This window comes from Pseudomonadota bacterium, from assembly GCA_016195085.1.
GTDB lineage: Bacteria > Pseudomonadota > Alphaproteobacteria > SHVZ01 > SHVZ01 > JACQAG01.
Window position 1 is genome coordinate 1 of sequence record JACQAG010000016.1, and the last position, 51,252, is coordinate 51,252.

General features: G+C 67.3%; 53 protein-coding genes, 1 other RNA gene and 1 pseudogene. 20 read left to right on the forward strand and 35 right to left on the reverse strand.

Features of this window, described 5'->3' with window-relative positions:
- Positions 1-119: 119 nt before the first annotated feature.
- From HY058_04310 to HY058_04370, 13 genes and pseudogenes are all read right to left on the reverse strand, one after another.
- Positions 120-1,914: pseudogene (locus HY058_04310) on the reverse strand (ATP-dependent metallopeptidase FtsH/Yme1/Tma family protein).
- A 90-nt stretch (positions 1,915-2,004) separates the two neighbouring features.
- Entirely contained in the window at positions 2,005-3,336 is a 1,332-nt protein-coding gene (tilS, locus tag HY058_04315; protein MBI3496508.1) for a tRNA lysidine(34) synthetase TilS, read from the reverse strand.
- A gap of 8 nt (positions 3,337-3,344) precedes the next feature.
- Complete coding sequence (gene ybgF, locus HY058_04320; protein ID MBI3496509.1) at positions 3,345-4,427, reverse strand: tol-pal system protein YbgF; 1,083 nt, start codon at positions 4,425-4,427, stop codon at positions 3,345-3,347.
- Positions 4,428-4,563: 136 nt separating this feature from the next.
- A complete protein-coding gene (pal, locus tag HY058_04325) occupies positions 4,564-5,067 on the reverse strand; it encodes a peptidoglycan-associated lipoprotein Pal (GenBank protein ID MBI3496510.1) in 504 nt (167 codons plus the stop codon).
- A 179-nt stretch (positions 5,068-5,246) separates the two neighbouring features.
- On the reverse strand, positions 5,247-6,626 hold the full coding sequence (tolB, locus tag HY058_04330) for a Tol-Pal system protein TolB (GenBank protein MBI3496511.1): 1,380 nt from the start codon (positions 6,624-6,626) through the stop codon (positions 5,247-5,249).
- Positions 6,623-7,597 (reverse strand): cell envelope integrity protein TolA, encoded by a 975-nt coding sequence (locus tag HY058_04335; GenBank protein ID MBI3496512.1) that lies wholly within the window; start codon positions 7,595-7,597, stop codon positions 6,623-6,625. The genes tolB and HY058_04335 overlap by 4 nt, the downstream gene beginning before the upstream one ends.
- 6 nt (positions 7,598-7,603) lie before the next feature.
- Complete coding sequence (gene tolR / locus HY058_04340; GenBank protein MBI3496513.1) at positions 7,604-8,089, reverse strand: protein TolR; 486 nt, start codon at positions 8,087-8,089, stop codon at positions 7,604-7,606.
- Positions 8,089-8,820, reverse strand: a complete 732-nt coding sequence (gene tolQ, locus HY058_04345) for a protein TolQ (GenBank protein ID MBI3496514.1) — start codon at positions 8,818-8,820, stop codon at positions 8,089-8,091. The genes tolR and tolQ overlap by 1 nt, the downstream gene beginning before the upstream one ends.
- Before the next feature lie 22 nt (positions 8,821-8,842).
- Complete coding sequence (ybgC, locus tag HY058_04350) at positions 8,843-9,286, reverse strand: tol-pal system-associated acyl-CoA thioesterase (GenBank protein ID MBI3496515.1); 444 nt, start codon at positions 9,284-9,286, stop codon at positions 8,843-8,845.
- Entirely contained in the window at positions 9,279-10,361 is a 1,083-nt protein-coding gene (gene ruvB, locus HY058_04355; GenBank protein MBI3496516.1) for a Holliday junction branch migration DNA helicase RuvB, read from the reverse strand. The genes ybgC and ruvB overlap by 8 nt, the downstream gene beginning before the upstream one ends.
- Positions 10,358-10,969 carry a Holliday junction branch migration protein RuvA gene (gene ruvA, locus HY058_04360; protein ID MBI3496517.1) on the reverse strand — a complete coding sequence of 204 codons (612 nt, stop codon included), beginning with the start codon at positions 10,967-10,969 and terminating at the stop codon, positions 10,358-10,360. The genes ruvB and ruvA overlap by 4 nt, the downstream gene beginning before the upstream one ends.
- A complete protein-coding gene (gene ruvC, locus HY058_04365) occupies positions 10,966-11,475 on the reverse strand; it encodes a crossover junction endodeoxyribonuclease RuvC (protein ID MBI3496518.1) in 510 nt (169 codons plus the stop codon). The genes ruvA and ruvC overlap by 4 nt, the downstream gene beginning before the upstream one ends.
- Positions 11,476-11,493: 18 nt before the next feature.
- Complete coding sequence (locus tag HY058_04370; protein ID MBI3496519.1) at positions 11,494-12,243, reverse strand: YebC/PmpR family DNA-binding transcriptional regulator; 750 nt, start codon at positions 12,241-12,243, stop codon at positions 11,494-11,496.
- Between the two features lie 328 nt (positions 12,244-12,571).
- Here HY058_04370 and HY058_04375 point away from each other — a divergent pair, with 328 nt between their 5' ends.
- Both HY058_04375 and HY058_04380 read left to right on the forward strand, forming a co-directional pair.
- The gene (locus HY058_04375; protein MBI3496520.1) at positions 12,572-13,168 is read left to right on the forward strand and encodes a response regulator; all 597 of its coding nucleotides are present in this window, start codon (positions 12,572-12,574) and stop codon (positions 13,166-13,168) included.
- A gap of 23 nt (positions 13,169-13,191) precedes the next feature.
- Positions 13,192-13,698: an Hpt domain-containing protein gene (locus HY058_04380; GenBank protein MBI3496521.1), complete on the forward strand. Its 507-nt coding sequence runs from the start codon at positions 13,192-13,194 to the stop codon at positions 13,696-13,698.
- A gap of 256 nt (positions 13,699-13,954) precedes the next feature.
- Here the strand turns inward: HY058_04380 and HY058_04385 are convergent, their stop codons facing one another.
- From HY058_04385 to HY058_04405, 5 genes are all read right to left on the reverse strand, one after another.
- Positions 13,955-14,764 (reverse strand): TIGR00282 family metallophosphoesterase, encoded by an 810-nt coding sequence (locus HY058_04385; protein ID MBI3496522.1) that lies wholly within the window; start codon positions 14,762-14,764, stop codon positions 13,955-13,957.
- Positions 14,742-15,380, reverse strand: a complete 639-nt coding sequence (locus tag HY058_04390; GenBank protein MBI3496523.1) for a 5-formyltetrahydrofolate cyclo-ligase — start codon at positions 15,378-15,380, stop codon at positions 14,742-14,744. The genes HY058_04385 and HY058_04390 overlap by 23 nt, the downstream gene beginning before the upstream one ends.
- Positions 15,381-15,401: 21 nt before the next feature.
- A non-coding RNA gene (gene ssrS, locus HY058_04395) (6S RNA) lies at positions 15,402-15,557 on the reverse strand.
- Between the two features lie 14 nt (positions 15,558-15,571).
- Positions 15,572-15,889: a cell division protein ZapA gene (locus HY058_04400; GenBank protein ID MBI3496524.1), complete on the reverse strand. Its 318-nt coding sequence runs from the start codon at positions 15,887-15,889 to the stop codon at positions 15,572-15,574.
- Between the two features lie 2 nt (positions 15,890-15,891).
- Positions 15,892-16,116: a hypothetical protein gene (locus HY058_04405; GenBank protein ID MBI3496525.1), complete on the reverse strand. Its 225-nt coding sequence runs from the start codon at positions 16,114-16,116 to the stop codon at positions 15,892-15,894.
- A gap of 128 nt (positions 16,117-16,244) precedes the next feature.
- On the opposite strand from HY058_04405, the gene tkt reads away from it, so the two are divergent.
- The 6 genes from tkt to HY058_04435 all read left to right on the forward strand — a co-directional run bounded on the left by tkt (position 16,245) and on the right by HY058_04435 (position 22,406).
- The gene (gene tkt, locus HY058_04410; GenBank protein MBI3496526.1) at positions 16,245-18,233 is read left to right on the forward strand and encodes a transketolase; all 1,989 of its coding nucleotides are present in this window, start codon (positions 16,245-16,247) and stop codon (positions 18,231-18,233) included.
- A gap of 21 nt (positions 18,234-18,254) precedes the next feature.
- The gene (gene gap / locus HY058_04415; GenBank protein ID MBI3496527.1) at positions 18,255-19,265 is read left to right on the forward strand and encodes a type I glyceraldehyde-3-phosphate dehydrogenase; all 1,011 of its coding nucleotides are present in this window, start codon (positions 18,255-18,257) and stop codon (positions 19,263-19,265) included.
- Between the two features lie 83 nt (positions 19,266-19,348).
- Complete coding sequence (locus tag HY058_04420) at positions 19,349-19,705, forward strand: hypothetical protein (GenBank protein ID MBI3496528.1); 357 nt, start codon at positions 19,349-19,351, stop codon at positions 19,703-19,705.
- 41 nt (positions 19,706-19,746) lie between these two features.
- Positions 19,747-20,676: a class I fructose-bisphosphate aldolase gene (locus tag HY058_04425; GenBank protein MBI3496529.1), complete on the forward strand. Its 930-nt coding sequence runs from the start codon at positions 19,747-19,749 to the stop codon at positions 20,674-20,676.
- Between the two features lie 5 nt (positions 20,677-20,681).
- Positions 20,682-21,329, forward strand: coding sequence for a thiamine phosphate synthase (gene thiE / locus HY058_04430; protein MBI3496530.1), 648 nt, complete (start codon positions 20,682-20,684; stop codon positions 21,327-21,329).
- A gap of 270 nt (positions 21,330-21,599) precedes the next feature.
- Positions 21,600-22,406, forward strand: coding sequence for an inositol monophosphatase (locus HY058_04435; GenBank protein ID MBI3496531.1), 807 nt, complete (start codon positions 21,600-21,602; stop codon positions 22,404-22,406).
- A gap of 150 nt (positions 22,407-22,556) precedes the next feature.
- On the opposite strand, the gene HY058_04440 is transcribed toward HY058_04435, so the two are convergent.
- Positions 22,557-23,123, reverse strand: coding sequence for a hypothetical protein (locus HY058_04440; GenBank protein MBI3496532.1), 567 nt, complete (start codon positions 23,121-23,123; stop codon positions 22,557-22,559).
- 118 nt (positions 23,124-23,241) lie between these two features.
- Between HY058_04440 and HY058_04445 the strand changes: the two genes are divergently transcribed.
- From HY058_04445 to HY058_04460, 4 genes are read left to right on the forward strand one after another with little or no spacing between them, the layout of a single operon-like run.
- Positions 23,242-23,514 (forward strand): OmpA family protein, encoded by a 273-nt coding sequence (locus tag HY058_04445; protein MBI3496533.1) that lies wholly within the window; start codon positions 23,242-23,244, stop codon positions 23,512-23,514.
- A 22-nt stretch (positions 23,515-23,536) separates the two neighbouring features.
- A complete protein-coding gene (locus HY058_04450) occupies positions 23,537-24,715 on the forward strand; it encodes a flagellar motor protein MotA (GenBank protein ID MBI3496534.1) in 1,179 nt (392 codons plus the stop codon).
- A gap of 35 nt (positions 24,716-24,750) precedes the next feature.
- A complete protein-coding gene (locus HY058_04455) occupies positions 24,751-26,100 on the forward strand; it encodes a peptidoglycan -binding protein (GenBank protein ID MBI3496535.1) in 1,350 nt (449 codons plus the stop codon).
- Positions 26,101-26,127: 27 nt separating this feature from the next.
- Entirely contained in the window at positions 26,128-27,246 is a 1,119-nt protein-coding gene (locus HY058_04460) for a hypothetical protein (GenBank protein MBI3496536.1), read from the forward strand.
- Between the two features lie 37 nt (positions 27,247-27,283).
- Here the strand turns inward: HY058_04460 and HY058_04465 are convergent, their stop codons facing one another.
- The gene (locus HY058_04465) at positions 27,284-28,051 is read right to left on the reverse strand and encodes a YqgE/AlgH family protein (protein MBI3496537.1); all 768 of its coding nucleotides are present in this window, start codon (positions 28,049-28,051) and stop codon (positions 27,284-27,286) included.
- 143 nt (positions 28,052-28,194) lie between these two features.
- On the opposite strand from HY058_04465, the gene HY058_04470 reads away from it, so the two are divergent.
- Entirely contained in the window at positions 28,195-30,306 is a 2,112-nt protein-coding gene (locus HY058_04470; GenBank protein ID MBI3496538.1) for a thioredoxin family protein, read from the forward strand.
- Here HY058_04470 and HY058_04475 read toward each other — a convergent pair.
- From HY058_04475 to HY058_04500, 6 genes are all read right to left on the reverse strand, one after another.
- Positions 30,303-30,893, reverse strand: a complete 591-nt coding sequence (locus tag HY058_04475; protein ID MBI3496539.1) for a GNAT family N-acetyltransferase — start codon at positions 30,891-30,893, stop codon at positions 30,303-30,305. The genes HY058_04470 and HY058_04475 overlap by 4 nt on opposite strands.
- A 20-nt stretch (positions 30,894-30,913) precedes the next feature.
- Complete coding sequence (locus HY058_04480) at positions 30,914-32,170, reverse strand: insulinase family protein (protein MBI3496540.1); 1,257 nt, start codon at positions 32,168-32,170, stop codon at positions 30,914-30,916.
- Positions 32,167-33,564 carry a threonine synthase gene (locus HY058_04485; GenBank protein ID MBI3496541.1) on the reverse strand — a complete coding sequence of 466 codons (1,398 nt, stop codon included), beginning with the start codon at positions 33,562-33,564 and terminating at the stop codon, positions 32,167-32,169. The genes HY058_04480 and HY058_04485 overlap by 4 nt, the downstream gene beginning before the upstream one ends.
- A 71-nt stretch (positions 33,565-33,635) precedes the next feature.
- Positions 33,636-33,983: a DMT family protein gene (locus HY058_04490; GenBank protein ID MBI3496542.1), complete on the reverse strand. Its 348-nt coding sequence runs from the start codon at positions 33,981-33,983 to the stop codon at positions 33,636-33,638.
- 48 nt (positions 33,984-34,031) lie between these two features.
- Positions 34,032-35,519 (reverse strand): carboxypeptidase M32, encoded by a 1,488-nt coding sequence (locus HY058_04495; GenBank protein MBI3496543.1) that lies wholly within the window; start codon positions 35,517-35,519, stop codon positions 34,032-34,034.
- 328 nt (positions 35,520-35,847) lie between these two features.
- Positions 35,848-36,321 (reverse strand): AAA family ATPase, encoded by a 474-nt coding sequence (locus HY058_04500; GenBank protein MBI3496544.1) that lies wholly within the window; start codon positions 36,319-36,321, stop codon positions 35,848-35,850.
- 297 nt (positions 36,322-36,618) lie between these two features.
- Here HY058_04500 and HY058_04505 point away from each other — a divergent pair, with 297 nt between their 5' ends.
- Both HY058_04505 and HY058_04510 read left to right on the forward strand, forming a co-directional pair.
- Positions 36,619-37,047, forward strand: coding sequence for a putative toxin-antitoxin system toxin component, PIN family (locus tag HY058_04505; protein MBI3496545.1), 429 nt, complete (start codon positions 36,619-36,621; stop codon positions 37,045-37,047).
- Positions 37,044-37,298, forward strand: a complete 255-nt coding sequence (locus HY058_04510) for a toxin-antitoxin system HicB family antitoxin (GenBank protein MBI3496546.1) — start codon at positions 37,044-37,046, stop codon at positions 37,296-37,298. Before HY058_04505 ends, HY058_04510 begins: the two co-directional genes overlap by 4 nt.
- A 26-nt stretch (positions 37,299-37,324) precedes the next feature.
- Here the strand turns inward: HY058_04510 and HY058_04515 are convergent, their stop codons facing one another.
- From HY058_04515 to HY058_04555, 9 genes are all read right to left on the reverse strand, one after another.
- Entirely contained in the window at positions 37,325-38,035 is a 711-nt protein-coding gene (locus tag HY058_04515; GenBank protein MBI3496547.1) for an SURF1 family protein, read from the reverse strand.
- 3 nt (positions 38,036-38,038) lie between these two features.
- Positions 38,039-38,395 carry a DUF983 domain-containing protein gene (locus tag HY058_04520; protein ID MBI3496548.1) on the reverse strand — a complete coding sequence of 119 codons (357 nt, stop codon included), beginning with the start codon at positions 38,393-38,395 and terminating at the stop codon, positions 38,039-38,041.
- Between the two features lie 11 nt (positions 38,396-38,406).
- Positions 38,407-39,225 (reverse strand): cytochrome c oxidase subunit 3, encoded by an 819-nt coding sequence (locus HY058_04525; protein MBI3496549.1) that lies wholly within the window; start codon positions 39,223-39,225, stop codon positions 38,407-38,409.
- Between the two features lie 27 nt (positions 39,226-39,252).
- Entirely contained in the window at positions 39,253-39,840 is a 588-nt protein-coding gene (locus HY058_04530; protein MBI3496550.1) for a cytochrome c oxidase assembly protein, read from the reverse strand.
- A gap of 3 nt (positions 39,841-39,843) precedes the next feature.
- Positions 39,844-39,981 carry a hypothetical protein gene (locus HY058_04535; protein ID MBI3496551.1) on the reverse strand — a complete coding sequence of 46 codons (138 nt, stop codon included), beginning with the start codon at positions 39,979-39,981 and terminating at the stop codon, positions 39,844-39,846.
- Positions 39,978-40,907, reverse strand: coding sequence for a protoheme IX farnesyltransferase (locus HY058_04540; GenBank protein MBI3496552.1), 930 nt, complete (start codon positions 40,905-40,907; stop codon positions 39,978-39,980). Before HY058_04540 ends, HY058_04535 begins: the two co-directional genes overlap by 4 nt.
- Positions 40,908-40,933: 26 nt before the next feature.
- Positions 40,934-42,538, reverse strand: coding sequence for a cytochrome c oxidase subunit I (gene ctaD / locus HY058_04545; protein MBI3496553.1), 1,605 nt, complete (start codon positions 42,536-42,538; stop codon positions 40,934-40,936).
- A 48-nt stretch (positions 42,539-42,586) separates the two neighbouring features.
- Positions 42,587-43,435 (reverse strand): cytochrome c oxidase subunit II, encoded by an 849-nt coding sequence (gene coxB / locus HY058_04550; GenBank protein MBI3496554.1) that lies wholly within the window; start codon positions 43,433-43,435, stop codon positions 42,587-42,589.
- A 251-nt stretch (positions 43,436-43,686) separates the two neighbouring features.
- Positions 43,687-44,028, reverse strand: coding sequence for a ribbon-helix-helix domain-containing protein (locus HY058_04555; GenBank protein ID MBI3496555.1), 342 nt, complete (start codon positions 44,026-44,028; stop codon positions 43,687-43,689).
- A 350-nt stretch (positions 44,029-44,378) separates the two neighbouring features.
- Between HY058_04555 and scpA the strand changes: the two genes are divergently transcribed.
- The 5 genes from scpA to HY058_04580 form a co-directional block, all read left to right on the forward strand.
- On the forward strand, positions 44,379-46,526 hold the full coding sequence (gene scpA, locus HY058_04560; GenBank protein ID MBI3496556.1) for a methylmalonyl-CoA mutase: 2,148 nt from the start codon (positions 44,379-44,381) through the stop codon (positions 46,524-46,526).
- A gap of 369 nt (positions 46,527-46,895) precedes the next feature.
- Entirely contained in the window at positions 46,896-47,450 is a 555-nt protein-coding gene (locus HY058_04565) for a F0F1 ATP synthase subunit delta (protein MBI3496557.1), read from the forward strand.
- Positions 47,450-48,979, forward strand: coding sequence for a F0F1 ATP synthase subunit alpha (locus HY058_04570; GenBank protein ID MBI3496558.1), 1,530 nt, complete (start codon positions 47,450-47,452; stop codon positions 48,977-48,979). The genes HY058_04565 and HY058_04570 overlap by 1 nt, the downstream gene beginning before the upstream one ends.
- A gap of 38 nt (positions 48,980-49,017) precedes the next feature.
- Positions 49,018-49,923: a F0F1 ATP synthase subunit gamma gene (locus tag HY058_04575; protein ID MBI3496559.1), complete on the forward strand. Its 906-nt coding sequence runs from the start codon at positions 49,018-49,020 to the stop codon at positions 49,921-49,923.
- Between the two features lie 234 nt (positions 49,924-50,157).
- On the forward strand, positions 50,158-51,252 hold a 1,095-nt coding region (locus HY058_04580), incomplete at its 3' end, for a F0F1 ATP synthase subunit beta (GenBank protein MBI3496560.1).

The window sequence follows — 51,252 nt, forward strand, 5'->3', positions numbered from 1 at the left end:
ATCGTCGATGGCCTGCCCTGCATGGAGGCGTTCGCCGCCGTCGGAAAAGGAGTCGGGCGTTACGTTGACGATCGCCATTATGCGGGGGCGATCGAGCGCAACGCCTCCGAACGAAGCCGTCAAACGCCCGGCTGCGGCTCGGGATTGGCACCCGGCGCGGGATCGCTGCTGGTCGGCACGGAGGCGCGCCGACGGCGATCCGGACCGGAGCCGGCACCGCCGGTATCGTCGCGCACGACCTTTTCGCCGCGCAGAACCTGGTCGATCTCGTCTCTGCTCAGCATCTCGTACTCGAGGAGCGCTTTGGCGATCGTATGCAGATCCTCGAGATGATCGGTGAGGATCTGGCGGGCCTTGCCTTCGGCTTCTTCGATGAGACGGCGCACTTCCTGGTCAATGAGCTGCGCCGTCGCCTCCGACACATTCTGTGTCTGGGTCACGGCGTGGCCGAGGAAAAGTTCCTGCTCGTTCGCCTGATAGCGAACCCGGCCCAGTTTCTCGGACATGCCGAAGACGGTGATCATGCCGCGCGCGGTCTGCGTCGCGACCTGGATGTCGCTGGCCGCGCCGGTCGTCACGTTCGCGGATCGGACTTGGGCACATGCATGGCAACCAGGGCGTGGCCCGCCTCATGATAGGCCGTGAGCTTCTTTTCCTCGTCGGTCATCGCCATCGAGCGACGCTCGGTGCCCATCAGCACCTTGTCCTTGGCGTATTCGAAATCGGCCATGGTGACGAGGCGCTTGCCGACACGGGCCGCGCGCAGGGCGGCCTCGTTCACGAGGTTGGCAAGATCGGCGCCGGAGAAACCCGGCGTGCCGCGTGCCAGCACGTGCGCGTTGACGTCGGGCGCCAGCGGCACCTTGCGCATATGGACCTTGAGGATTTTTTCGCGACCGCCGACGTCGGGGTTCGGCACCACGACCTGGCGGTCGAAACGGCCGGGGCGCAGCAGCGCCGGATCGAGCACGTCGGGCCGGTTGGTGGCGGCGATCAGGATGACGCCCTCGTTAGCCTCGAAGCCGTCCATCTCGACCAGCAGCTGGTTGAGGGTCTGTTCGCGTTCGTCGTTGCCGCCGCCGAGGCCCGCGCCACGATGCCGGCCGACGGCGTCGATTTCGTCGATGAAGATGATGCACGGCGAAGCCTTCTTGGCCTGCTCGAACATGTCGCGCACGCGCGCAGCGCCGACGCCGACGAACATCTCGACGAAGTCGGAGCCCGAGATGGTGAAGAATGGCACGTTGGCTTCACCGGCGATGGCGCGCGCGAGCAGCGTCTTGCCGGTGCCCGGCGGGCGAGCAGCGTCTTGCCGGTGCCCGGCGGCCCGACCAGGAGCACGCCCTTCGGGATCTTGCCGCCGAGGCGCTGGAATTTCTGCGGATCCTTCAGGAACTCGACGATCTCCTCGAGCTCGGTCTTGGCCTCGTCGATCCCGGCCACGTCGTCGAAGGTGACCCGCCCGATCTTCTCGGTCAAAAGCCGTGCCCGGCTCTTGCCGAAGCCCATGGCCTTGCCGCCTCCGGCCTGCATCTGGCGCATGAAGAAAATCCACACGCCGATGAACAGCAGCATCGGGAACCAGGAGATGAGCACGCCCAGGAGCCCGGACATGTTGTCGTCCGGCGGCGCGGCGGCGATGCGCACATTCTTGTCGGTGAGGCGACTCACCAGGTTCGGATCGTTGGGCGCGTAGGTGTTGAAGGCGCGGCCGTCGGTGAAATGCCCGCTGATGTTGGGGCCCTGGATCGTCACCTCGGCGACGGTGCCGCGCTCGACCTCGTTCAGGAAATCCGAGAAGGCGAGGCTCGCATGCGGACCGCGGCTGGAGGAGGTCTGGAACAGATTGAAGAGCGCAACCAGCAGAACGCCGATGATGACCCAGAGCGCAAGATTCTTGCCGAAATTATTCACGTCGCCTGCCTCGCCTCGGAGCCCTGGCCCGCGCGGATGAGCGCGGGTGGGCCCGGCTACTACCCCGGGCACATCTACACCCGGAGGATATCAGATACCGCGCGAGCCAGGCGACGCAACTCTAAACTCCGCCTCGGTCAATCCCTGGGGCGGGGTAAAGCGGATCGTCGATGGGCACGCACCGGCCGGGAGATCCGACCGCACGTAGGAGAGGTGGGGCAGCGCAACCACGCCGTCAAGGTCATGAACCGCCGGGAGCGCGGCCACCGCAGCCCTGGGGATGGGGTGACGCTTGCCGGCCGCGGCCCCGTGACCAAGGCGCGCAAGCCGCCAGCCCTGGTGGGTCGCCCCTTCGCCAAATACCAGGGCGAACCGCCGATCCCACAGCATCGTGCCCAGCGCCAGCGGGCAGTCATCGAGAACCGTTCCGACCTCCCGGCTCACCAGCACCCGGCCGGAGCGGGGCGCCACCCGGCAGCCGCCGAGGGTGCGTCCGGCGCCGAGGCGCTCGATCAGGAGCGCGTCCAAGAGCCGGGCCACCGCCTTGCCTCGCGGCCGCCTTGCCGGCGCGCCCACCACGCGCAGGATCTGCGCCAGCGCCGCCCGCGCCATGTCCTCGGGCACGGAAGCGAGCGTTCCCGGGTCGAGCCAGAGATAGCCTTCCGGCAGCACCCGGACCGAGCGCGCCAAGAGATCGGCGACCGCCCGCTCGCGCTCGACGCGCGCCTGCCCGTAGCCAATGGCCTCGCGGGCGAGGGCCACCTCCGCCCCCGGCCGCTCGGCCAAGGCTTGGCGGTGCCGAACGCGGGCAAAGGCCGGGTTCAGGTTCGAGGGATCCTCGATCCACTCCTGGCCGAGATGCGTGAGCGTGGCGATCAGCCGCGCCTTCGAGATGGTGAGCAGCGGCCGCAAGAGCCGTCCCCACGGGGTGGCGAGGTCCGCGGCCATCCCGGCCAGCCCATCGGGCCCGCTCGCATCTTCGCGCCGGATCAGAAGCGTCTCGGCCTGATCGCCCCGGTGATGCGCCATCAAGAGGTGCAGGATTCCGCCGGCTTCGCACCATCGGCCCAAGAGCTGCCGCCGCGCCGCCCGGGCGGCGGCCTGAATGCCGCTCTTGGGCTTGGGGCCCGTCCAGGCGAGGGTGTGCTGAGCGATGCCGCGGCGGCCGAGCCACTCCGCCACCCGGCCAGCTTCGCCGGCCGAACCGGCGCGCAAGCCGTGATCGAGGCTGAGGGCCACGACCTCGCCCTGCCGCTCTCGGGCCCAGCCATGGGCGAGGAGGACGAGCGCCATGCTGTCGGCGCCGCCGGAGACGCCGACCGCCAGGCGTGGGGCTTTTTCCCATGGGCCGAAGCCCGCCATCAGCCGGGCGAATTCCTCAGGTGCGACGATCGCTTTGTCCGCGGCGCCGGGCGCGGCCATGGCGGCGGCTAGCGGCAGTTCGCGGTTTTGCGCTCGTTCGCCAGCTGCGCTTTCAGGTTCGCCGGCGCGTCGGGGAATTGCTCATCGAAGCGGGCGAAGGTGACGCAGGCCTCGCGGGCGCGGTTGAGCCTGGACAATGACGCCCCCAGCTTGAGCAGCGCTTCCGGCGCCCGCGTCGCCTTCGGATATTTCTGGTAGGTCTCGGCGAAGGCCTGGGCCGCTTCATCGTAGCGCTTGCGCACATAGTAGATGTTGGCGAGCCAGAACTGCGCGCCGACCGACTCGGGCTCATTGGGATGGGCGGCAAGGAACGCCTTAAAGGCGCGCTCGGCCTGCTCGTAGTCGTTCTGCGCCATGATGTTGAAGGCGAACTTGAACTGCTCCGAAGCCGGTCCGTCGGGCAGGATCGAGGCCGCCGGCGCAGCGGGACGGCCGCCTTGAGCCGACGGAGACGATGCGCCCGGGGTCGAGGGCAGGTTGGCGCTGAGCTGGCCCTGGGTCATGCTGCCGAGATTGCCGGCGGCGGGTGCGGTCGGCGATTGGCCCGGGATATTGGGCGGCGAGGCCGCGCGCTGCGCCTGGCCCGGCGTCAGCGGCCCGCCGGCGAGAGGGGGCGCTCCGGCCGCGGCAGGTGCCGGACCCGGCTGATTGCCGGGTGCTTGGCCGCCCTTCCCCTGCTCGAGCGCCCCCAGGCGGAAATCGACATCGCTCACCAGCTTGTCCAGCCGCTCGCGGAGCTGGTTGATGGAGAATTGCGTCTCCTCCAGCCGGCCGGTCATGTCGCGCATCTGGTCTTCGAGCCCGCTCACCCGGCTCTCGAAGCGTCCGACCGCGTCGGCGGACATGGGCACGGCGGAGGCTGACGGGGCGGGCAGCGGCGGTCCGCCCGACGGGGTGCTGGCCTGACCGCGATAGACCTGACGCTGCAGCGTCAAAAGGTCGCGCTCCAAGCGCTCCAGCCGGTCGGCCAGCGCCTTGCTATCGCTGGACTGGGCCCAAGCCGGCTCGCCCCCCATGATCAGGCAGGCGAGAACGGCCACGATCCGAGCGATCGTCGGAATGGATGGAAGCGTCAAAGGGGCTTGATACATCGCTGCCCTCGTCTCGTCGTGCCTAGGTTCAACCGGCACGAGGGCAAAAATAAGGCGCCGGCCCGGCTGTCCCCTACTCAGGGAACAGCCGGGCCGGCGTCGCATGCTTCACCGTCGCTTTTAATCCGCGTCGGAATTACTGAACGACCGTCACCCCACGGCGGTTCTGCGACCAGGCGGCCTCGTTCGAACCGAGGACGGCCGGACGCTCCTTGCCGTAGCTGATGGTGCTGAGGCGCGCCGCCGGGATGCCGAGGCTGACGAGATAGTCCTTCGCCGCATTGGCGCGACGCTCGCCGAGCGCCAAGTTGTATTCGCGGGTGCCGCGCTCGTCGCAATGGCCTTCGACGGCGACGCGGACGTTGCCGTATTGCTTCAGCCAGGCGGCTTGCCGCTCGAGAGTGCGGCGGGCTTCAGGCTTAAGATCGGACTTGTTGAAGTCGAAGAAAACCCGATCGCCGACATTGACGACCAGATCCTGCTGCGAGCCAGGCGTCGGGCCAGACGGCGTGGCCGTCGTGGTCGCAGTCGAGGTCGAACCTGCGCCCGCGCCCCCGGCAGCGCCGGTCGTCGACGGTGCAGTTTCGCAAGCAGCGAGCAGGATCGACGCGGCGATGAGGCTGACAAGTTTCATACGCATTCGTTGTTGCTCCTTCCGACGGAGTTCGAGATCAGTTTATTGAGGAACCTAACGGCAGTCGACGGCCTGCCTTGGACGGGTCGCTCGCGCGGTGTCCGAAAGTGACAGTCAGCCGGCCCACGGGTATACACCCATAGGTACGGACCGACGGGATCGCGGGGCAATATAACGGCGTAACCTCATGGAATCAAGGGGGACCACGCCGGATCGGAGGCATCGAGAGGCGTTATGACTTCCCGTTGGTTGAAGCCGGTCAAGTCAATTGAATAGAGTTTTACCGAACCGCCTTTTCCCTGGTCGTCCGTGGGCTGCTGGCGAAAGAACATCAGCACTCTTCCATTTGGCGCCCAGGTCGGCCCCTCATCGAGAAAGCTCTCGCTCAGAATGCGCTCACCCTTGCCGTCGGGACGCATGACGCCGATGGCGAAGGTGGAGTCCTTGATCTTGGTGAAGGCGATGAGGTCGCCGCGGGGGCTCCACACCGGCGTGCCGTAGCGGCCCCTGCCCTCATCGAAGCTGATGCGCTGCGGATTGCTGCCGTCGGAGCTCATCGTATAGAGCTGCTGGGTACCGCTGCGGTCGGAATTGAACACCACGCGCTTGCTGTCGGGCGAATAGCAAGGCGAAGTGTCGATCCAGTTGCCGGTGGTGAGCCGCGAGACCTGCCGGGTGCGCAGATCCATGGTGTAGATCTCGGATTTGCCTTCGGTCGACAGGCTGAAGATCACGCGCTGGCCGTCGGGCGAGAACCGGGGCGCGAAGGTCATGCCGGGAAAATCGCCGACCAATTCCTGCTGACCGGTATCGATGTTGAAGAGATAGACCCGCGGCTGATCGTTGTAGTAGGCGAGATAGGTGATCTCCTGGGCGGTCGGCGAGAAGCGCGGCGTCAGCACCAGCTTCTTGCCGTCGGTCAGGAAGCGATGGTTGGCGCCGTCCTGGTCCATGATGGCGAGCCGCTTGGTCGGGTTCGTCTTCGGTCCGCTTTCGGAGATGTAGACGATGCGGGTATCGAAGTAGCCGTCCTCGCCGGTCATGCGCTTGTAGATCGCATCGGAGACGATGTGCGCCACCCGCCGCCAGTTGGTCGGCACGGTGAAATAAGCAAGCCCGGTCATCTGCTGCTCGGCGAACACGTCCCAGAGCCGGAACTCGACCTTGAGCCGGCCGTCGGCCTGGCTCTCGACATTGCCATGCACCAGCGCCTGGGCGTTGATCACCCGCCAATCGGGAAAGCGCGGCTGCACCTTCAAGGATTCCGGTGTCTGGATGAAGGATTTCGGGTCGAGCGGCTTGAACAGCCCGGAGCGCTCGAGATTGGCGGAGATCACCTCGGTCACGTCGCGGCCGACCTTGATCTCCTCGGGCCTGGTCGCGGTGAAGGTGGCGATGGCGATCGGGACCGGCTCGATCTTGCCGCGGGTGATGTCGATATGCAGCTCGGCCCGCGCCGATCCGGACGCGAGCCCGGCGAAGGGCAGCGCCAGCAAGCTGGTCACCACGCCGCGCCGGCTGGGCCGGAGCCAAGCGGCGGTGGACCGGGAGACGGTCGGGGTCATGACAGCATGTCCTTCGGATTGAAGCTGATCGTGAAGGTCTTCCAAGTGTCGAACTTGTCGAGCGGCAGACGCAAGGGGCTGCAGCGCGGGTTGAGCATGGCGCGGAGCGCGCTTTCAGCCGCGGCGCGGAAGAACGGATCGGTGTACATGCGCTGCTTGTCGGCGATGTCGGCGGTGCGCACGGTGCCGTCCGGGTTCATCTGCACATAGACATCGACCACCAGGTTCTGCGCGTCGCGCGCGCCGATGGGCATGTTCCAGCATTGGGCGATCTGCGCGCGGATGGCGTCGAGCTCGCTCAGAGTGAGCGGCTGGTTGGTGGGCGGCGCCGGCGTGCGTGAGGCGGTCTGCTGCTGCGGGACCGGCGGCTGCGGGGGCGGCGGCGTCGGCTTCGGCTTCTGCTCGCTCTGCTCCTGCTGCGTGGTCGGCTGGCGCTTGGTCAGGTCGCGCAGCATCTGGTCGAAGGCGCTCGGCTGCTTCGGCGGCACCTTGGCCTGGGGCTGCGGTTCCGGCGGCTTCGGCGGCGTCGGCTTCACCGTCGGCTTCGGCGCCGGCGGCTCCACCTTGGCCTGCTGCTGCGGGGGCGTCGGTGCCGGCCGCGGCTCTTCCTTCGGCACCGGCTTCGGGATCTCCACCTTGGGCGGCGGCGGCGGCTCCGGCTTCGGCTCGGTCTTGGGCGGCGGCGGTGGGAGTGGCGGAGGCGGAGGCGGAGGCGGAGGCGGAGGTGGCGGCTCCGGCTTCGGCGGCGTCGGCGGTGGCGGCGCCGGCGTCGGTACCTGCGCCACCTCTCGCTTCGGCTCCGGTTTCGGTGCCGGCGGCGGCAGATTGGTCTTGGGCGCGATGGTGATGATGTCGACCATGATCGGCTGGTCGGCCAGTACGATGGGCTGCGTCAGATGCGGCAAGCCGAGGATCGCGATGAGGATGATCGCGACGTGCAGACAAGCAGAGAGGATGATGCCCTTGCGCATGGCTCGCTAGTTCGTGCGGGCTCCGCCGGCGCGCGGGCGCGGCGGCTGGCGCGCCGTGCCGCCCTCGGGCATCTCCGCGATCAAGGCAACGCGGTCGAATCCGGCGGAGCTCACCAGGCCCATGACCTCCATGACGCGTCCATAGGAGATGGCCTTGTCGCCGCGCACGAAGATGCGCTGGTCGGGTTTGTTCTTCTGGATGGCGAGGAGGCGCGGCACCAGCTGGTCGGGTGCGACCTCGCTCTCCTGGATGAAGATGCGACCCTGGCCGTCGACGCTGATGGTCAACGGCTCCACCTGCTCGTTGATCGAAGCGGCCTGGGTCTTCGGCAGGTCGACCGGCACGCCGACGGTGAGCAAGGGTGCCGCCACCATGAAGACGATGAGCAGCACCAGCATGACGTCGACGAACGGCGTCACGTTGATCTCGCTTAGGGGCTTGTAGCGGGTGCGCGAGCCCCGGGTCGGGCGGCCGAGGAGATGGGCTGCCATTACTCGGCCTCGTCCATTTGCCTCGATAGGATGGCGCCGAACTCGGTGGCGAAGCCCTCCAGCCGGTTCGCATAGCGGCCGAGGTCGTTCGAGATCTTGTTGTAGGCGATCACCGCGGGAATCGCCGCCACCAGGCCAAGGGCGGTCGCGAACAAGGCTTCGGCGATGCCCGGCGCCACCACGGCGAGCGAGGTGTTCTTGGTGGCGGCGATCGACTGGAAGCTGTTCATGATGCCCCACACGGTGCCGAAGAGGCCGATGAAGGGTGCGGTCGATCCGACCGAGGCGAGGAACGGCATATAGCGCTCGAGCTGCACGATCTCGCGCTCGGCGGTCAGCGACATCACCTGATCGATGCGCTGGCGGAGACTGGCCCGCATCTGCCCGGTCGCGGTCAAGCCCTTCGCCGCCGAGCGGCGCCATTCGCGCATCGCCGAGGAGAAGATCGCCGACATCGGATCGGTCGGCCGGTGGCCGATATGATCGTAAAGGTCTTCGAGCGAGCCGCCGGACCAGAACTGCTCCTCGAACTCGGCCGCGCGCGCCTGCAGGCGACGGATGCGGATGAGCTTGTCGAAGATGATCGCCCAGCACCAGAACGAGGCCAGCGCCAGGATCACCATGACGACCTTGACGATGATGTCGGCGGACAGGAACAGGCCCCACATGCTCATGTCGGCGGCGCCGACGGAGCCGGCGAGCGTGACCGAGTTAACGACCGATGGATCCATGCCTAGCTCTCACTTCGAATGGTCATTGGAAAGCGGCCGCGATCGCGGACCGGAGATCGTTCGGCAGCCGCGCCGGCCGTCCGGCGGCGGTGACGCAAGCCAGCGTCAGCACCAACCGCGCCAAGGCGCCGCCGGCGCGGGTAATCGTCTGCTCGGCCATGAGCCGGGCGCCGCCCACTTCGAGAATGCGGGTCGCCACCTGCAGCTCGTCGTCGAGCCGCGCCGGCGCCCGATAGTCGATCTCGCAACGCCTGACGGTGAACACCAGACCCAGCCGGCTGGCGAGCTCGCTGTGGCTCAAGCCCAGCCCACGCATCATCTCGGTGCGGGCGCGTTCGGCGTATTTCAGATAGTTGCCGTGGTAGACCACGCCTGCCGCATCCGTGTCCTCGTAGTAGACGCGGATCGGAAAGCGGTGCACGCCGCCTTCGAGCGATCCCGCGCTGGGGTGCTGGCGCTCAGGCATCGTCGGTCCCGGTGCCGGCGAGGAGCTCGAGCTGGGCGGTGCCGCTGGGCAGCGGCAGCCCCAGATAGCGATAGCCCCGGGCCGCCAGCATGCGGCCGCGCGGGGTGCGCTGCACCAGCCCCTGCTGCATGAGATAGGGCTCGATCACATCCTCGATCACGTCGCGCTGCTCGGAGAGCGCCGCCGACAGGGTCTCCACGCCGACCGGCCCGCCGGCATAGTGCTCGTAGATGCAGCTGAGATAGCGCCGATCCATCGCATCCAGACCCTGGCGGTCGACCTCGAGGCGATTGAGCGCCGCATCCGCCGCCGCGGCGTCGATCGCGACCGCGCCGGCGACCGCGGCGAAGTCTCTGACCCGCCGCAAGAGCCGCCCGGCGACCCTGGGCGTGCCGCGGCCGCGCCGCGCGATCTCGATGGCGCCGTCACGGGTCAACTCGATGCCGAAGATCCCGGCGGCGCGGCTGACGATCTGCACCAGCTCGTCGGTCTCGTAGAAGGACAGCCGCAAGGGAATGCCGAAGCGCTCGCGCAAGGGCGTGGTGATGAGCCCCGAGCGGGTGGTGGCACCGACGAGCGTGAAGGGCGGGAGATCGATGCGGATCGACCGGGCGGCCGGTCCTTCGCCGATGATGAGGTCGAGCTGGAAGTCCTCCATCGCTGGATAGAGCATCTCTTCCACGGCAGGATTGAGGCGATGGATCTCGTCGATGAACAAGACGTCGCGCGGCTGCAGGTTGGTGAGGATCGCCGCCAGATCGCCGGCGCGCGCGATCACCGGCCCGGAGGTGGCGCGGAAGCTCGCCCCCAGCTCATGGGCGACGATCTGGGCGAGCGTGGTCTTGCCGAGACCCGGCGGCCCATGCAGAAGCACGTGATCCAAAGCCTCGCCGCGGGCCCGCGCCGCCTCGATGAAGACCTTCAGGTTCTGGCAAGCCTGGCGCTGGCCGACGAAGTCGCCGAGGCTGCGTGGGCGGATGCTGGTCTCGCCCGCATCCGCCTCCACGCGCTCGCCTTGGATCACGCGCCCTGCGGGCGGCGCACCGGATGCCGGCTCGGCCGGATCGGCGCTCATCGTGCCAGCTCCTTGAGGCTGGCCTTGATCAAGGCCTCGACCGAAGCCTTAGTGCCGAGCCCGCCGGCGACGCTGGCAACCGCACCGAAGGCCTCGCTGCGGCCGTAGCCGAGATTGACCAGGGCGGAGACAGCATCGGCCGCCGGCCCGCCCTCGACCGCCGCGGCCGGCATGGTGCTCGTGCGTGCGGCCTGGCCCAGCATGAGCCCGGCCGCCTTGTCCTTGAGCTCGTTCACGATGCGCTGGGCCAGCTTCGGTCCAACCCCGTCGGCGCGGGTCAACAGCGCCTTGTCCTGGGCGGCGACCGCGCGCGCGAGATCATCGGGCTCCAAGACCGAGAGCAGCGACAAGGCGATGCGCGCACCCACGCCCTGCACCGTCACCAGGAGACGGAACCAGTCGCGCTCGGCGCCGCTGGCGAAGCCCAAGAGCTGCAGGCGGTCCTCGCGCAGCTGGGTCTCGATGACGAGGGAGGCGATGCTGCCCTGGGCCGGCAGACGCTCGAGCGTTCGCCGCCCGCAATGCACGAGATAGCCCACGCCGCTCACATCGATGATGGCCCAGTCCTCGCCCCTGGAGTCGACGCGGCCGGTGAGCTTGCCGATCATCGCCCGATCCCCACGGCGATGCGCGCCGTCCAGGCGTTCCTGGTGCCGACATGATGGGCATGGCAGATGGCGACCGCGAGCGCGTCGGCGGCGTCCGCGCCCGAAGGCCGCGAGCCCGGAAGCAGCAAGCGCACCATGTGCTCGACCTGGGCCTTGTCGGCGTGCCCGGCGCCGACGACGGTCTTCTTCACCTGATTGGGCGCGTATTCCGAGACGGGCAGGCCGGAGCGGGCCGGAGCCAGCACCACGACGCCGCGGGCGAGGCCCAGCTTGAGCGTCGAATCCGGGTTCTTGTTGACGAAGGTCTCCTCGACCGCGGCCTCGTCCGGGCTGTAGCGGGCGATCACCGCCAGCACGCCCTCATGCAGCACGACCAGCCGGCGCGCAATCTCGCCGCCCTTGGCGTGGATGACGCCATCGGCGACGTAGATGAGGCGGTTGCCTTCCACGTCGATGATACCCCAGCCAGTGTGGCGCAGGCCCGGGTCGAGACCGAGCAGCCGCATGATCAGTCGGCCCTCCGGTTACGCCGTCAGCTTTTCGAGGACGGCGTCGGCCACCTCGTAATTGGCCGAGACGGCCTGTACATCGTCGTTGTCTTCGAGCGCGTCCAAGAGCTTCAAGAGCGCTTCCGCCGCTTCCTCGCCGACGGGGACGCTGGAGCGCGGCCGCCAGCCGAGCCGGGCCCGCACCGGCGCGCCGAAGCGCGCCTCGAGCTTGTCGCGCACCTGCGAGAAATCCTCGGGCGTCGTGGTGATCTCGTGCCCGGAGGCGTCCGACGCGACGTTCTCGGCGCCGGCGTCTAAGGCGGCCTCGAACATCTGATCGGGACCGGCCGCCGCCGCCGGGTAGGCGATCTGGCCGATGCGGTCGAACATGAAGGCGACGCTGCCCGCTTCGCCGAGCGCGCCGCCGGCCTTGGAAAAGACCGAGCGGATCTCGGCCACCGTCCGGTTCCGGTTGTCGGTGAGCGCGTCGACCAGGATCGCGACCCCGCCGGGGCCGTAACCCTCGTAGCGCACCTCTTCGAAGGCACTGCCATCGTCACCGCCGGCACCCTTTTTGATCGCCCGCTCGATCGTGTCCTTGGGCATGTTCGCCTGGCGTGCGGCGGTCATTGCCGCTTTCAACCTAGGGTTGGTTGCGGGGTCGGGAAGACCCAACCTGGCCGCGGCGGTCATTTCACGGATGAGCTTGGTAAACAGCTTGGCGCGCTTGGCGTCCTGCGCGCCTTTGCGATACATGATGTTCTTGAATTGTGAATGACCGGCCATCGCGACCCAACCCAAGTCCTTCGTAGGCAAAGGCAATTCATATACCAGATCTGGTAGCTCGGCGCACCCAGGGCCTTTGTTTGCTAACAATCTATTATGGCGGGAATGGGGCGTGGCTCAGGCTGGCTTTTCCGCCAGGCCGTTGTTATAGACTGCAAGGTATTAACGAGCGCGGCGGCCCGGACGGTCGGGCGGAAGCCGCCTCGATCGGGGCGGGTCCGGACAGGGCAGGAGCCAGGGGGCGGAGCGTGCCAGCGGCAGCGGCGAGGAGTCGCCCGACGCCGGCTGCGCCAAGGGGGAAGCGGGGCGGCATGGTGGATTACCACCAATGATGGGCTATCGCCTCGACCGGCTGACGGTCCTGGTTGTCGACGACAACCAGCACATGCGGAGTCTCATCCGCACCATCCTCGAGGCGCTGGGCGTGAGCTCGATCATCGAAGCCCGCGACGGCCAGCACGCGCTGGAGAAGCTCGCCTCCCAGCAGGTCGATCTCATCATCGTCGACTGGAACATGGAGCCGATGGACGGGCTGGCGCTCACCCGCCACATCCGCAGCTCCGCCGACAGCCCCGATCCGTTCGTCCCCATCGTCATGCTATCCGGACACACCGAGAAGGCGCGCGTCATGCAGGCGCGCGACGCCGGCATCACCGAATTCATGGCCAAGCCCGTCTCCGCCCGCTCGCTCTACGCGCGGATCGTCTCGATCATCGAAAATCCGCGCCCCTTCGTGCGCACCAAAGACTATTTCGGGCCCGATCGCCGCCGCCAGATGCTGCCTTTCGAGGGCCCGGAGCGGCGGACTGCCGCGGAGGGTGCCGCCGCCGCCAAGCCGGGCGGCGCGGCCGGGCCGCTTTCCGGCGACCAGCAGGCGGCGCTGAAGAAGGCCAAAGACGCGATCAAGACGTTGCAGAAGAGCTAGATCGATACGCCGATGAGGTTGTCATGAGCGACGAGAAGGCAAAGAGCGCGGTCGAGGTGATCCACCCGCCCAACAAGCTCCGCGCCCGGGTCGGGCCCGGGACCAAGGGGATGGATCCGCAGCTGCTCGCCAAGGCCGAAGAGGCCGTGGTCAAGGTGCAGAATTCGATCGACTTCGCCGCCCAGGTGGCACCCGACCTTGCGAAGATCGCAACCGCCCTTCAGCACATCAGCAAACGCGAGGAGCAGCAGAAGCATCTCGAGGCGATGTTCCAGGTCGTGCACGACCTCAGAGGCGGCGGCACCAGCTTCGGCTATCCCTTGGTCACGCAGATCGGCAGCCTCTTGTGCAAGTACATCGAGCACCGCGAGGACGCCGATGACGGCGAGATCGACGTGATCCGTGCCCATGTCGATGCGTTGCGTGCCGTGGTCTTGAGCAAGCTCAAAGGCGATGGCGGCGCGATCGGCCAGGAGATCGTCAAAGGCCTGCACAAGATCGTGCTGAGCCAAGTCCCGCCGACGGAATAGCACCTGTCCCACCCCGTGCGCGCCCGGGACTGGGACAGTGGGACGACCGTAACGCATTGATTTCATTGAGCCGCCCGACCGCGATCCAGTGCGGAATAGTCCCAGCGCCCGCGCCGACAAATGCCCCCACCCCAGCCCTCCCCCACGCTACGCATGGGGGAGGGAGCGACGATGTCGTGCTCCCTCCTCCGCCGTCAGGCGGGGGAGGGCTGGGGTGGGGGCACGCTGTCGGAGACGATACCGTCCAGGCGCTCTCTCACGGCATCGCCGGAGCCAGCCTGCCGCCTTGGCGCACCGGGGCGACGCGGCTGGCCTTGCCGGTTTCCTCGTCGGTCTCAAGGAAGACCGCGCACAGCGTCGCCTCGCCATCGGCCGGCTCCAGCCTCTCCGTCGGCAGCTTGCGGGTGAAGCGCAGGATCGGCACGTGCTTCTTCATGCCGATGACCGAGTCATAGTCCCCGCACATGCCGGCATCGGTCTGGAAGGCGGTGCCGCCGGGCAGGATTTGGGCGTCCGCGGTGGGAACGTGGCTGTGGGAGCCCACCACCAAGGACACCCGACCGTCGAGGGCATGGGCCATCGCCTGCTTCTCGCTGGTCGCCTCGGCGTGCATGTCGACCACGATCGCCGCCACCGTACCGCCCAGCCTTTGGCGCGCCAGCTCCTTCTCGACCGCCTGGAAGGGATCGTCGATCGCATCCATGAACACCCGGCCGAGAAGATTGACGACGAGGATCTTGCGGCCGCCGGGAGCGTTGAAAACGGCAGCGCCACGGCCGGGCGTGCCCGGCGGGAAATTGTGCGGCCTCAGGATCCGGGGCTCGCGTTCGATGGTGCCGACGAGCTCCTTCTGGTCCCAGGTGTGATTGCCGCCGGTGATCGCATCGACCCCGGCGGCGAACAGGCTCTCGCCGATGGCAAGAGTGAGACCGAAGCCGCCGGCGGCGTTCTCGCCATTGGCGATGACAAAATCGAGGGCGAGCTCGCGGCGGAGCCGCGGCACATGCAGGGCTACCGCCTCGCGGCCGCTGCGCCCGACGATGTCACCGCAAAAGAGAATGCGCACCCGGTGGGTCCCCTATCCTGATCGCCTCGGCATCCGTCACCACCCAGTCGAGCCGCTCGTCGCTCTCCCCACGGGGCACCTCCGGGACTTCCTGCCCGGCAAAGGCGACACCGACCGACGTCACCCGCCGGTGCCGGCGCAACTGGGCCAACGTCCGGTCGTAGAAGCCGCCGCCATAGCCGAGGCGATAGCCGGCGCGGTCGAAGGCAAGCAGCGGCACCAATAGCAGGTCCGGCTCGATCTGGGGCGCCTCTGGGGCCGGGACCGACAGGCCGAAGCGCGCCGCCACCAACGTGTCTCCCGGTTGCCAGCGGCGGAAGAGCAAGGGCTCGCCGCGGCGAATGACCACGGGCAGGCCGATCGGATGGCCCCGGCGATCGAGTGCCGCCAGGAGCGGCCGCACGTCGATCTCATCACCAATCGGCCAGAAACCGGAAACCGCCAGCCCGGGTGCCAGAGGCGGCAGCGACTGGAAGCGCTGGACCAGCAAGCCGCCTGCTTCCAGCCGCGAGAGACCGGCCCGCTTGGTCAGCATGAGCTGGCGCAGCCGACGCTTTGCCGCGTCGGGCCCGGCGGCATGAGGCGCATCAGTCGCTCGGGTCAAGTCGGCCGTCATGGAAGCGGGAATTGAGGTTCGGGCGGTGCCGCCGTGGCCGTTAGCCGTGTATATCCTCTGTGGCCTGCTACGCAGGTGGGCGCCATGTACCGAGGCCAAGACCCCGGCAGGGACAGCTCCCAGAGGATGGGTATTGGCCCCAGGGATAGTGTGGCAGATCGCACCGAGCAGCATCCGCCCGAGAGTTGAACTTAGGCACCTTCCAGCCGAGCGGCAAGGGACTCGATGCGCGCGGCCACGGCTTCGATCGCCGCCGCCATCGCCTCGCCATCGGCTGGCTTGGCGGCGGCCGGCTTGTCGATGCCGCCCTTGGCTTCGCCCAGCTCATCGGCGATGACGAGGCTCGCCATCACCAGGAGCCTGGTGTCGCCGATCTGGCCCGCCTGCGCCACCAGCTGCTTCACCTTGGCGTTGACGTAGCGCCCGAGCTCCTCCAGATGCGGCTCCTCGCCATCGGCGCAGGCGACCCGGTAGGGTCTGCCATTGATGTCGATGGTGATCTGGCCCATTCCTAGCCTTCCATCACCAGCTTCAAGCGGCCGATGGCGCCGTCGAGACGGTTCGAGACGGAATCGGCAGCCTGGGCCAGGCGCGCATATTCGGCGCGGGCATCGGCAAGCGCCGTCTTCAGCGCCTCGCGCTCGCGGCGGTCAATGGCGTCCCGTTTGGCGATCGCCGCCTCCAGGCGCAAGAGCGCCTTATCCAGCCGCTCGATCGCTGGGACCAGTCTCGACATGGGGCGACCATAAGGCGCGCCTCGATAGGGCGTCAATTGCGCTGGACAGAGATGATTAATGCGCAATTGACGGGGGGTGCCCGAGCCGGCATGTTCCGGCCGCCACCACCCGCCCCGGACCCGATACGGTGACGCCCGACAGCGCCCAGGCCTCGACCATCGGCCACGACATGCTCGCCAATGCCATCCGCGCGCTGGCGATGGATGCGGTCGAGCAGGCCAAGGCCGGCCATCCCGGCATGCCCATGGGCATGGCCGATGTGGCAACCGTGCTGTTCACGCGCTTCCTCAAATACGATCCGGAGCATCCGGAGTGGCCGGATCGCGACCGCTTCGTGCTCTCCGCCGGCCACGGCTCGATGCTGCTCTATGCGCTCCTCTATCTCACCGGCTATGCCGACATGACGATGGAGGAGATCCGCCGCTTCCGTCAGCTCCATAGCCGCACGCCCGGGCATCCGGAATGGGGCCACGCCGCCGGCGTGGAGACCACCACCGGACCCCTCGGCCAGGGATTGGCCAATGCGGTCGGCATGGCGATTGCCGAGCGCCTGCTGGCGACCCGGTTCGGCCCGGAGCTCGTCGACCATCACACCTATTGCGTGGTCGGCGACGGTTGCCTCATGGAAGGGATCAGCCATGAGGCGCTCTCGCTCGCCGGACATTTGCGTCTGTCGAAGCTGATCGTGCTGTTCGACGACAACCACATCTCGATCGACGGACCCACCAGCCTCGCCGTCTCCGACGATCAGACCCAGCGCTTCGCCGCCTCGGGCTGGCGGGCGGAGGCGATCGACGGCCACGACGCCGCTCAAATCGCCGGCGCGCTCGAGCGGGCGCGTGGGAGCGACCGGCCGTCCTTCATCGCCTGCCGGACCACGATCGCCCGCGGCGCGCCGACCAAGGCGGGCACCGCCGCCTCCCATGGCTCGCCCTTGGGAGCAAAGGAGATCGAGGGCGCCCGCACCGCCTTGGGCTGGACCTATCCGGCCTTCACCGTGCCGGAGCCGGTGCTCGCCGCCTGGCGCAAGGCCGGCGGCAGCGGTGCCGCCGCCTACCAGGCCTGGTCCGGGCGGCATGCGGCCATCAATCATCCCGACTTCGAGCGCGCGCTCACCGGCGCGCTGCCGGAGGCGTTCGGCACCACCATCACCGACCTAAAGCGCCAGCTATTCGCCGAGGCGCCGAAGCTAGCGACGCGGCAAGCCTCGGGCAACGTCCTGGAAAGGCTGTCGGCGGCGATCCCTGAGCTCATCGGCGGCTCGGCCGACTTGACCGGATCCAACAACACCAAGACGAAGGCGCAAGCGGTCATCGCCCGCGACAATTTCGCCGGCCGCTATCTCCACTACGGCGTGCGCGAGCATGGGATGGCGGCGGCCATGAACGGCATGGCGCTGCATGGCGGCGTCATTCCCTATGGCGGCACCTTCCTCACCTTCAGCGACTATTGCCGTCCGGCGATCCGGCTCGCGGCCCTGATGGGCATTCGGGTCGTGCATGTGATGACCCACGACTCGATCGGGCTCGGCGAGGACGGACCGACGCACCAGCCGGTCGAGCATCTGGCCGCCTTGCGCGCCATTCCGCGCCTGCAGGTCTTCCGCCCGGCGGATGCGGTGGAGACCGCCGAGTGCTGGGCACTGGCGCTGGCCGATGAGACGCGGCCTTCGGTCATCGCGCTCACCCGCCAAGCGGTGCCGCCGGTGCGCCGGGAGCATGTCGAGGAGAACCTGTCGGCCCGCGGCGCCTATGTGCTGGCCGAAGCCACGGGCAAGCGGCGGGCGACGGTGATGGCGACGGGCTCGGAGGTCCAGGTGGCGCTTGCCGCCCGCGAGCTCCTCGAGGCGAAGGGTGTCGCGACCGCGGTTGTGTCCATGCCGTGCTGGTCATTGTTCGACCAGCAGTCCGATCCCTATCGTCGAGAGGTGCTGGGCGAGGGCGTCCGGGTCGCCGTCGAGGCTGCCATCGCCTTCGGCTGGGAACGCTATCTCGGCCCCAAGGGCGGCTTCGTAGGCATGACCGGCTTCGGCGCCTCGGCGCCCGCGGAGGACCTCTACAAGCATTACGGCATCACCGCCGATGCCGTCGCCGCCGCCGTCCTGGCGCGGCTCTAAATCTCTCGCGGAGGAATTCGGATGACGCTACGAGTTTCGATCAACGGGTTCGGCCGCATCGGACGCCTGGTCTTGCGCGCGCTGGCCGAGAGCGGCCGGCGCGACCTGACGGTGGTCGGCGTCAACGATCTCGGGCCCGTCGAAAGCAATGCGCACCTCTTTCGCTACGATTCCGTGCATGGCCGCTTTCCCGGCACGGTTACGACCGGTCTCGGGACCATGGATGTGGGCCAAGGCCCGATCAAGGTCACTGCCGAGCGCGATCCGGCGAAGCTGCCCTGGAAGGAGCTCGGCGTCGACGTCGCGCTCGAATGCACCGGCATCTTCACCAAGCGCGAGGCGGCGGCGAAGCACCTCGAGGCCGGCGCCAAGCGCGTGCTGGTTTCCGCCCCGGCCGACGGCGTCGATCTGACGGTCGTCTACGGCGTCAACCACGACGCGCTCAACGCCAAGCACACCGTGGTCTCGAACGCTTCCTGCACCACCAACTGCCTGGCGCCGGTCGCCTATGTGCTGAACCGCGCGGTCGGCATCGAGCAGGGCTTCATGACCACCATCCACGCCTATACCGGCGATCAGAGCACGGTCGATACGCTGCACAAAGACCTCAGGCGGGCGCGGGCGGCGGCGCTCTCGATGATCCCGACCTCGACCGGTGCGGCGAAGGCGGTGGGCTTGGTCCTGCCCGAGCTCAACGGCAAGCTCGACGGCACCTCCATCCGCGTGCCGACCGCCAATGTGAGCTTGATCGACTTCAAGTTCATGGCCGGGCGCAAGACCACCGTCGAGGAAGTGAACGGCGCGATGGAGCGGGCTGCCAACGACAACCGCCTGAAGGGCATCCTCGGCATCAACAAGGAAGAGCTGGTCTCCACCGACTTCAACCACAGCAGCTACAGCTCGACCTTCGATGTGACGCAGACCAAGGTGATCGACGGACGGTTCGTGCGCGTGCTGTCCTGGTACGACAACGAGTGGGGATTCTCCAACCGCATGCTCGACACCGCAGCCGCGATGGGGCGGCTCGGCTGAACCCTCGAGCCGGAGAGCGCGCAGTCGTCATTCACGGTCTTGACCATGCGCTGGCCGCGCTCGCGGCGGCGGACGCGCTCTTAGTGCCGGTGTCGCTGTGGAGTGCGGTGGGAGCCGCGGCCTATCTCGGGCCGCTCTATTGGCAGGCGCTCATCCAGCGAGCCCGCGAGGCGCACCCCCGTGCGACCTTCATCGCCGTGCTCGATTGCGCCGAGCGGCCGGGCGACGTGCTGGCGGCACTCCGCCAGGGCTTGACCGAGCTCAGCTTCTCCGGAAATGCGGCGACGGCCTCGAAGCTCATGGAGATTGCCCGGCAGAAGGGCGCACGGCTCTACCTGGAACGCCCCCATGCCCTCGACCTCCGGGAGGTCGCCAATCCCATCGAGGCCTGTCGCCTATGGTTTTGTCCCAGCGTTGAAAATTCCCCGCCGCTCGGCTAAGGAGCAAACCAAGGCGCCCATCCGCCCTCGGAGGAACTCCCATGAAATTGTCACAGCGCGTCAAGAAGATCCTCGCCAACTACGAAAGCGACACGCCGGGCACCAAGGCCAATCTGGCGCGCATCTTGATGAACGGCCGCCTCGGCGGATCGGGCAAGCTGGTGATCCTGCCGGTCGACCAGGGCTTCGAGCACGGGCCCGCCCGCAGCTTCGCGCCCAATCCCGCCGCCTATGATCCCCATTACCACTTCCGCCTGGCGATCGCCGCCGGGCTCTCGGCCTATGCCGCCCCGCTCGGCATGCTGGAAGCCGGCGCCGACAGCTTCGCCGGCGCCATTCCGACCATCCTCAAGGTCAACAGCGCGAACGCGCTCTCCCGCGAGAAGGAGGCGGCGAACCAGGCGGTGACCGGCTCGGTCAAGGATGCCTTGCGGCTCGGCTGCGCCGCCGTCGGCTTCACCATCTATCCCGGGTCCGACAAGGCCTACGACATGATGGAGGAGGTGGCCGAGATGTCGCGCGAGGCGAAGTCGGTCGGGCTTGCCACCGTCGTCTGGTCCTATCCCCGCGGCGGCAGCTTGTCCAAGCAAGGCGAAACGGCGATCGACGTCTCCGCCTATGCCGCCCATATGGCAGCCCTGCTCGGCGCCCATATCATCAAGGTGAAGCCGCCCACGCAGCACATCGAGCAAGATGCGGCGAAGAAGGTCTACGAGGCGCAGAAGGTGCCGATCGCAAGCCTGGCCGAGCGCGTGCGCCATGTCGTGCAGTCGACCTTCGACGGCCGCCGGCTGGTGGTCTTCTCCGGCGGCGAGGCGAAGGATCTCGACGGTCTCTATCAGGAGGTCCGTGCCATCCGCGACGGCGGCGCCACCGGCTCCATCATCGGCCGCAACACCTTTCAGCGCCCGCCCAAGGACGCCATGGCGATGCTGGACATCATCGTCAAGATCTTCCAAGGCAAGGCGTAGCCGGAATTTCCCGCTCACCGCTGCCCTGTCGTCTCTACCTGGTGACGCCGCCCGCGTTGGCTGCGGCGGCATTCAGGGATCCGCTCGCCCGCGCGCTCGATGCCGGTGCGGTGGCCGCGGTGCAGCTCCGGCTCAAGCAAGCGAGCGACGACGAGATCCGCCGTGCCTCAGAGCTGTTGATGCCGGTGGCACGGGCGCGCGATGCCGCCTTCATCCTCAACGACCGGCCGGATCTCGCCCACGAGCTCGATTGCGACGGCGTCCATGTCGGCCAGGAGGACGCGCCCTACGCCGAAGCGCGGCGGCTCCTGGGAGCCGAGCGCACCGTGGGCGTCACCTGCCACGACTCGCGCCACCTGGCGATGGAGGCGGCCGAGGCCGGCGCCGATTACGTCGCCTTCGGCGCCTTCTTCGCCACCTCGACCAAGGCGCCGAAGACGCAAGCCGGCCTCGAGCTCCTGGAATGGTGGAGCGAGATCATGGAAGTGCCGTCGGTCGCCATCGGCGGCATCACGGTGGAGAATTGCCGGCCGGTGGTCGAGGCCGGCGCCGATTTCCTGGCGGTCGTCTCCGGCGTGTGGAGCCATCCCGCCGGCCCCGACGCCGCGGTCAAAGGCTTCGAGCGCATCTTCGCCGAGGTGGCGGGACGATAGGTCCGTCGTCGCGGCGGGGGTTCTCCTGGCGCCCCATGAGAGACTCACCGCAGGGCCCGCAGAGAAGCGCCGAGAGCGCCGAGGAGAACGGCACGCGCTCCGCGCCATGAGTCTTCTCCTCTGCGCCCTCTGCGCCTTTCGCCCTCCGCGTCCTCTGCGGTGAAATCTCCCGATCCGCCGCACCAGACGTCCAACGTCACGTGCAGTGTGTTGCGTCGCCTGGGTCCTGCTGATAGGGTCCGCGGCCTTCCGAATAAGCTGGATTTTCCGGTGGCCGTCCGTTCGCCGCTCATCAACGTCATGGTCAACGCCGTCTACAAGGCGGCGAAGCGGCTGGTGCGCGACTTCGGCGAGGTCGAGCAGCTGCAGGTGAGCAAGAAGGGTCCGGCGGATTTCGTCTCGGCCGCCGATCTGCAGGCGGAGAAGACGCTCCGCCAGGAGCTGGCGAAGGCGCGGCCGGACTTCGGCATGCTGATGGAGGAGAGCGGGGCCGCGGAAGGACGCGACACGTCCCACCGTTGGGTCGTCGATCCCCTCGACGGCACCACCAACTTCCTCCACGGCATTCCGCATTTCTGCATCTCGGTCGGGCTCGAGCGCGACGGCGAGCCGGTCGCCGGCGTCATCTACGAGCCGGTCCGCGATCAGCTCTATTGGGGCGAAAAGGGTGGGGGCGCCTACCTCAACGACCAGCGGCTCCGGGTCTCGGCCCGGCGCCGGATGGACGAAGCCGTGTTCGCCACCGGCATTCCCTTCGCCGGCCATGGCGAGCATGAGCAGTTTCTGGCGGAGCTGGCGGCGGTCATGGCGGTCTCCGCCGGCATCCGGCGCCAGGGTGCGGCCGCCCTCGACCTCGCCTATGTCGCCGCCGGCCGCTACGACGGCTACTGGGAGGCCCCGATCATGCCCTGGGATATGTGCGCCGGCATCGTGCTGGTGCGCGAGGCCGGCGGCTATGTCAGCGAGATCATGGGCGGGCACGACATGATGCGCTCGGGCAGCGTGCTTGCGGCCAATGACCATTTGCATCTGCCGCTCGGCAAGGTGCTGCGCGATTCGCACGCCAAGCGCCGCTGATTCGCCACATTTCTCGGCCAAATGGCTCCCTGAGGGGCCCAGAGCAAGGCGCGGGCGCAAGGCGATTGTGGGTCCCTGCGGGCTTGGGGTATGGTGCCCCGGCCGTTGGCAATGGTGGATTCGGGGCCGTAACGTGCGTAGGGCCAGCGACTATATGACCCGATGTGACGCGACCGCGGCCTGCGCCGGCATCGGTGCATTGCTGTTCGTTTCTCTGGGCTTCGCCGGCGGCCTCGGCGCCCAGACGCCGACCGTGGTGGTCGGCACCGAGCGGCCCAATGTCTTCGTCGACCAGAGCGTGCTCGACGCGCTCGGGCCGAGCCCGACCTTGCCGCAGCTCTTACGCGGGTCCAGCCCCAGCCAAAGGGTGACTTTGCACCCGCCGAGCCGGCCGACGGTGTCGGCCCCGGCCCAGCCGAGGGCGCCAAGCGTGGCGCAGCCGATCCAGCCAACTCCGCCGTCGCAAGCGGCGCCGACGCGCTCGGCGTCGAGCGCCAGTCCCGCGGCGACACCGGCGCCGCAAGCCGCCGCATCACCCCCCGCGCCGCCGCCGGCACCTCCCCCACAGGCCGCAACCCAACCCGGCCCCGCCCCGCGCCCGGCGCCGGCGCCCTCTGCCAGTGCCGCCGCGCCGCCGCCGGCCGCCACGTCGATCCCTGCCCCGCAGCCGCCGCCACCGCCGCCCGTGGTGGCCTCGGCACAACCCGCGGCACCCACCCCGAGCGCGCCGCGCAGCGCATCCGCGGGTGCTGGCAGCTCTCAGCAAGCCTCTGCGCCTCCGGCGCCTGCCGCCAACCAGCCGCCGGCCATTGCGTTTGCCGGCGGCAGCTTCGACTTGCCTGCCGGCGCCGACCGCACGCTGAAGCAATTGGCCGAGCGGCTGAAATCCAATGAGTCGCTCCGCCTGCAGCTCCTCGCCTTTGCCAGCGGCACGCCGGAGACGGCGAGCCAGGCGCGGCGGCTGTCGCTCAGCCGCGCGCTTGCGGTTCGCTCCTATCTCATCGAGCAGGGCGTGCGCTCGACCCGGATCGACGTGCGCGCGCTCGGCTCCAGGACCGCCGAGGGCAGCTCACCCGATCGCGTCGACCTCGTGGTGAGTGGCTCGTGAGAGCTCCTCGCGGGCTGCGGTCATGACGCGTCCGCAACGGTATCTCTGGCGGATGCTCCTGTTCGTGGCCGCGGTGGTGGTGCTGGCGGCCGCGCTCTTCCCGGCACTCAGCAACGCCTTCATGGCGAATGTCGCCTTGAACGGCCTCATCCTCGGCGTGCTGGCGCTCGGGATCATCTACATCATCCGCCAGGTGGTTCAGCTCGGGCCCGAGGTCCGCTGGCTCGAGACCTTTCGCCGGCGCGATCCCGGACTCTCGGTGCAGCCTTCGCCGCGCCTCTTGGCCCCGATCTCGACCCTGCTCGGTGAGCGCCAGGGCCGGGTCAGCCTGTCGGCGACGACCACCCGGGCGCTCCTGGACAGCATCCGCACCCGGCTCGAAGAAGGCCGCGACATCTCGCGCTACATGATCGGACTCCTGGTGTTCCTCGGGCTCTTGGGCACCTTCTGGGGCCTCTTGGAGACGGTGTCATCGATCGCCAGCGTCATCGGCGGGCTGACCGCAACCACCAGCGACATCACCGCCTTCTTCAACGACCTCAAGAACGGGCTGAAGGCGCCTTTGGGCGGCATGGGCACCGCCTTCAGCTCCTCGCTCTTGGGATTGTCCGGCTCGCTCATCCTGGGCTTCCTCGACCTGCAGGCGAGCCAAGCGCAGAACCGGTTCTACAACGATCTCGAGGAATGGCTATCGAGCCTGACCAAGATCAGCATCGCGTCGCCCGCGGCGGCGGCCCTCTCCGAGGGCGAGCAGGCGGTTCCCATCTATCTGGAAGCGGTGGTGGAGAAGATCGCCGACAGCCTGGAGACCCTGCAGCGCACCATCGCCCAGGGCGAGGACGGGCGGCGCGGCTCGGTCGTGCAGCTGACGGCGCTCAACGAGCGGCTGTCCAGCCTGGTCGACCAGATGCGCACCGAGCAGAACCTGATGCTGCGCTTGGCCGAAAATCAGGTCGAGATGAAGCCGATCCTGGCACGGCTCGCCGACGCCATGACCGGCGCCAGCTCGGGCGACGAGGTCACCCGCGCCCATATCCGCTCCATCGAGGTGTATCTGATGCGGCTCTTGGACGAGGTCGCCGCTGGCCGCGCGCAAACCTTGGAAGAGATCCGCGGCGAGATCCGGCTCTTGGCGCGCACCATCGCCGCCTTGGCCGATGACAGCCCGCCCAAGCGCCCGGGCGTGGCGAGCCGCCCGTGAGCACGCCCTTCGTCGGCGGCCGCCGCCGCCAGGGGATGGATATCTGGCCGGGCTTCGTCGACGCGCTGGCGACGTTGCTCATGGTCATCATCTTCGTGCTGATGGTGTTCGTGCTAGCGCAGTTCTACCTGGGTGCCGCCTTGACCGGACGCGACGAGGCCTTGGTACGCCTCAACCGGCAGATCTCCGAGCTCACGCAGATGCTGTCGGTCGAGCGGGCGACCAGCGCCGACCTCAAGCTCAACCTGGCGCAGCTCGCCGCCGACCTGCAAAGCTCCGGCGCCCAGCGCGACGCGCTCGCGGTCCGGGTCGGCGACCTCGCCAACGAGCGCGATGCGCTGGTGGCAAGGCTGAGCCAGGCCGAGCGCGATCTCGCGGGCGAGCGGGACCGTGCCGACAAGGCGAGCCTGGCCTTGCGCGAAGCCAACCGCACGGTGGAGGCCGATCGCGCCAAGATCACCCTGCAGCTCGCCGACCTCGAGCGCTTGAGCCGCGACATCGAGGCCTTGAAGCAGGTCCGCGCCGAACTCGAATCGAGGGTGGGGCGGCTCGCCTCGCAGCTCACGGAGAAAAGCCAGGAGGCAACGCAGCTCCGCGACCGCTCGAAGGAGCTGGAGGCGAAGCTCGTCCAGTCCGAGGAGACCACCCATCTGGCTCAGCGCGAGATCCAAGAGCGCGAGATTCGGCTGCGCGACCTCTTGTCGCGCGCCCAGTCGGCCGAGTCGGGGCTCTCCCAGCAGACCAGGCTCACTAGCGAAGCCCAGGCGCAGGTCGAGCTCCTCAACAACAACATCATCGCACTCCGCCAGCAGCTGGCGCGCATCGCCGCGGCTTTGGAGGCTTCGGAATCCAAGTCGAAGCAGCAGGAGCTGCAGATCTCCGATTTGGGCCAGCGCCTCAACATGGCGCTCGCCAGCAAGGTCGAGGAGCTGGCCCGCTATCGCTCCGAGTTTTTCGGCAGGCTGCGCGAGGCCTTGGGCGACCGGCCCGACATCCGGATCGTCGGCGACCGCTTCGTCTTCCAGTCCGAAGTGCTGTTCGATTCCGGATCGGCGGTGCTCGGCCTCGTCGGCCAGGACCAGCTCTCGCGGCTCGCCGGCACGCTCATCGAGATCTCCCGCAAAATTCCGAAGGAGATCAACTGGGTCCTCCAGATCGACGGCCACACCGACAGCGTCCCGATCGCAACCCTGCAATTTCCCTCGAACTGGGAGCTGTCGGCGGCGCGGGCGATCTCGGTCGTGAAGTTCCTGACCCTGCAGGGCATTCCCGCCACCAGGCTGGCGGCGACCGGCTATGGCGAGTACCAGCCGCTGGACGAGCGCAACGACGAGATCGGCAAGCGGCGCAACCGGCGCATCGAGCTCAAGCTCACATCGCGCTGAGGGCTCGCACCCGGGAGGACGATTTCCGTGCGCTGGTCTCGCAACCGCTTCGGGCGCCGCCGCTTCCTCAGGTTGGGCGCCGGTCTCTTAGCGATGGGCGCTCTCGCAGGCAGGAGCCGGCGAGCGCCGGCGGCGGCGACGTCGATCGAGCATCTCGTGGTGATCCTGCGCGAGAACCACAGCTTCGATAATTATTTCGGCAGCTTCCCCGGGGAGGGTCGGGGAGGGGGTGATCCTCACCCCCTCCCAAATTCCACCCCCGGGAGCCGCGGCGAAACCGGCGAGCGGCGCTGCGCCGACGAACAGCCCGATCCGCCGCACAGCTACCGCGCCGCACTTGCCGGCCCCACCCGCGGGCCGAACGGCCTCTGCCACTACCGCGAGGAGGACATTCCCAACTACTTCGCCTATGCCCGCCAGTTCGTGCTCTGCGACAATTATTTCGCCGAGCTCAAGGCCGGCTCCGAGCCGAACTATTTCATGCTGATGGCCGGCCGCTCGCCGGTGATCGACAATTTCCGCGGCGAGCCGGAAGTGGGCGGCTTCGACATCCCCAGCATCGTCGACCGGCTCGGCGAGCGCGGCATCTCCTGGCGGAACTACAGCGCCGACACCTCGATCCGCCTCGTGAGCCATTTCAAGAGTGCCGTCGCCAGCGGCAACATCGTGCCAATCGATGGCTTCGACCGGGACGCGCTGGCCGGCCGATTGCCGGCGGTCTCTTGGGTCACCTCCTCCATCTATCAGAGCGAGCACCCGCCCTACAGCGTCAAGCTGGGGGAGAATTGGACGGTCGAGCGGGTCAATGCGGTCATGCAGGGACCGCTCTGGAAGAAGAGCGCCATTCTCCTGGTGTGGGACGAATGGGGCGGCTTCGCCGATCACGTGACTCCGCCCGTCGTCGAGCGTGACGGGCTCTACGAGCGCTACGGCTACCGCGTGCCCTGCCTCGTCATCGGCGCCCATGCCAGGCGCGGCCGGGTCTCCTCGACGCTCTATTCCCATGTGAGCGTGCTCAAGACCATCGAGCGCCTCTTCGACCTGGCGCCCTTGACCGAGCGCGACGCCGCTGCCAACGATCTCTTGGATTGCTTCGACTTCGAGCAACCGGCGCGCGACCCGGTGATCCTTACGCCGCGGGTTTAACCAGGCTCACGCTGCCCGCTCATGCCGCCGGGCGCGCTCAGGCGTGGCCGGCCTCGCCGGAGAGCACCGAGAGGTCGACGCCGATCTTCGCCATCGCCCGCTCCCATTTCGATTCGAGATTGGGATCGAACACCAGCGTGTGGTCGGCGGGCGCGTGCAGCCAGCCATTGGCCTGGATCTCATCATCGAGCTGGCCCGGGCCCCAGCCGGCATATCCCAGAGCGAGCAGGCTCTCGATCGGTCCCTCGCCCTTGGCGATGGCATGCAGAATGTCGACGGTCGCCGTCACCGAGTAGCCGGGCTTCACCAGGACCGTGCCGTCCTGGTTGTAGTCATCGGAATGCAAGACGAAGCCGCGGCCCATGTCGACCGGCCCGCCGAAGTGAATGGGGCGCTGCGAGGTCTTCTCCGGTTCGATGCCGAGCTGCTTCAAGAGCTCCGGGAAGGTCAGTGCCTCGATCAGCCGGTTCAGCACCAGCCCCATGGCGCCGCGCTCGTCATGGGCGCACATGAAGATGACCGTGCGCTGGAAGCGCGGGTCCATCATCGTCGGCATGGCAATCAGCAACTGCCCGACCAGATAGCCCTTGGATTTGTCGTCGCCCAGCGGGGCCCGCGCTCCGGAACCGAAGCCGACCTGCGCGGCGAAGCTGCTGCTCGCACGCGGTGCGTCCTTTGACAGGCTCTTGGCAGTGCGCGTTCTCGGCGCGTTGCCCGCCTCAGGCGGCGAATCGCCTGGCTCGCCCTTACCGGGCCCCTTCGATCGGCCGCGTTTGGGAGCCGGATCCTTCGTGCTTCTAGCCATGATCGATTATCCCGCTGCTGTCACGCTTTTGGCACACCTCTCCAGCCCCGCCTTCGTCCAGACCACGCGGATTTGACGCGCGGCCAAGTCAGGCAGGAACTATATATGGGAGCCGAAGCTTGGCCAAACAGCCGTAACACCGAATGATTACCCGTCCCAGCCGGCTCTGCTCCGGCAACGAAAAGTCTTGCCTTGTCCGCCTATTGGCGCTGGCGGTGCTGCTGCTGGCGCGGGCGATCGGGCCCGCCGGTGCCGCCAGCTTGCCCTCGGATCCGAATGAGCTCGGCCAGGTGCGGCTGATTGCCGCGACGACCGCCGTCGGCGAGCTGGCGTCCCTTCGCCTCGGGCTCGAATTCCAGCTCGCCCCGGGCTGGAAGACCTATTGGCGCACACCAGGGGATGCCGGCTATGCGCCGCGCCTCGACTGGTCGGGTTCGGAAAATCTGGCCGAGGTGCTGCTCAAATGGCCGCTGCCGGAGCGGTTCAGCCTGTTCGGGCTGGAGACACTCGGCTATGAGGGCACGCCGGTCCTCCCGGTGATCGCCACGCTCAGGGAGCCGGGACGGAAACTCGACCTCACGCTCAAGCTCGACTGGCTGGTGTGCAAGGAGGTCTGCATCCCGATGACCTCGAGCCTGGCGCTGGTCCTGCCCGCGGGACCGGCAAAGGCCAGCGCCGAGGCCCATGAGATCGATCGCTTCAATGCGCGGGTGCCGAGCCCGGCCACCGCCGTCGGCCTGGCGCTCGACAGGATCGAGGCCGCGGGCGAAGGCAATGCGACGCGGCTCACCATCCTGGCACGCGCCGATCCGGCCTTCATCCATCCCGACGTGCTGATCGAGGGCCCGAGCGGCTTCGGCTTCGGCCGGCCTCAAGTCAGGCTCTCCGACAGCGGCAGGCAGGCGCGGTTCACGCTCAGCGCCAGCGGGCCGGATGCCGCTAGTCTCGCCGGCCAGCGGCTGATGCTCACGCTGGTCGACGGCGAGCGCGCGCTCGAAGTCCAGCACCTGGCCGAGGCGCCGGTCCGGAGCTCCCTCGCGCTCGTTCCGATGCTGCTGATCGCGCTGCTGGGCGGACTCGTTTTAAATCTCATGCCTTGCGTGTTGCCGGTCCTGTCGCTGAAGCTGCTGCAGCTGGCACGCCATAGCGGCGCGGAAAGGAGCGCCACCCGGCTCGCCTTCCTCGCCTCGGCCGCCGGCATCGTCGCTTCCTTCCTGCTGCTGGCCCTCGGCGCGATCCTCCTCAAGCGCTGGGGCATGGCGGTCGGCTGGGGCATGCAGTTCCAAGAGCCGGCGTTTCTCGTCTTCATGACCGGCGTGCTGGCCTTCTTCGCCGCGAGCCTGACGGGCCTCGTTCAGCTCCGGCTGCCCTCCGCGCTAGCCGAACCGGCGGCAAGGCCGCATGGGCAGGGTCTGGCCGCCCACTTCTTGACCGGCGTCTTCGCCACGCTGCTGGCGACCCCGTGCTCCGCACCCTTCGTCGGCACCGCACTTGGCTTCGCGCTCAGCCAAGGCCCGGCTGAGATCGCGACGGTTTTCCTCGCCATGGGACTGGGCCTGGCTTTCCCCTATCTCGGGCTCTCGCTGTTCCCGGGACTGGTCACCAAGCTGCCCAGACCCGGTCCCTGGATGATCTGGCTCGAGCGCGTTCTCGCCGCAGCGCTCACCGTGACCGCGCTCTGGCTCACCAGCGTGCTGGCGAGCGAGAGCGGCATCGTTGCGGCGCTTGTCGTGCTCGGGCTCATCGCCGCCGCGCTTGCGGCCTGGGTCATCGTGCCCGGACGGCCCGCCATTGTCGCCGCCTCGGTCCTGGCGCTCGCCGCGTTCTTCGCCCCTGGTCATCTCGGTCCGGGCGGCGCGGCACCGGTTGCCGTGGCTTCAGACTCGCGCTGGCGGGCCTTCGATCGAGAGTCGCTCCGCCGCCTCGTCGGCGAGGGCAAGGTCGTGCTGGTGGACGTGACCGCCGATTGGTGCCTCACCTGCCAGGTGAACAAGCGGATCGTGCTGTCGAGCGAGGCGGTGCGGCAGAAGCTCGACCAGAAGGGCGTCGTGGCGCTCCGCGCCGACTGGACCAGGCCCGATGCCGAGATCGCCGACTATCTCGCCAGCCACGGCCGCTACGGCATTCCCTTCAACGCCGTCTATGGGCCCGGCGCCCCCGACGGCGTGCTCTTGCCGGAGCTCTTGAGCGAGGCTGCGGTCATCGCCGCCTTCGAGCGCGCCGGCGAGCCGAAGGTGGCTGCCAACAAGACCTAAATCAGCCCCTGCGCTTGCGCCTCCTCGCGCAGGAGGGCGAACAACACGTGGTCCTGCCACTCGCCGTTGATCCTGAGATAGCGCTTGGCGAGCCCTTCCTCGCGGAAGCCGGAGCGGCGGAGCACGGATTGGCTGGCGCGGTTGGCAGGCAGGCACGCGGCCTCGCAGCGGTGCAGGCCCAGATGCTCGAAGGCGAATACGAGGGCCGGCTTGAGCGCCTCGCTCATATAGCCGTGGCGGATATGGGGCTGGCCGATCCAGTAGCCGAGGCTGGTCATCTGCGCCACGCCGCGGCGCACGTTGTTGAGGTTGATGCCGCCCAGGAGCGCATCGTCGGCTTGGCGAAAGATGAAGAAGGCATAGCCCTGATCGCGCTCCCAATCCTCGGCCTGGCGGCCGAGCCGACGGCGAAAGGCGGCGCGGGTGAGCGCATCCGAGCTCCAGGCCGGCTCCCAGGGCACGAGGAAGTCCCGCGACATCGCTCTAAGCTCGGCCCAGGCGCGCCAGTCCCGGCGCCTGGGCGGGCGCAGATAGACGACGCGGCTATCGAGCCTCGGTTCGGAGCGCTCCTGGAGGAACAGCGCCATGGTGGGTCCGTCCTAGGAGGTCACGCGAAGCGCTCGAGGATCGCCGGATAGGGCTCGAGGCGCGAGAGCGGTCCGACGGCGGCCACTGTCAGCCGCGAGCGGCTGAGGCGGTCGACCACGCGGGCGATGGCGGCAGGGTCGACCGCGTCAACCTTGGCCACGAGCTCGGGCACGTCCAGCGGCCGGCCATAGATCATGAGCTGGTGCGCCAGCTGCTCGGCCCGCGCACTGGTGCTCTCGCGCGCCATCAACAGGCCGGCCTTGTGCTGGGCGCGGGCCCGGGCGAGCTCCGCCTCGCTGACGCTGGCGGCGACATTTCGGAACTGCTCGGCCACCACCGGCAGGAGCTCGCCGATCTCTTTCTCGCCGGTGCCGGCATAGACGCCGAAGATGCCGGAATCGGTCATCGCCGAGGCGAAGGAATAGATCGAATAGACGAGACCGCGCTTCTCGCGCACCTCCTGGAAGAGCCGCGAGGACATGCCGCCGCCGAACAGGGTCGAGAACACCGCTTGGGCGAAATAGTCCGGGTCGTGGTAGCCGATGCCCTCGAAGCCCAGGACCACGTGCAGCTGCTCGAGATCGCGATCCTCGCGCGCCTCGCCGGCCCGATAGCGCGCCGGCTCCGGCTGCTCGCGCCGGACCTTGGGCAGGTCGGTGAAGGCGCAGCGCGCCAGCTCGACCACATGGTCGTGCGCGACCCGCCCGGCCGCCGCCAGGATCATGGCGTCGGGGCCGTAATGGGCGCGCATATAGCCGCCGACCGCCTCGCGGCTCAAGGAAGCGACGATCTGGCTGGTGCCGAGCACCGGCCGGCCGACCGCCTGGTCGGGAAACGCGGCGGCCTGAAAGCGATCGAAGATGATGTCGTCGGGCGTGTCCTCGGCCTGGCCGATCTCCTGCAGGATCACCTGGCGCTCGCGCTCGAGCTCGCCCGCCTCGAAGGTCGAGTGCTGCAGGATATCGGCCAGGATGTCGAGGCCGAGCCCGAGATCATCGGCCAGCACGCGGGCGTAGTAGGCCGTCTGCTCGCGGCTGGTATAGGCGTTGAGATGCCCGCCCACCGCCTCGATCTCCTCGGCGATGCGCAAGGCGGAGCGCCGCTCCGTGCCCTTGAAGGCCATGTGCTCCAGCATGTGCGCCACGCCGTTGACCGCGGCGGCCTCATGCCGGGTGCCGCAGGCGACATAGACGCCGAGCGACACCGATTCCACCTCGGGCATGGAATCGGTGGCAACCGTGAGGCCGTTCGCGAGACGGGTGACGGCGACGGTCATGCCGCCCCCAGGAGCCGCGCCCGGCCGGCGACGAAATCCTCGACCTGGGCCAGATCGTTGTCGAGCACGCTCACCCGCTCGGCGCGCTCATTGAGATCGGCCAAGTGCCGGGGCAGGGCTGGATGCTGGCCGGTGGCGCGGTAGACCGCATCGGGGAACTTCGCCGGGTGTGCGCAGGCGAGGCTGACCACGGCCGTGCCGGCCTCGAGGCGGGCGGCGTCGGCGGCCGCCAGGCCGACCGCGGTGTGGGGATCGATGAGCTCGCCGGTCTCGCGCCAGGTCTTGGCGATGACGGCGAGCGTGCCGTCGTCATCGAGCCGATGGCCGGAGAAGAGACGGCCGAGCCGTCCGGCACGATCGGGATCGAGGCGAAAGCTTCCTTCCTGGCGAAAGCGGGAGATGCTGTCGGCGACGGCGGCACCGTCGCGATCCATGAGCTCCCACAGCAACCGCTCGAAATTGCTCGACACCTGAATGTCCATGCTGGGGCTGAGGCTGGGCTCGACTGGACGCATCAGCATCTCGCCCGAGCGGATGAGGCGCGTCAGAATGTCGTTGCGGTTGGAGCCGATGATGAGCCGCTCGATCGGCAGGCCCATGCGGAGTGCGGCATAGGCGGCGAAGATATTGCCGAAATTGCCGGTCGGCACGGCGAAGGCGACACGACGGCCGGGCGCCCCCAGCGCCAGCGCTGCCCAGACGTAATAGACGATTTGGGCCATGATCCGGGCCCAGTTGATCGAGTTCACCGCCGACAGGTTCATGCGATCGCGGAACGGGCGATCGTTGAACATGGCTTTGACCAGGTCCTGGCAGTCGTCGAAGCTGCCGCGGATCGCCAACGCGTGCACGTTGGACGCGCCCAGCGTGGTCATCTGCCGACGCTGCACATCCGAAACGCGGCCATGGGGAAAGAGGATGAACACTTGGATCGCCTGGCGGTCGCGCAAGGCCTCCATGGCGGCCGAGCCGGTATCGCCGGAGGTGGCGCCGACGATGGTGACCCGCTCGTCGCGGCCGGCCAGAACCTGATCGAAGAGCCGGCCGACGAGCTGGAGGGCGTAGTCCTTGAAGGCAAGCGTCGGCCCGTGGAACAGCTCCAGCAGCCAGCGGTCGGATCCTAGCTGCTTCAAGGGGGCGACCGCCCGGTGGCGGAAGCCGGCATAGGCTTCGTGCGCGGCCTTCTCCAGGCCTTGGGCGGCGATGCCGTCACCCATGAAGGGCGCCATGACGCGGACCGCAAGCTCGGCATAGGAAAGGCCGGATAGGCCGGTGAGCGACAGGCTGGGCCAGCGCTCCGGCATGTAGAGGCCGCCGTCGCGGGCCAGGCCCGCGAGCAATACGTCGTCGAATTCGAGCGCCGCCGCCTCGCCGCGCGTGCTGATGTATCGCAAAGGCCTCGCTCCGGATGGGGCGCTACCCTACAAACCGGGCTCTCCCGGCGCAAGGGCGGCCGGGGCTGATCCTAGTCCCACTTATTGAAGGCGAAGAAGGCGGCGAGAACCAGGCAGCCGAACGCGGCCGCCTGGTTCCACTGAATCCGTTCGCCGAGATAGCTGACCGAGAACACGCCGAAGACCAAGAGGGTGATGATCTCCTGCATGGTCTTCAGCTGTGCCGCCGAATAGACCGTGTAGCCGATGCGATTGGCGGGAACGGCGAGGCAATACTCGAAAAAGGCGATACCCCAGCTAACCAGAACGACCAGCCAAAGCGTCTCGCGTGGGAATTTCAGTTGGCCGTACCAGGCGAAGGTCATGAAGATGTTGGATACCGACAAGAGAAGGATGGGGGCGATCGCAGGCCAGGTCATCGAAGCTCCTCGGGAGGGACGATCGAAGAGAGACGGACGCCCGGATTCTCAGCCGAGATAGCGCGTCCGCACATGCGTCTTGAACACCTCCGGGTCGAGCGGCCGGCCGCTCGCCGCCGCCACCAGCTCATCGGTCGAGAGCTTAGATCCCTGGCCATGCACATGGGCGCGGAGCCAGGCGATGAGCGGCGCGAAATCGCCCCGCGCCAGCCCGGGGACGATCCTCGGATCGGCGCGGCTGGCCGCATCGAAGAGCTGGGCCGCGGTCATCGCGCCCAGGCTGTATGTCGGGAAATAGCCCCAGACGCCGGCCGGCCAATGGATGTCCTGCAGACAGCCCTGGCGGTCATCGGGCGGCACCACGCCCAGGAGCGTCCGCATGCCGTCGTTCCAGGCGCCGGGCAGGTCGATGAGCATGAGCTCGCCCGCGATCATCGCCTTCTCCAGCCGGTAGCGCAGGATGACATGGGCGGGATAGGTCACTTCATCCGCCTCGACACGGATGAGGCTGCGGGCGACCGTGGTGTAGAGGCGGTGGAGATTGGCCGCCTCCCAGGCCGGGCCGGAGCCACCGAAGGCGGCGCGGATGAGCGGTGCGGCGAACTCCATGAACTCCCGCGAGCGGCAGGCCTGCATCTCGATCAACAAGGATTGGCTCTCGTGCACGGCCATGCCGCGGGCCTCGCCCACGGGCTGCCGGCGCCAGCTTTTCGGCAGGCCCATCTCGTAGAGCGCATGGCCGGTCTCGTGCAGCACCCCCATCAGGCTTTGGGTGAAATCCTCTTCGGCGTAGCGGGTGGTGATGCGCACGTCCTCAGGGATGCCGCCGCAGAAGGGATGCAGGCTCACATCCAGACGCCCATGCTGGAAGTCGAAGCCGAGCCGGGTCATGAACTCGATGCCGAGACGCCGCTGCGCCTCGATCGGGAACGGACCCATGGGCTTCACCGGCGGCCTCATGCGGGCCTGATGGGCCAGAACGGCTTCGAGGAAATCCGGCAGGAAGCGCGCATAGCCGTCGAACACCAGGTCGATGCGCTCGGTCGAGCCGCCGGGCTCGAAGCGGTCGAGCAAGGCCTCGTAGGGCGATGTGCCGAGCACGCCCGCCTTCGCCTTTGCCATCTCCCGGGAGAGATCGAGCACAAGCTGGAGCGAGGGCAGGAGGCTCTTGAAGTCGTTCGCCGGCCGCGCCTTCCGCCAGACCATCTCGCAGTCGTTGGCGGCTTTCGATAGGGCTTCCACCAGATCGGCGGCGACCGCAGTCGCATGCAGGCGCAGCCGCCGCATCTCCCGGAGATTCGCCCGCTGCCACTCATCGAGGGTGTTGTCGCCCGAGGCCTCATCCAGAAGATCGCCCAGCCGGGGATCGGTCATGAGCTCGTGGCTGACGACCTTGAGTGCCGCCAGGCTGTCGGCGCGCGCGGCGGCCCCGCCTTCGGGCATGATCGCCGCATAGTCCCAGTCGAGCATGGCGCGGGCTTCGTCGATGAGGGCCATGCGGCGGAAGCGGGATTCGAGGGATTGATAGGCGGGCATACGAGTCAGATCTTCCAATGGAGAATTCAAGTCATAGGACTTCTTTACCCTGCGGAGCATCGTCCCATGCGCGCTCCTCGGGATGGCGGCGGTGCTTCGCGGGATCGAAGCTGACCAAAAGACTGTCGAGCGATATTGGGTCCTTGCCGTGCGATGCCTCAGATCCTTCAGCCCGGTCCTGCATTCCACTCGCTCTTAGTCATTGTCATGCCCGGACGTGTTCCGGGCATCCACGGCTTCCATCGTGCGGCGGCGCCACGTGGGTGGCCGGGACGAGCCCGGCCATGACGAATTTACCGAGTAGAAATCCATTGTGGGAGTCACAAATCTACTCCACCGTGTTTCTCGCGGATGCCGGCTCAAATTCATCCGACGTCGGTGGCTCAAACCAGCTAATGCACTCGTCTAAGAGATCTTCGCTGACATGAAACGTGGCAGGCGGCAAATTGGCGTTGCGCGCGGCAAGGCGCCGAAGAAGCTCTTCGCGGGGAACATCGAGGAAGCAGAGCTGGATCTCTGCACCGAGCGCTGCCGCGCGAGCCCGATAATCATCGCGCTCGCGCCGACGAAAAAAACCGAACTCAAGGACGACATCGACCCCTAGGCCAAGCACCCGCGCTGCAATCCCCCACTGGACGGCGTGAACCGCCGCCCGTTTTGCTGCGTCATAACCGTCTCCAATAATTCTGCACATCCATTCGTCAGGGTCGAGCCTCAACGCCGAGCGCCCGTGCTCGAGTCGTTTGGCCAAGGTTGTCTTGCCCGAACCCGGCAAGCCGCAGAACATAAAGAGCGTGGGCATCGTGTTCTCGGATTTGAAGCCGAGATGCTACCAGCTACTCCTCGCGTTTGGGGTGTTCGAGTCCATGGTTGCCGGCGAGAGCTCACGCTTTTCCTCCAACCAGATCCGCTCAGGGCTTTGTTGGCGGATTCATCGGCGGATCAGAAGAGTGGCGGGCCGGCAATGTGCCGCGTTGCCACCAGAAGGCGGCAGCATAGCAACGGCTAGAAACGGGACGATCCGATCGGCAGCTATGCCGAAGTTGCGATTTCTCGACACATCTTGCAATATCGCCCGCGATAGCATATCTGAATCGCGATGCGGCTCGTCCTCGACACCGACGTCATGGTCGCGGCGATCCGCAGCGAGGCCGGGGCGTCGCGTCGCCTATTGTTGGCGGTGCTGCAACGGACGTGCACGCTGGTCCTATCGGTGCCGCTAGTTATCGAATATCAGGCGGTCATGACGAGACCCGAACATCTGGCTGCAGCGGGACTGTCGGTGAGTGATGTCGGCGCGCTGCTCGATGCCGTCGTGCGGGTCGCCGAGCCGGTCCGGCTAGCCTTCCTTTGGCGGCCGGCACTCAAGGACCCGAACGACGAGATGGTGCTGGAGGCGGCGGTGAACGGGCAAGCGGATCGGCTGGTGACGTTCAATCTAGGGGATTTCGGAGCGGCCGGGACGCGATTCGGCATCATCGTATGCTCGCCCGGCGACGCGCTGAAGGCATTGGGGGGTCGATCATGAGGAAGAGCAACTTCGCGCTGCGGCTCCAACCCTCGCTGCTGGATGAGCTCCGCAAGCTGGCGGCGGCCGAGGGCGTCGCGCTCAACCAGTTCATCAACGTCGCGGTCGCCGAGAAGCTGTCGGCGCTCCGGACGGAGGACTATTTCCGCGAGCGCGCCGCGCGCGGCGATGTGCGCAAGGCGCTCGGCATCCTGGCGCGTGCGGGCGTCAGTAACCCGCCGATGAAGGGTGACAAGCTCCCGAGCAAGTAAAGCCGGAGCACGCCGCTCCTGCGGCCCTATTCCATCCGCTTCGTATGGTAGAGGCCATAGATGACGAGGAGGGCGAGGGCGAGGCTGTACCAGGTGATGGCGTAGCTCAGATGATCGTTGCGGAGCGCCACCTTGATCTCGCCGCCGACGGGAAAGCCGCCGGGAATGGGATGGCGCAAGGCGACCAAGAGGTAAGGCTTGACCGAGGCGAGTGCCGCCGCTCGCGCCATCGCCGCCGTATCCACCCAGAACCAGAGATTGCGCTGGGGCTCGTTGTCGGGCTGGAAATAGCCGCGCCGGAGGTCCTTGAGGATGAGGGCGTCCACCATGGTCGGGCCCTCGATCTGCCCGCCCTTGCGCATGGCCGGGTTCTTGCGCTCGAAGGGAATCCAGCCGCGGTCGACCAGGACCAGCGCACCGTCGAGGTTGCGGAACGGCGTCACCACGTCCCATCCGGCCTGGCCGTTATAGGTCTGCCCGGTCAAGAACAGCTCGCGGTCGTGGAGCCATTCGCCTTCGAGCCGGACCCGGTGGTATTCGCTCTCCTCGATGCTGCCGGCATCGGCGGGGAGCGGAATCGGCGGGGCGCTGGAGCGGGATTCGAGGGTACGGATGAGCCCCTCCTTCCAGGCCAGGCGCTCCACCTGCCAGGTGCCGAGGCCGATGAGCGCAAGAAAAGCGGGGACGGTCATCACCGTCGGCCAGAAGGTCGGCCGGAAGCGCCAGCGCATCGCCATGGGCTAGGCTCCGAGGTCGCGGTGACGAAACTGCAGCGCGATCAGCATCGCCTTCAATGGCCGCAAGAGACCGATGGCGAGGCCGACGATCACCGGCGGCCAGATCACCGCATGCACCCAGATGGGCGGCTCGACCCGCATCTCCAAGAAGAAGACCGGCGGGATCACCAGGATGCCGAGCGCGAAGGTGACGAACACCGCCGGTCCGTCGCCGGTGTCCTGGGCGCTGAGATCGAGGCTGCAGACCGGGCAGCTCGCCCGAAGCTTGAGCAGGCCGTGAAACAACCTGCCCTCGCCGCAGCGGGGACAGCGGCACAACAACCCCGCGCGCACCCATGAGACCGGCGGGGCGGGGTTCATGCCCGCCCGCCTCAGTCGGCGAGCTGGTGCGCTCCCGCACCCCACCAGTAGATGCAGCAGAACAGGAACAGCCAGACCACGTCGACGAAATGCCAGTACCACGCCGCCGCCTCGAAGCCGAAATGCTGCTGGGGCGTGAAGTGCCCGGCGCGAGCCCGGAAAAAGCAGACGATGAGGAAGGTCGTGCCGATGATGACGTGGAAGCCGTGGAAGCCGGTCGCCATAAAGAAGGTCGAGGGATAGATGCCGTCTTTGAAGTTGAACGGCGCATGGGTGTATTCCCAGGCCTGCACCGAGGTGAACAGGAGGCCCAGCAGAATCGTGCAGGCAAGCCCGCGCTCCAGCCCCTTGCGATCGCCCTCGAGCAACGCATGATGCGCCCAGGTCACGGTCACCCCCGAGAGCAGCAGGATGATCGTGTTCATGAACGGCAGCTCGAAGGGCTGGAAGGTGACGATGTTGGGCGGCGGCCAGGTGTAGTCGATGCCGGCGTTCGGATAGAGCGCGAAGGTGAAATACGCCCAGAAGAACGCGCTGAAGAACATCACCTCCGAGGCGATGAACAGCATCATGCCATAGCGGAGCCCGACGCCCACCACCGGCGTGTGGTAACCGCTATGGGCTTCCTTCACCACGTCGCGCCACCAGAGCACCATGGTGAACGCCACCAGGAGGAAGCCGACGATCAGGATGCCGTAGCCCATGTCCTTGAACAGGGCCAAAGCGCCGCCGACCAGCACCGTGACGGCGAAGGCGCCCACCAGCGGCCACGGACTCGGGTCGACCAGGTGGTAGGGATGCTTGTGGGCTGGGGCGTGGGCGTCGCTCATGGCAAGTCTCCGATCGAACCCTTGGCGTCAGTTCAATTCGTTGGCGGGATTAGCGGGAGCGCTCGAGACCGCGCTGGTCTTCTGCTCTTGCCGCTTGGCGAGGAAGAAGGTGTAGGACAGCGTGATGGTCTCGACCTCATCCAGGTTGCGATCCTTGACGATGTCGGGGTCGATATAGAAGGCGACCGGCAGCTCCGCGCTCTCGCCCGGCCCCAGCGTCTGCTCGCTGAAGCAGAAGCATTGGGTCTTGTCGAAATAATAGCCGGCCTTGAGCGGCGTCACATTGTAGGTGGCGGAGCCGATGAGGGCTTCGCGGCTGCGGTTCTCCGCACGGTAATAGGCAAGCTGGCTCTCGCCCACCTTGACGCGCATGGAGGCCTGCTCCGGCTTGAAGGTCCAGGGGAGGTCAGGTGCCGTCTCGGCGTTGAAGCGCACGGTGATCCAGCGATCGACGCTGTGGGAGGCTGCCGCCTCGGTGCGCTGCGTAGTGCCGCCATAGCCGGTCGCCTGGCAGAACAGCCGGTAGAGCGGCACCGCGGCAAAGCTCAAGCCGACCATGGCGGCAACCACCACCACGAGCGAGCCGGCGAGCCGGCGATTGCGACGGGCGAGCATGGCTCAGCCGCCGCTCATGCGCACGATCGAGAGCACGTAAAACAACAGGCAGAGCCCGAGCAGCACGAGCAACAGCGCCCGGTTGCGGGCGCGCCGGCTCTCCCTGAACGCCTGAACGTTGCGCTCGTCCGCCATAGTCATGCTCCCGCTCCGAGGCGATCGACGATGAGGAGCGCGAACAGCATGAAGAGATAGAGGATGGAGTAGGCGAACATGTGCTTGGCTGCCCGATCGCCCTCCTCGAACCAGACGCGCAAGGCGGCAATGACGAAGAGGAGCCCGAGCGCAAGCGCCGCCACCCCATAAACCCAACCGACCAGCCCCATGAACCACGGCGCCTCGGCCAAAGGCAGGAGTAGGATGGTGTAGATCAGCATCTGGCGCTTGGTCCGGCGCCGACCGGCCACCACCGGCAGCATCGGAATCCCGGCACGGGCATAGTCGCTTGCCCGATAGAGGGCCAAAGCCCAGAAATGCGGCGGCGTCCAAAAGAAGATGATGGCGAAGAGCGCCAATGCTGCCAACGACACATCGCCCGTCGCTACCGCCCAGCCGATCATCGGCGGGAAGGCGCCCGCGGCGCCGCCGATGACGATGTTCTGCGGTGTGCGACGCTTCAGCCACATCGTGTAAACGAACACATAGAAGAGGTTGGCGGCAGCGAGCAGTGCCGCCGCGAGCCAGTTGGCGGCCAGGCCCATGAGCAAGACCGCACCCACCGACAGGACGACGCCGAAGCCGAGAGCTTCGCCTGGAGCCATGCGCCCGGCCGGGAGCGGTCGATCCCTGGTGCGGCTCATGAGCGCATCGATGTCGCGCTCCCACCACATATTGATGGCGCCGGCGGCGCCGGCGCCCACCGCGATGCAGAGGATGGCGATGGTGCCGATGATCGGATGCACCGGAACCGGCGCCGCCAGCATTCCGGCAAGCCCGGTGAAGACCACCAGCGACATCACCCGAGGCTTCAAAAGCTGGACGAAATCGGACACCGCCGCGGCATCGAGGCCTGCACAAGCGGCCGGTGCTGCCGCGATCGGCGATGTCTCGATCGAAATCTCAGCCATCGGCCTTGCTCAGTCCCCGCCGCCTCTCAACGGATGACGGGAATCTCTTCGTAGGTGTGGAAGGGCGGCGGCGAGCTCACCTGCCATTCGAGCGTGGTCGCACCCTCGCCCCAGGGATTGGCGCCGACGCGCCTTCCGGCCAAGAGCGTGTGGAAGATGATCACCACGAACAGCACGGTCGAGGCAGCGGAGATGTAGCTGCCGATCGAGGCCACGTGGTTCCAGCCGGCGAACGCGTCGGGATAGTCGGCGATGCGCCGCGGCATGCCGGCCAGGCCCAGGAAGTGCATCGGAAAGAAGGTGAGGTTGACGCCGATGAAGGTGGTCCAGAAATGGATCCGGCCGAGCGTCTCGTTGTATTGGCGCCCGCACATCTTGGCGATCCAGTAGTAGAAGCCGCCGAAGATGGCGAAGACCGCGCCCAAGGACAGCACGTAGTGGAAATGCGCGATCACGTAATAGGTGTTGTGGAGGGCCAGGTCGACGCCGGCATTGGCGAGCACCACGCCGGTGACGCCGCCCACGGTAAAGAGGAAGATGAAGCCGATCGCCCACAGCATCGGCGTCTTGAACTCGAGCGAGCCGCCCCACATGGTGGCGATCCAGCTGAAGATCTTGATGCCGGTCGGCACCGCGATGACCATGGTGGCCGCGGTGAAGTAGGCGCGGGTGTCTACTTCCATGCCGACGGTGAACATGTGGTGCGCCCACACCACAAAGCCGACGACGCCGATCGAGACCATGGCGTAGGCCATGCCGAGATAGCCGAACACCGGCTTCTTTGAGAAGGTGGAGACGATGTGGCTGATCATGCCGAAACCCGGCAGGATCAGGATGTACACTTCCGGATGGCCGAAGAACCAGAAGAGGTGCAGGAACAACACCGGATCGCCGCCGCCCGCGGGATCGAAGAAGGCGGTGCCGAAATGCCGGTCGGTCAGCAGCATGGTGATGGCGCCGGCCAAGACCGGCAGCGACAGCAGCAAGAGGAACACCGTCACCAGGATCGCCCAGACGAACAGCGGCATCTTGTGCAAGGTCATGCCCGGCGCGCGCATGTTGAAGATGGTGGTGATGAAGTTGATGGCGCCCAGGATCGACGACGCGCCCGCCAGGTGGATGGAGAAGATCGCCATGTCGACGGCGATGCCGGGATGGCCGGCGATGCCGGACAAGGGCGGATAGAGGGTCCAGCCGACGCCGGCGCCGCCATCGACCACGCTCGAGCCCAACAGGAGCGCGAATGAGGGAACCAGCAGCCAGAAGCTGATGTTGTTCATGCGCGGGAAGGCCATGTCGGGAGCGCCGATCATGATCGGCACGAACCAGTTGCCGAACCCGCCGATCATCGCCGGCATGACCATGAAGAAGATCATGATCAGCCCATGCGCGGTGATGATCACGTTGTAGAGCTGGTTGTCGCCGAGGATGGTGCCGCCGGGATGCTCCAGCTGCATGCGGATGATCACCGACAAGGTGCCGCCGATGAGGCCGGCGATTACCGCGAAGATGATGTAGAGGGTGCCGATGTCCTTGTGGTTGGTCGAGCAGAACCAACGCACGAAGAAGCCCGGCATATGGTCATCGTGGCCGTGCTCGGCATGGCTGTCGGTGGATCGTCCGTAGGACATGGTCGATCTCTCCTCCGCGGGGGCGGCTCTTAGGCCTGGCTCGGCGGGTTAAAGCGAGGTTGCAAACGCTGCCGCAAGCGCGCCGATGGCCGGAGCCGGCGCGTCGCTGGCGAACTTCTTCTTCGCCTCTTCGACCCATTTGGCGAACTCGGCCTTGGAGACGACCTTGACCGCGATCGGCATGTAGGCGTGGTTGATGCCGCAGATCTGGTTGCATTCGCCGTAGAAGGTGCCTTCCTTCGTCACCTTGACCCAGCTCTCATTGATGCGGCCGGGTGTGGTGTAGAGCTGCACGCCGAAGGCCGGCATGAACCAGCTGTGCAAGACGTCGACGCCGACGAACTGCAGCCTGACCGTGGTGTCGACGGGCAGCACCAAGGGGTTGTCGACGTCGAGCAGGCGCTTCTGCCCGGGCTTCAGCTCGGCGAGCGGGATCATGTAGCTGTCGAAGGCGAGACCCTTGCTGTCGGGATATTCGTAGGACCAATACCACTGGTGGCCGGTGACCTTGAGCGTCATGTCCGCGACCGGCACCCTATCGGCGAAATACAGCAGCCGAAATGACGGCACCGCGATGATCACCAGGATAACGACGGGGATCACCGTCCACAGGATCTCGATCACGGTGTTGTGGGAGGTCTTCGTGGGCACCGGATGCTTCGACGCGCGGAAGCGCACCATGGTGTAGAGCAGCAGGCCCAGCACGAAGACCGAGATGACGGTGATCACCACCAGGAGGAAGTCGTGCAGCGAGGTGATGCGCTCGCGCGTCAGGGAGGCCGCCGGCTGCATGTCCATCTGCCAGGGCAAGGGCTCCGCCGCCAAGGCGAGCCCGGCCGGAATCGAGCTGACGACCGTCAAGGCCAGGGCGGACGACAAACGGATTAGGCCACGCATCGGTCTCGACCATCCTCTCTCGTTCGGAGGCGCCGGCCGCTGATACCGGCCGGTTCGCATGCGTGCAGGACAAAGCGACCGCGGGGATTGGCACCCCCGCGGGCCCATCTCGCCCGCTTGCCAGCGAAGCTATCCAAGCGCCGGGCCAGGTACAACAAGGCCTTGATGCCATGCGCCAAAGTGTCGCGCCGATAGAAGCCTCACCTGCCTTCCCTTCCCGCCCTCGGCACGCCGCCTCGTCGGGAGGCGGATTACCCCGCCCTTTTCCCGCGCGGGCCTCTGCCGCCGGCACCCGCCCCCCTCCGGCCCGACAGGCGGGCGAGCACGGTAGCAAGCAGCGGCGCCTCGTCGGCCGGATCGCGCCGCCGCCGGGCGCGCCTTGTCAGGCGGTCGGCAATCGCGCGGAAATATCCCAGTACGAAGATGCGGAGGCTGGAGGCGAGGCTGGCCCGCTGGCGGCGCTGGTCGACCATGGAACAGAGCGCGTCCATGCCATGGCCCTCGCGCTCGCAAATCTCGACCAGGGCGTCCCAGACCGCGGTCTCCAGACTGACCGAGGTGCGCCGGCCGGTGACCCAGACGTTGCGGCGCACCCGGGCGCTCTCCAGCCGGGAGGTCGGAGCAGGTGCGCCGTGGGTTGCCGTGGGTCGCTGCCGTTTCGCCGGAGGGCGTTCGCTGCTCAAGGATGGAAGCCCGTAAGAGCCATGGCTGGCATGCCGCGTGAGGACAACCGGGGGTAGGTTGTAGATTGGCCACTCCCTACCATCGATGTCGGTCAGACTGCCGCAATTCTTGGCATTACACAATCCAAGAGTACATATGCAGGGTTGTGCTCACATGCGATTGGACGCAGCTGCCGGCACCCCATATCTTCGAAGAATTCGGCACCACGGGAGCGGGCGCCCGCTTGATGCGGGCGTTGTCCCCAGAAGGAGCGGCCGGCATGGCCCCATTCCGCACGCCCAGCCTCGAGCAATGGGCGGATCTCGCCAAGCGCGAGCTGGGCCGCGACCCATCCGAGCTCGCCTGGCTCACGCCCGAGGGCATCGAGGTGAAGCCGCTCTATACCGCCGCCGACCTCGAGGGCTTGGCGGCGCTGGGCTCGCTTCCCGGCTTTCCCCCTTATGTCCGCGGCCCCCGTGCCACCATGTATGCGAACCGGCCCTGGACCGTCCGCCAGTACGCCGGCTTTTCCACGGCCGAGGACTCGAACGCGTTCTACCGCAAGAATCTCGCCCAGGGGCAGATGGGCCTCTCGGTCGCCTTCGACCTCGCCACCCATCGCGGCTATGACTCCGATCATCCTCGCGTCGTCGGCGACGTCGGCAAGGCCGGCGTGGCGATCGATTCCGTGGAGGACATGAAGACGCTGTTCGACGGCATTCCGCTCGAAGAGATGAGCGTGTCGATGACCATGAACGGCGCGGTCCTGCCGATTCTGGCGGGCTACATCGTGGCCGGCGAGGAACAGGGGGTGCCGGCGGCGAAGCTCTCCGGCACCATCCAGAACGACATCCTCAAAGAATTCATGGTGCGCAACACCTATATCTACCCGCCCGGGCCCAGCATGCGCATCGTCGCCGACATCATCGAGCACACCGCCAAGCACATGCCGCGGTTCAACTCGATCTCGATCTCCGGCTATCACATCCAGGAAGCGGGGGCGACGGTGGTGCAGGAGCTCGCCTACACCATCGCCGACGGGCTCGACTATGCGCGCGCCGCGCTCGCCCGCGGCCTCGACATCGACGCCTTCGCGCCCAGATTGTCGTTCTTTTTCAATCTCGGCATGAATTTCTTCATGGAGATCGCCAAGCTCAGGGCGGCACGTCTCCTATGGGCCGAGCTGATGCAGCGCCATCAGCCGAAGAATCCGCTGAGCCTGGCGCTGAGGACCCACTGCCAGACCTCGGGCGTCAGCCTGACCGAGCAGGACCCCTACAACAACGTGGTGCGCACCACCATCGAGGCGCTCGCCGGCGTGCTGGGGGGCACGCAATCCTTGCACACCAACGCCTTCGACGAGGCGCTCGCCTTGCCGACGACGTTCTCGGCCAGGATCGCGCGCAACACCCAGCTCATCATCGCCGAAGAGACCGGCATCCCCAGGGTCATCGACCCTCTGGGCGGCAGCTACTATGTCGAGAGCCTGACCCGCTCGGTCGCCGACGAAGCGATGAAGCTGATCGAGGAGGTCGAGGCCTTGGGCGGCATGACCAAGGCGATCGAGGCAGGGCTGCCGAAGCTCCGGATCGAGGAAGCCGCCGCGCGCCGCCAGGCCCGCATCGACCGCGGCCAGGAGGTGATCGTCGGGGTCAACCGGTACCAGCCGGACGAACCGACCGAGGTCAAGCTCCTCGACATCGACAACACCAAGGTGCGCGACGGCCAGCTCCGCCGCTTGGCGAAGCTCAAGGCCGAGCGGAACCAGGCGAAGGTCGAGGAGGCACTCAAGGCGCTGACCCGCGCGGCCAAGGAGGAGACCGGCAACCTCCTGGAGCTGGCGATTGCGGCCACCAGGGCGCGCGCGACCGTGGGCGAGATCTCGGATGCCCTCGAGCAGGTCTTCGGCCGCTACAAGGCCACCACCCAGAGTGTGTCCGGCGTCTACGGCCAGGCCTATCAGGGTGACGCCGCCTTCCGCCGCATCCAGGCCGAGACCGACGCCTTTGCCGCCGAGGAAGGCAGGCGACCCCGCATCCTCGTCGTCAAGCTCGGCCAGGACGGCCATGATCGGGGTGCGCGCGTCATCGCCACCGCCTTTGCCGATATCGGCTTCGATGTCGATATCGGGCCGTTGTTCCAGACCCCGGAGGAGGCCGCCCGGCAAGCCTTGGAGAACGACGTGCACGTGATCGGCGTCTCGAGCCAGGCCGCCGGCCACAAGACCCTGGTGCCGGCCTTGCGCAAGGCGCTGGATGAGGGCGGCGGCAGCGACGTGCTCATCGTCTGCGGCGGCGTCATCCCGCCCCAGGACTACGCCTTCCTCAAGTCCGGCGGTGTCGCGGCGATCTACGGCCCGGGCACCAACATCCCGGCCGCCGCGGCGGAGATCCTGAGCCTGCTCAGGCGCCGCCGGAAGGCGGCTTGACGCTGCGTATTTCATCGATGGGCCCCCACCCCAGCCCTCCCCCGCCTTCGGCGAGGGAGGGTGTTCGAAGCGCCCGCACTCTTGTCCCCTCCTCCACCGTTAGGTGGGGGAGGGATAGGGTGGGGGCACACAGCGGTATTCGCGCCCCGATCTCAGCCGGTCTTTGATCGTCTCGATCCCGGCGCGCCGCCGGCATTCCGCCTGCTGAATGTTGTCGCACGGGAGGCATCCGCCCCCTCATGTTGCACCACTCAAAACCCTGTGCTAGTTACCGGGCCGCCGGGCCGGGCGGGCCTTGCCGCGGCGGGGGGTTTCGGCTTCACGGGCGCCTCGGACGCGCCCCTCCAAGGTCGATCAGGGACGTATGTAGTGGCTGCTGAGAGCACGGGCCTCATCGCCGAGCGCTACGCATCGGCATTGTACGATTTGGCCGATACGGCGAAAGCGCTCGATCAATTGGCTGCCGATCTGCGCGAGGTGAAGCGCATGGTCGCGGCCGCGCCGGATCTGGCACGGTTGATCAGGAGCCCGGTCATCACCCGAGCCGAGCAGACGCGCGCCTTGGTCGAGATCGCGAGCAAGGCCGGCTTCCACGATTTGACCCGCCGCTTCCTGGGTGCCGTCGCCGGCAATCGCCGGCTGTTCGCGCTGGTCGCCACCATCGATGCGTTCCTGGCCGAGCTCGCCCGCCGGCGCGGCGAGATGACCGCCGAGGTGACCTCCGCCACACCGCTCAAAGCCCCGCAGGTCGAAGCCCTCGCCCAAGCGCTCAGATCGGCCACAGGGAGCAAAATCACCGTCGATCTCAAGGTCGAGCCCGGCCTGATCGGCGGCCTCGTCGTGCGGCTGGGCAGCCGCATGGTCGATACCTCGCTGCAGACGAAGCTGAAGCGCTTGCAGCTCGTGATGAAGGGAACCGCGTGATGGAACTCCGCGCCGCCGAAATCTCCAACATCCTCAAGCAACAGATCGCCAATTTCGGCACCGAAGCGGAAGTGGCCGAGGTCGGCACGGTGCTGTCGGTCGGCGACGGCATCGCTCGCGTCTACGGCCTGGATCAGGTGCAAGCCGGCGAGATGGTCGAGTTCCCGGGCGGCATCCGCGGCATGGCGCTCAACCTCGAAGTGGACAATGTCGGCGTCGTCATCTTCGGCGACGACCGCGACATCAAGGAAGGCGACACGGTCAAGCGCACCGGCGCCATCGTCGACACGCCGGTCGGCCGGGGTCTCTTGGGCCGCGTCGTCGATGCGCTCGGCAACCCGATCGACGGCAAGGGCCCGTTGAGCGACGTCAAGCGCACCCGCGTCGAGGTGAAGGCGCCGGGCATCATTCCCCGGCGCAGCGTGCACGAGCCGATGCAGACCGGCCTGAAGGCGATCGACAGCCTGGTTCCGATCGGCCGCGGCCAGCGCGAGCTCATCATCGGCGACCGCCAGACCGGCAAGACCGCGGTCATCATCGACACCATCATCAATCAGAAGAAGATCAACGCCGCGGGCGAGGAGTCGCAGAAGCTGTACTGCGTCTACGTCGCGATCGGCCAGAAGCGCTCGACCGTAGCGCAGATCGTCAAGGTCCTGCAGGATTCGGGCGCGCTCGAATACTCGATCGTGGTCGCCGCCACCGCCTCCGAGCCAGCACCGATGCAATTCCTCGCCCCCTATACCGCCTGCGCCATGGGCGAGTTCTTCCGCGACAACGGCATGCATGCCGTCATGTTCTACGACGACCTCTCCAAGCACGCGGTCGCCTATCGGCAAATGTCGCTGTTGCTGCGCCGGCCGCCGGGACGCGAGGCCTATCCGGGCGACGTGTTCTATCTGCATTCGCGCCTGCTCGAGCGCGCCGCCAAGATGAACAAGGATTTCGGCTCGGGCTCCTTGACCGCCTTGCCGGTCATCGAGACCCAGGCGGGCGACGTGTCGGCCTACATCCCCACCAACGTCATCTCGATCACCGACGGGCAGATCTTCCTCGAAACCGCGCTGTTCTATCGCGGCATCCGACCGGCCATCAATGTCGGCCTGTCGGTGAGCCGGGTCGGTTCGGCGGCCCAGATCAAGGCGATGAAGCAGGTCGCGGGCTCGATCAAGCTCGAGCTCGCCCAGTATCGCGAGATGGCCGCTTTCGCGCAGTTCTCCTCCGATCTCGATGCCAGCACCCAGCGCCTCTTGGCGCGCGGCGCGCGGCTGACGGAGCTCCTGAAGCAGGGGCAGTTCCAGCCGCTGCCGATCGAGGAGCAGGTGGCCTCGATCTTCACCGGCGTTCGCGGCTTTCTCGACAAGATCGCGGTGCTCGACATCGTTCGCTTCGAGCAGGGTTTCCTCTCCGAGCTCCGCGCCAAGGGTGCCGATATCCTGAAGGCGATCCGCGACGACAAGGAGCTGAAGAAGGAGACGGAGGAGAAGCTCAAGTCCTTCATCGAGACCTATTCCAAGGCCTTCGCCTAATTCCGCCCGCCGTTCACGCTAGGATCTGACCCCGGCCGATGCCCAGCCTCAAAGACCTCAAGGTCCGCATCAACAGCGTCAAGTCGACGCAGAAGATCACCGCCGCCATGAAGCTGGTGGCGGCGGCAAAGCTGCGCCGCGCCCAGGAAGCGGCTGTGGCTGCCAGGCCCTATGCCGAGCGCATGGACCGGGTGATGGTCTCCATGGGTGCCCGCATGGTCGGCATGGCCGGCGCACCCAAGCTCTTGTCGGGAACCGGCAGGGATGAGGTGCAGCTGATCGTCGTGGCGACCGCCGACCGCGGGCTCTGCGGCGGCTTCAATTCCTCGATCGTGCGCGCCTCGCGCGCCCTCATTCGCCGCCTCGAGGCCGAGCGCAAGACCGTCAAGGTGCTGTGCATCGGCCGCAAGGGCCGCGACCAGCTCCGCCGCGACTATGGCAGGCTGATCGTCGGCACCATCGAAGACATCGGCAAGCCGCGGCTCGGCTTCGCTGGAGCCGACCAGATCGCCCAGCGTCTCATCGGCATGTTCGAGGCGGGCGAGTTCGACGTCTGCACGATCATCTACAACAAGTTCAAGTCGGTGATCACCCAGATCGTGACCACCCAGCAGCTCATTCCCGTGCCGTTGCCCGCCGCGGCGGCGGCGGCGGACGCGCCGCCCCATGCGCTAAAGGGGGGCGCCCAGGCGATCTACGAGGCCGAGCCCGACGAGGAGACCATCCTCACCCGGCTGGTGCCGCGCAACCTGGCGATCCAGGTGTTCCGGGCGCTCCTCGAGAACGCCGCCTCCGAACAGGGAGCGCGCATGAGCGCCATGGACAATGCTACCCGCAATGCGGGCGAGATGATCAGCAAGCTCACGCTCACCTACAACCGTTCGCGCCAGGCCTACATCACCAAGGAGCTGATCGAGATCATCTCCGGTGCGGAGGCGGTGTAGCGGTGGCGCAGCCGCACATTCTTCTTTGTTCGTCATGCCCGGACTTGGTCCGGGCATCCACGTCTTCGTTCGTGCGGCGGCGCCACTTGGATGCGCGGGGGAGGTTCTCGAGGAGGGGGTGGTCCCCACCCCCTCCTAAAGCCCACCCCCAGTCAAGCCCGCGCATGACAGGTAAAAAACTGGCGTAACGACTTCAGGCCGCCTCCGAGCGGCGTCGGGATGATGGAGCGTTCCATGGCGAAGAATACAATCGGCAAGATCAAGCAGGTGATCGGCGCGGTCTGCGACGTGCAGTTCGAAGGCGATCTGCCGCCGATCTTGAACGCGCTCACGGTGGATAACCAGGGCCGCAAGCTGGTGCTCGAGGTGGCGCAGCATCTGGGCGAGAACATGGTGCGCACCATCGCCATGGATACGACTGACGGGCTGGTGCGCGGCCAGGACGCGGTCGACACCGGCGGTCCGATCACCGTGCCGGTCGGGCCGGAGACCTTGGGGCGCATCATCAACGTCATTGGCGAGCCGGTCGATGAGCGCGGGGTGGTCACCACCAAGAAGCACTCGCCCATCCACAGGCCGGCGCCGGAATTCGTCGAGCAGTCGACCGAGGCGCAGGTGCTGGTCACCGGCATCAAGGTCGTCGATTTGCTGGCGCCCTACGCCAAAGGCGGCAAGATCGGGCTGTTCGGCGGCGCCGGCGTCGGCGAGCGCACCCGCGAGGGCAACGACCTCTATCACGAGATGATCGAGTCGGGCGTGATCAAGCTCGACGGGCCTGGCTCGAAATGCGCGCTGGTCTACGGACAGATGAACGAGCCGCCGGGGGCGCGCGCCCGGGTCGGCCTGACCGGCCTCACCTTGGCCGAATACTTCCGCGACGATGAGGGCCAGGACGTGCTGCTCTTCATCGACAACATCTTCCGCTTCACCCAGGCGGGCTCCGAGGTCTCGGCGCTGTTGGGCCGCATTCCCTCGGCGGTGGGCTACCAGCCGACCCTGGCGACCGACATGGGCACGCTCCAGGAGCGCATCACCACCACCAAGAAGGGCTCGATCACCTCGGTGCAGGCCATCTACGTGCCGGCCGACGACTTGACCGACCCGGCGCCGGCCACCTCGTTTGCGCATCTGGACGCAACCACGGTCTTGAGCCGGCAGATCGCCGAGCTCGGCATCTACCCCGCGGTCGATCCGCTCGACTCGACCTCGCGCATCTTGGACCCCAAGATCGTCGGCGAGGAGCACTACGGGGTCGCGCGCGCGGTGCAGAAGATCCTCCAGCGCTACAAGGACCTCCAGGACATCATCGCCATCCTCGGCATCGACGAG

Coding starts and splice junctions, on each gene's coding strand:
- HY058_04405 (MBI3496525.1), bottom strand. CDS start 16,116: ATGTCGAGACTGGTCCCAGCGATCGAGCGGCTGGATAAGGCGCTCTTG.
- HY058_04540 (MBI3496552.1), bottom strand. CDS start 40,907: ATGGCTGAGATTTCGATCGAGACATCGCCGATCGCGGCAGCACCGGCC.
- tolQ (MBI3496514.1), bottom strand. CDS start 8,820: ATGGATCCATCGGTCGTTAACTCGGTCACGCTCGCCGGCTCCGTCGGC.
- HY058_04500 (MBI3496544.1), bottom strand. CDS start 36,321: ATGCCCACGCTCTTTATGTTCTGCGGCTTGCCGGGTTCGGGCAAGACA.
- HY058_04470 (MBI3496538.1), top strand. CDS start 28,195: ATGATTACCCGTCCCAGCCGGCTCTGCTCCGGCAACGAAAAGTCTTGC.
- HY058_04510 (MBI3496546.1), top strand. CDS start 37,044: ATGAGGAAGAGCAACTTCGCGCTGCGGCTCCAACCCTCGCTGCTGGAT.
- tilS (MBI3496508.1), bottom strand. CDS start 3,336: ATGGCCGCGCCCGGCGCCGCGGACAAAGCGATCGTCGCACCTGAGGAA.
- HY058_04515 (MBI3496547.1), bottom strand. CDS start 38,035: ATGGCGATGCGCTGGCGCTTCCGGCCGACCTTCTGGCCGACGGTGATG.
- tolR (MBI3496513.1), bottom strand. CDS start 8,089: ATGGCAGCCCATCTCCTCGGCCGCCCGACCCGGGGCTCGCGCACCCGC.
- HY058_04400 (MBI3496524.1), bottom strand. CDS start 15,889: ATGGGCCAGATCACCATCGACATCAATGGCAGACCCTACCGGGTCGCC.
- HY058_04425 (MBI3496529.1), top strand. CDS start 19,747: ATGAAATTGTCACAGCGCGTCAAGAAGATCCTCGCCAACTACGAAAGC.
- ctaD (MBI3496553.1), bottom strand. CDS start 42,538: ATGTCCTACGGACGATCCACCGACAGCCATGCCGAGCACGGCCACGAT.
- HY058_04505 (MBI3496545.1), top strand. CDS start 36,619: ATGCGGCTCGTCCTCGACACCGACGTCATGGTCGCGGCGATCCGCAGC.
- tolB (MBI3496511.1), bottom strand. CDS start 6,626: ATGACCCCGACCGTCTCCCGGTCCACCGCCGCTTGGCTCCGGCCCAGC.
- HY058_04490 (MBI3496542.1), bottom strand. CDS start 33,983: ATGACCTGGCCTGCGATCGCCCCCATCCTTCTCTTGTCGGTATCCAAC.
- HY058_04570 (MBI3496558.1), top strand. CDS start 47,450: ATGGAACTCCGCGCCGCCGAAATCTCCAACATCCTCAAGCAACAGATC.
- ybgF (MBI3496509.1), bottom strand. CDS start 4,427: ATGTATCAAGCCCCTTTGACGCTTCCATCCATTCCGACGATCGCTCGG.
- HY058_04530 (MBI3496550.1), bottom strand. CDS start 39,840: ATGCTCGCCCGTCGCAATCGCCGGCTCGCCGGCTCGCTCGTGGTGGTG.
- ybgC (MBI3496515.1), bottom strand. CDS start 9,286: ATGCCTGAGCGCCAGCACCCCAGCGCGGGATCGCTCGAAGGCGGCGTG.
- HY058_04535 (MBI3496551.1), bottom strand. CDS start 39,981: ATGACTATGGCGGACGAGCGCAACGTTCAGGCGTTCAGGGAGAGCCGG.
- HY058_04575 (MBI3496559.1), top strand. CDS start 49,018: ATGCCCAGCCTCAAAGACCTCAAGGTCCGCATCAACAGCGTCAAGTCG.
- HY058_04450 (MBI3496534.1), top strand. CDS start 23,537: ATGACGCGTCCGCAACGGTATCTCTGGCGGATGCTCCTGTTCGTGGCC.
- HY058_04370 (MBI3496519.1), bottom strand. CDS start 12,243: ATGGCCGGTCATTCACAATTCAAGAACATCATGTATCGCAAAGGCGCG.
- pal (MBI3496510.1), bottom strand. CDS start 5,067: ATGCGTATGAAACTTGTCAGCCTCATCGCCGCGTCGATCCTGCTCGCT.
- HY058_04495 (MBI3496543.1), bottom strand. CDS start 35,519: ATGCCCGCCTATCAATCCCTCGAATCCCGCTTCCGCCGCATGGCCCTC.
- HY058_04480 (MBI3496540.1), bottom strand. CDS start 32,170: ATGACCGTCGCCGTCACCCGTCTCGCGAACGGCCTCACGGTTGCCACC.
- ruvA (MBI3496517.1), bottom strand. CDS start 10,969: ATGATCGGCAAGCTCACCGGCCGCGTCGACTCCAGGGGCGAGGACTGG.
- HY058_04335 (MBI3496512.1), bottom strand. CDS start 7,597: ATGCGCAAGGGCATCATCCTCTCTGCTTGTCTGCACGTCGCGATCATC.
- HY058_04525 (MBI3496549.1), bottom strand. CDS start 39,225: ATGAGCGACGCCCACGCCCCAGCCCACAAGCATCCCTACCACCTGGTC.
- HY058_04520 (MBI3496548.1), bottom strand. CDS start 38,395: ATGAACCCCGCCCCGCCGGTCTCATGGGTGCGCGCGGGGTTGTTGTGC.
- ruvB (MBI3496516.1), bottom strand. CDS start 10,361: ATGAGCGCCGATCCGGCCGAGCCGGCATCCGGTGCGCCGCCCGCAGGG.
- HY058_04475 (MBI3496539.1), bottom strand. CDS start 30,893: ATGGCGCTGTTCCTCCAGGAGCGCTCCGAACCGAGGCTCGATAGCCGC.
- HY058_04375 (MBI3496520.1), top strand. CDS start 12,572: ATGATGGGCTATCGCCTCGACCGGCTGACGGTCCTGGTTGTCGACGAC.
- HY058_04380 (MBI3496521.1), top strand. CDS start 13,192: ATGAGCGACGAGAAGGCAAAGAGCGCGGTCGAGGTGATCCACCCGCCC.
- scpA (MBI3496556.1), top strand. CDS start 44,379: ATGGCCCCATTCCGCACGCCCAGCCTCGAGCAATGGGCGGATCTCGCC.
- HY058_04455 (MBI3496535.1), top strand. CDS start 24,751: ATGGATATCTGGCCGGGCTTCGTCGACGCGCTGGCGACGTTGCTCATG.
- HY058_04465 (MBI3496537.1), bottom strand. CDS start 28,051: ATGGCTAGAAGCACGAAGGATCCGGCTCCCAAACGCGGCCGATCGAAG.
- gap (MBI3496527.1), top strand. CDS start 18,255: ATGACGCTACGAGTTTCGATCAACGGGTTCGGCCGCATCGGACGCCTG.
- HY058_04390 (MBI3496523.1), bottom strand. CDS start 15,380: ATGACGGCCGACTTGACCCGAGCGACTGATGCGCCTCATGCCGCCGGG.
- coxB (MBI3496554.1), bottom strand. CDS start 43,435: ATGCGTGGCCTAATCCGTTTGTCGTCCGCCCTGGCCTTGACGGTCGTC.
- ruvC (MBI3496518.1), bottom strand. CDS start 11,475: ATGCGGCTGCTCGGTCTCGACCCGGGCCTGCGCCACACTGGCTGGGGT.